We start from the raw sequence: 57,671 nt of genomic DNA on the forward strand, positions 1-57,671 counted from the left end.
CCCGGCTTACTGCTTGTTTCGAGAGGGCGCATTCTACACCGAACCACCTCTCTGTCAACCGCTTTCTGAAGAATTTTTAAGCTCGATTTCTTCAGTACTTTCAAACAGTTGCCTTCGTCGGTTAGCCGCCTTTCAGTGGCTTGTTCCTCAGAAGTGGTGCGCATTCTACAGGCGTCAGAAAAACTGTCAACGCGGTTTTCAAATTAATTACAGGAAGTCGCGGTTTCCACCTATAAACGAGCCATCTGCGCGAGCATTCTGATCAAATACCGAACAAGTTGTTACCGTTTCAGAGGCACCAGGGCGCCCCACCCTGCCCAGCGCCAGCGGAGCGCAAGGAGCCAGACAACGATAACGGCATAGAACACCATCTCCCCGACATCGCTTCTGGCCTGCCAGATGAAATGAATCCAGGCCACAACCACCGCAAGGTAGATCAACCGATGAAGCCGTTTCCAACGCGCCCCACCCAGCTTTCGCACCATCCCTTTGGTAGAGGTGATCGCAAGAGGAACGAGACAAAGGAAGGCCATGGCACCGGCAATAATGTAAGGACGTTTGGTGAAGGTTACCCACAGGTCGAACCATCCCACGATAAACTGAAGGAACGCCAGAACATGGAGGATGGCATAGAAAAACGCGAACAGCCCAAGCATTCTGCGAATACGAAGCCAACCGCTCCAGTCAGTCCAGCGCTTCAGAGGCGTCATGCAAAGTGTCGCCAGGAGCAACTGGAATGCCGCGAGACCCAGCGACTCGGTTATCGCCTGCCCCGGGTCAGGTCCCAGGTCCCCGAGGAAAAGGCTCCAGAGCAACGCAAAAAACGGTATCGACGCCAGTGCTGCCGCGGATATCCGAAAGCCCAACAAGAAAGCCGGACTCCGACGCCAATCAACGCCCACCATCAGTAAAACTTCCGGAGATCCATTCCCTCATATAAATGCGCGACCTGGTCTCCGTACCCATTAAATTTCTCTGTTTCAACCCAGTTTGGAGACAGCAATCCTGATGGCAGGCGTCGCTCCCGCTTCTGACTCCAACGGGGGTGGTCCACCTCCGGGTTCACGTTGGCGTAAAACCCGTATTCCCGGGGCGCAATCATTTCCCAGGTGGTTTTGGGCCGCTCCTCCTGGAAACGAATTTTCACGATCGACTTGATACTCTTGAAGCCATACTTCCAGGGGACCACCAAGCGAATCGGCGCGCCGTTCTGCTTTGGAATGGTTTTGCCGTAGAGGCCAACTGCCAGAAAGGCCAGTTCGTTCATCGCCTCGTCCATCCGAAGCCCCTCCTGATAGGGCCAGTCAATAGTGCTGAACATGGATCGCTGCGCACGCATCTGTTCGGGGTCATGCAGGGTTTCAAAATAGACGTACTTGGCTTTCGAGTTGGGCTCAAAGCGCTCTAAAACCTCGGCCAATGGAACGCCAATCCAGGGGATCACCATGGACCACGCTTCGACACAGCGCAGACGATACACCCGCTCCTCGTACCGATGCGGCTCCAGAACATCTTCAAGTCCATAGACACCCGGCTTTTCGCACTCACCTTCCACAGCGATGGACCAGGGATCGACGGACATCTCATCGGCATACCGCGCCGGGTCATCCTTCCCGGTTCCAAACTCATAAAAGTTGTTGTAACGAATGACGTCTTCATAAGGGGTCTTCTCCTCGTCAGTCGAGAAACGGGATGTGCTGGAGAAAACCAGGGACTCCCCCTGTTCCGGCAAGGCAGCAGCCGGCAGCAAGCCAGGCACCGCAAGGCCGGCGACACCGGCCATGGCCCCGGACATGAATCGGCGACGATCGAGGTAGATACGTTCCGGTGTTACGAGGGAATGGGGAAGCGCCCAGGAGGGGCGTTTATTTATGAACATCGAAACTCTCCGTTACCAGCCACCAAGGTGTCTTGTAGTGGGATGATTGACCGGAAGTTTCGCGCAAAATTCCCGGGTCCCAGGGGACCCGGGCTTAGCGTGCCTAGGCAGAAGCGTCCGCATTGCGACGGGGCTTCTTTCTGAACAGAGCACGAACAGGACCGGACAATGCGTAAATCAGGAATGCAGTGAAAAGTACGGTTGCCGGGTCGAGAGCGATCACCACAAAGATCAACACCACCAGCAAGATCGCTGCAAAGGGCACGCGCCCGCGCATGTCGAGATCCTTGAAGCTGCGATAGAGGACGTTGCTGACCATCATCACCCCCGTACCACCGACCACGACAATGGTCAGTAGCGTCAGCCATGAAGCCGGCTCGAACAGATGGAAACACCACACCAGGCCCGCGACACAGGCCGCGGCAGCGGGACTGGGCAAACCAACAAAGTACTTCTTGTCGACCGAACCGATCTGGACGTTAAAACGCGCCAGACGCAGGGCCGCGCCGGCTACATAGATAAAGGTAATGGCCCAGCCAACCTTACCAAGGCCATTCAGCGACCAGAAAAAGGCCACCAGCCCGGGGGCCACACCAAACGCAACCATATCGGCGAGAGAATCGTATTCCTCGCCGAACTTGCTCTGCGTGTTGGTCATCCGAGCTACACGGCCATCGAGTCCGTCAAGAATCATGGACACGAAAATGGCAACCGCCGCGTTATCAAACACGCCGTTGGCGGCAGACACAATGGCGTAGAATCCCGAGAACAGGGATGCCGTGGTCAGGGCATTGGGCAGCAGGTAGATACCCTTTCGGCGCACCGGCGCGCCCTCGACCAGCTCCTCCTCAACAACCTCACCGGCTTCGATTTCGCATTCGGAAGTCTGTGCTTGGACCTCTTCCGATGAATCGCTCCGAGCTTCTAGATCGGCAGATTTTTTTTCGTCAGTCATTCCCATTACTCCGGAAAGCATTTGGGCGGAGTATATACGAAAAACGCGGCCACCCGGGCCGCGTTTTGCAGAACCAGTCGGAAATCCGATCAGTTCTTATCCTTGTCCACGATCTTGTTCGCGGAAATCCACGGCATCATGCCGCGCAGTTTTTCACCCACGGTTTCAATCTCGTGAGCAGCGTTCTGGCGACGACGCGCGGTCATGGACGGGTAGTTGAGCGCACCTTCGGAGATAAACATCTTGGCGTACTCACCGCTCTGGATACGCTTCAGCGCGTTGCGCATGGCTTCACGGGACTGCTCGTTGATCACTTCCGGGCCGGTCACGTACTCACCATACTCCGCGTTGTTGGAGATGGAATAGTTCATGTTGGCGATGCCGCCCTCGTACATCAGGTCAACGATCAGCTTCAGCTCGTGCAAGCACTCAAAGTACGCCATTTCCGGCGCATACCCGGCTTCGGTCAGCGTTTCAAAGCCGGCTTTCACCAGCTCAACCGCGCCGCCACACAGGACCGCCTGCTCACCAAACAGGTCGGTTTCGGTCTCATCCTTGAAGGTGGTTTCAATGATACCGGTACGACCGCCGCCAATACCGCTGGCGTATGACAGAGACACGTTCTTGGCATTGCCAGAAGCATCCTGGAAAATCGCGATCAGATCAGGGATGCCGCCACCGTTGGCAAACTCGGTGCGCACGGTGTGGCCCGGGGCCTTCGGCGCCACCATGATCACATCGAGATCCTTGCGCGGCACGATCTGGTTGTAGTGGATCGCAAAGCCGTGAGCGAAGGCCAGAGTTGCCCCCTGCTTCAGGTTCGGCTCAATCTCAGCCTTGTACAGCTGGGCCTGGAACTCATCCGGGGTCAGCACCATGACCACGTCAGCAGCTGCGACGGCTGACGGTACGTCGCTGGTCTTAAGGCCATAGGCTTCGGCCTTGGCAATCGAGGAGGACCCCGGACGCAGCCCAACGGTTACGTCTACACCGGACTCCTTCAGGTTGCACGCATGAGCATGACCCTGGGAACCGAAACCAATGATGGCAACTTTCTTGCTCTGGATGATCGAAAGATCACAATCCTTATCGTAGTAAACCTGCATGACAAACCTCTGTTATTTGTAATGGCCCCACCGGGCCATGATGTTCGAACTTAATAAATGACCGTTACAGACTGAGCACTTTCTCGCCGCGCGCTATGCCGGATACACCGGTACGAACGACTTCCAGGACTCCCGAGGTACCGACGGCCTGGATGAATCCGTCCAGCTTTTCGCTGTCGCCCGCCAGCTGAACCGTGTACACAGAACTGGTAACGTCGACAATCTGGCCACGGAAAATATCCACGGTGCGTTTGATTTCGGCGCGCTGTGAGCCGGTGGCCTTGAGTTTCACCAGCATCAACTCCCGCTCAATGTGGGACCCTTCTGTCAGGTCCACCAGCTTGACCACCTCAATCAGCTTATTCAGCTGCTTGGTAATCTGTTCGATGACCTTGTCGGATCCCGTGGTGGTTACGGTCAGACGTGACAGGGTCTCGTCTTCCGTCGGCGCCACGGTTAGCGTTTCGATGTTGTAGTTGCGCTGGGAGAACAGGCCCACAACACGCGACAGCGCGCCGGGTTCGTTTTCCAACAAAACAGAAATGATTCGACGCATGATCACACCCTCTCTGTCTTGCTGAGCCACATGTCTTTCATGGAGCCACGGGCAACTTGCATCGGATAGACGTGCTCGAAACGATCAACGTAGATATCCACGAACACCAACTCGTCCTTCATGGCCAGCACTTCTTTCAGCTTGGCTTCCAGATCGGCTTTCTTGTCGATCAGGACGCCCTTATGGCCATAAGCTTCTGCCAGCTTTATGAAATCCGGCAAAGACTCCATGTAGGACTGGGAATGACGGGACTCATAGTTCATGTCCTGCCACTGCTTGACCATGCCAAGAGCCTGGTTGTTCAGGTTGATGATTTTCACCGGCAGATTGTACTGCTTGCAGGTCGACAGCTCCTGAATGTTCATCTGGATACTGCCTTCGCCTGTGATACACAGCACTTCGTCGTTCGGGTGCGTCAGCTTGACGCCCATGGCGGCCGGCAAACCAAAGCCCATGGTGCCCAGACCACCGGAGTTGATCCAGCGATTGGGTTTGTCGAACTTGTAGTACTGCGCAGCAAACATCTGGTGCTGGCCGACATCGGAGGTCACAAAGGCTTCACCGTTGGTGAGCCGGCACAGCATTTCGATCACTTCCTGCGGCTTGATAACATCGTCACTGGTTTCGTAACGCATGCCATGGAAAGCGCGCCATTCCTCGATCTGCTTCCACCAGGAACCCAGCGCATCCGCATCCGGCTTTTCCTTGCTTTCCTTCACCAGAGACAGCATTTCCTTCAACACCGCATCCACCGGCCCGACGATGGGAACGTCGGCGTCGATGGTCTTGGAAATGGACGCCGGATCGATGTCGATGTGGATAATGCGAGCGCCGGGACAGAACTTCTCGGTGGCGTTGGTCACACGGTCATCAAAGCGTGCGCCGACGCAGAGAATCAGATCCGAATGGTGCATGGCCATGTTGGCTTCGTAGGTGCCGTGCATACCGAGCCAGCCCAGGTGCTGCTTGTCACTGGCCGGAAAACAGCCGATACCCATCAGGGTATTGGTGATCGGGTACCCGAGCGTGCGGACCAACTCCGTCAACTGATCTGAAGCCTTGCCAAGAATCACACCACCGCCGGCGTAGATGATTGGACGACGTGCCGCCAGCATCATATCCACCGCTTTCTTGATCTGGCCTGCATGGCCACGAATCGCGGGGTTGTATGAACGCAGCTTTACCTTCTTCGGATAGGAGTACTCATACCGCTCGTTCGGCGTGGTCATATCCTTGGGGATATCGACAACGACCGGACCCGGGCGACCGGTCGCGGCAATGTAATACGCCTTGCGAACCACCTCGGGAATTTCTTCCGGATGACGGACGCTGAGATTGTGCTTCACCACAGGGCGGGAGACACCGATCATATCGGTTTCCTGAAACGCGTCTTCGCCAATCAGAGTGGACGCAACCTGACCACACAGGACCACCATTGGGATGGAATCCATGAATGCGGTGGCAATGCCGGTAATAGTGTTGGTGGCTCCAGGACCCGAGGTCACCAGTACGGTGCCCGGCTTTCCGGTCGCGCGCGCATAACCGTCGGCCATGTGGACCGCCGCCTGCTCGTGCCTTACCAGAATGTGTTTGACTTTGTCCTGCCTGAACAGCGCATCATAAATATGAAGGGCTGCACCACCCGGATAGCCGTAGATGTATTCGATCCCTTCATCCTGCAAGGAGCGAATGAGCATATCGGCACCAGACAATAACTCCACGATTTTCTACCCTCTTCATACGAGTGAATGAGCCGGGACCACGCCCGGTTGCCTGGATTCACGGTTTCCCTGCTTCTTGTGAAAGCGGAACCGGCTGCTCCTCCACACTTTGTAAGAGGTTGTCTCCTGGCCAGCCGCCCTCCTGAGGGTTGCGGAGAACGGCCAATCAACGGGTTGCACGTAAGCAACAACCATCCCGCGACAGAACCGCGAGGCGTTCAGTGTGGTGTTTAACGGGGGATACTCGCTCGGGATTGCCTGCCGTATTGACCCCAGTCTTCAGGCAATCGGTAATTCTGACAGCGCGAAACTCCCTGTCAATAGTCGTCACGGCTTTATAGCGCCTTTATCGCCAAAGGTATGCCAGCTTGGATCAATTCTGGAACAGAGTTTTGAACCAGACAGAAGAAAAAAGACGATATGGATGGCATGATAGCCTTGCAGCTACAGAAAGACGGGCCCGGTTACCCAGGTTTTGACCTGCACCGGGAGCAGTGACCACATGATGAGTAGACCCATGAACAAAAAAATCCTGACGCTGACCTTGTTATTGGCCGTTGTACCGGGTATTTCGATGAGCGCTTCTGTCTATAAATGGACCGACGAAAACGGGGTGACTCACTTTGGGGATCGACAGCCTAACGGAAAACAATCGGAAAAAGTGAATGTGCGCTCGGGCACGACAGCAAAGTCTGCAAGCAAAAAACAAAGTCCGCAAGAGCGCTTGAGTGAAGTACAGAAAGATCAGGAGAACGACGCAGTTACGCGTCGGGAAGCGGCTGAGAATGAAGCACGCTCAAAACAGCGTGCCGCAAACTGTGAAACAGCTCGATCCAACCTGGAGATCATTGACAGCAACGCGCGTATTCGTGTTCAGGATAACGGCGAACAACGCTACCTGTCTCCCGAAGAGATCGCGGACCAGCGGCAAAAGTTCCAGGAAATCGCGGACGAAAATTGCGGCCCCGAAAACCTGGAGGCTGCGCAGTAAACCCGATATCAGATCGAGGCGGAGCATCGGGAAGACGATGCTCCGCCAGCAACGTTAAGCCTTTGAGAACTCCAGCCTGTGATCCTTCACGGTGCCAAGGATGGTGTCACCGGACACAAACTCCCCTTGTAAAAGCCGTTGCGCCAACGGATTCTCTATCATCCGCTGGATTGCCCGCTTCAGGGGACGAGCCCCGTAGACCGGGTCGTAACCGACCTGCGCCAGAAGTTCCATGGCCGACTCATCCAACTCCAGCCTCATGTCCTGCTCCTTCAGCCGCTTGCTCAGGGACTCGATCTGAATCTTCGCGATGCCAAGGATCTGGTTTTCCGCCAGCGGGTGGAAGACCACGACTTCATCCACACGGTTTATGAATTCCGGGCGGAAGTGTGTGCCCACGACTTCCATCACCGCGTTCTTCATGGATTCGTAATTTTCCTCACCCGCTTTCTGCTGAATGATGTCCGAACCCAGGTTCGAGGTCATCACAATCACCGTGTTGCGGAAGTCGACCGTGCGGCCCTGACCATCTGTCAGGCGTCCGTCTTCAAGCACCTGCAAAAGAATGTTGAAGACATCCGGGTGGGCCTTCTCCACCTCATCCAGAAGCAGAACCGAATAAGGCCGACGACGCACGGCTTCAGTCAGGTACCCGCCTTCCTCATAACCAACATAGCCAGGAGGTGCACCAATCAGCCGGGCAACGGAGTGTTTCTCCATGAACTCCGACATATCGATACGGACCATGGCCTCCTCGGTATCAAACAGGAATGCCGCCAGCGACTTGCAGAGCTCGGTCTTACCCACCCCGGTCGGCCCGAGGAACAGGAAGGACCCGTTCGGACGATGGGGATCGGACAGCCCGGCCCGTGAGCGACGAACGGCATTGGAAACCGCTTCAACGGCCTCATCCTGGCCAATGACGCGGCCATGCAGCGCCTCCTCCATGCGCATCAGCTTGTCCCGCTCACCCTCGAGCATTTTCGACACCGGAATGCCCGTCCACTTGGAGACGATTTCGGCAATTTCCTCGTCGGTAACCCGATTGCGCAGCAGCTTCATTTCCATCATTTCGGCCTGGCTGGCCATGTCCAGCTGACGTTCCAGCTCGGGAATCTGGCCGTACTGCAGCTCGGACATCTTGCCGAGATCCCCGGCCCGGCGAGCGTTCTCGAGATCAATCCGCGCCTGTTCCAACTGGCTCTTGATCTTCTGGGAGCCGTGCAGGGCGGCCTTCTCGGTGTTCCAGACCTCTTCCAGATCGGCGTACTCGCGCTCAACCCCGGCAATCACCCCGGACAGCTCCTCCAGGCGCTTCTTCGACGCCTCATCGGTTTCTTTCTTGAGGGCTTCCCGCTCTATCTTGAGCTGAATGAGCCGACGCTCGAGACGATCAAGGGCCTCCGGCTTGGAATCCATTTCCATGCGAATCTGACTCGCGGCCTCGTCCACCAGATCGATCGCCTTGTCTGGCAACTGCCGATCGGCAATGTACCGGTGGGAAAGCTTGGCCGCTGCAATAATGGCGCCATCGGTAACTTCAACACCGTGGTGCACTTCGTAGCGCTCCTTCAGGCCACGGAGAATGGCGATGGTGTCTTCCTCGTTCGGCTCGCTCACCAGCACCTTCTGGAAACGTCGCTCCAGCGCCGCATCCTTTTCAATATTCTCCCGGTACTCATCCAGAGTGGTCGCACCCACACAATGCAACTCACCGCGGGCAAGCGCCGGCTTGAGCATGTTACCCGCGTCCATGGAGCCCTCGGCTTTACCGGCGCCGACCACGGTATGAATCTCATCGATAAACAGGATGACCTGGCCTTCCTGCTTGGACAATTCGTTCAGCACCGCCTTGAGGCGCTCCTCGAACTCACCCCGGAACTTGGCACCCGCGATCAGCGCTCCCATATCGAGGGAGAGCACTTTCTTGTCCTTCAGACCGTCAGGGACCTCCCCGTTGACGATGCGCTGGGCCAAGCCCTCGACAATGGCAGTCTTGCCGACACCCGGCTCACCAATGAGGACCGGATTGTTCTTACGGCGACGCTGCAACACCTGTATCGTGCGGCGGATTTCATCGTCTCGACCGATGACCGGATCAAGCTTGCCCGCCTCGGCACGTTCGGTAAGGTCAATGGTGTACTTGTCCAAGGCCTGCCGGTTTTCCTCGGCGCTGGCGTCGTTCACAGCCTCACCGCCCCGAACCTCGTCAATCGCCTGTTCCAGAGCGGCCTTGTCCACGCCCTGCTCACGGAGCACACGGCCGAGGGTGCCCCGGTCTTCCAGCGCAGCCACCAACATCAGTTCGCTGGAAATAAACTGGTCCTGACGCTTCTGGGCCAGCTTGTCGGCAATATTGAACAGACGCCCCATGTCATTGGACATGGAGACATCGCCTGCGGAACCCTGCACTTCTGGCAGATGCTCAATTTCCCGCGCGATGGCCTGGCGGATTCGACCCGGCTCCGACCCGGCCTGTTTCAACAACGGCTTGATCGAACTCCCCTCCTGATCCAGGAGAGCCTGCATAAGGTGTACCGGCTCGATAAAATTGTGGTCCTTGCCCACCGCAAGCGATTGCGCATCCGCTAGCGCGGTTTGCAACCGGCTGGTCAGCTTGTCGATTCTCATAAATTCTATTCCCCAATTCGTCTATCCGGGAGGTCAGCGAAGCACTCGGCTCAACCAACATCCGCATTGCTTTGCTCTTAAATGTAAGGGCAAGCGAGGGGACTTCAAGCGGGCCCACCGCCAAACTGTCAGAAAATTGACGGGAGTCATCCGGTTGGGCGGAAAGCGCTCAGCCATCCAGCCAGATGAGAGTGGCCATCCGGCCAGTTCGGCCATCACGGCGGTAAGAGTAGAAACGGTTTGAATCAGAAACCGTGCAGAGGGGATTTCCGTATATCGCATCCACCCCGACCGATTCCAGCCGTTGCCGGGCCAGGCGATAGATATCTGCCATGAAGTGGCCTGGACGGGCACCCTGCTGCGAGAAGGCGTCAGCAGCCCCGGCGTTTCGGGCGATGAACGCCTCACGGACTTCAGGGCCAACCTCAAAATGCTCGGATCCGATAGCCGGGCCCAGCCACGCCATCAATTCCGTGGCGGGCTCGTCAAAACACCTCACCACCCTCTCCAGCACGCCATTACAGAGGCCACGCCAGCCAGCATGAGCCGCTGCAACCCGGGTACCCGCCCGGTTGCAGAGCAGTACCGGCAGGCAGTCGGCCGTGAGAATAGCGCAGACCTGGCCCGGTCGGGCCGTAACAGATGCGTCGGCGACCGGCACTCCTTCTGCGGGAAGTGTGACCACGTCAGTGCCGTGCACCTGGGATAACCAGCCAAACGCGCCGGTTGAGAGCGACAGCCTGTCGGCTACCCGCCGACGGTTTGCCTCCACGTGATGCGGATCATCCTCGACGTGCGTGCCCAGATTGAGCGAGTCCCAGGGTGGAAGGCTCTCCCCGCCCTGCCGGGTGGTACAGACCGCGCGAACCTTGGTAGGCGCCGGCCATTCTGGCCAAATCAACTCCGGCTCAGTATTCACTGCTTTCCAGGTCCTTCACGTGTTTGCGCAACGCTGCCATGAGCTCAACCATATCGTCCGGAAGCGGCACCTCCCACGACATGGTTTCGCCGGTTTCGGGGTGTTCCAGCGTTAACTTGCGGGCGTGCAAGGCCTGACGATTGAATGCCGCCAACGCCTCACGCAGCTCCTCGGTCGTGCCTTTGGGAAGGCGCAGGCGTCCCCCGTAGAGCGGATCACCCACCAAGGGGTGCTTGACGTGGGCCATGTGTACACGGATCTGGTGCGTGCGCCCACTCTCCAGTTTGCAGCTGATGTGGGTATGAGCGGCAAACCGCTCGACCAGCCGGTAGTGCGTTACCGCAGGCTTCCCGGACGGCACAACTGCCATTTTCTTGCGTTCACGGGGATGCCGACCGATGGGTGCATCCACCGTCGAGCCACCTGTCAGAGTGCCAACAACCACCGCATCGTATTCACGACCCATGGTTCGGGTCTGAAGCTGATCAACCAGCGAGGTATGCGCAATCAGGCTGCGCGCCGCCACCATCACCCCGGACGTATCCTTATCGAGCCGGTGCACGATTCCGGCTCGCGGTAGATTCTCCACTTCCGGCGCATAATTCAACAGCGCGTTCACCAGCGTCCCGTCAGCATGGCCAGCCGCAGGGTGCACCACGAGCCCGGCCGGTTTGTTGATTACCAGGAGGTGCTCGTCCTGGTAGACAATGTCGAGCGTGATTTCCTCTGCCTGCCAACTGACCTGGGCCTCCGGCTCGGCATCAAGTTCCAGCCGATCGTCAAGCATGACCTTGTCCCGAGGCTTGCGGGCCTGGCCATTAACGGTCAGAGCACCGCTCTTGATCCAGGTTTGCAACCGCGAACGGGAATGTTCGGGCATCAATTCAGCCGCGGCCTGATCCAGCCTCCGATCACTCAACTCCGGCGGTACAACAAAGCTGGCGGTAATTCGATTTTCAGATGACATTAAGCCCCCGGGGCCGGTGTGTGTTACGTTTCGGAAAGAATTTTTCAAACCAAGAGGCACAGTCTGCACATACGGCGTCTTCCCCGCTACAATGGCCCTCTTTTGAATTTATCGACATTATACGGGATTCCGGCATGAGATCAGTTGTCCGTTTACTCCTACTGGCCACACTGGTGGTGTTGGTCAGTGCGTGCGCCTCCAACCAGGAGGAAGAAGTACTGCCGGAGAAAACCTACTACGACAACGCCCGTGAGGCGATGAACTCCGGCAATTTCAACGAAGCCGAAGAAAACCTCGACTCACTCGAGACCTACTACCCCTTCGGCCGCTATGCCGAGCAGGCCCAGCTTGACCTGATTTACGCCCGTTACCAGAACCTTGACCTGGAGGGTGCCCGTGCCGCCGCAGACCGTTTTCTCCGGCTTAACCCCCAGAGCGACCACGCAGACTACGCGCTTTACATGCGCGGCCTCTCCTCCTACAACCTCGACATCGGTCTGGCAGCACGCTATTTTCCGATCGATGTCGCAGCACGGGATCCCGGTGAGCAAAGCCAGGCCTTTCGGGACTTTTCCGAATTACTGAATCGGTATCCGGACAGCCAGTACATTGCCGATGCACGCCAGCGCATGATTGCCATCCGCAATCGAATGGCGCAACTGGAAATATTCGCCGCACGCTATTACATCAAGCGCGAAGCCTACGTGGCCGCCAACAACCGGGCCCGCTATGTCGTGGAAAACTACCCCACATCGCCAGTGGTTGAGGAAGCATTGATCATCCTGGCGGAAACTTTCCGTTTTCTTGATCTCAAGAAAGGTGCCGAGGATGCCGTTGCCCTGCTGCGGACCAACTTCCCCAACAGCGAAGCATTCAATGCAGACGGGGAATTCGAGGCCGACGTGCTGAAAGGCGAGAACCGATCTCTGTCCAGCGTCGTCACGTTCGGCCTTATGGGCGACGAATAGAGAAACCATCACCCTATCGATGTTATTTGCCGCTCTTCCATCCGTTGGTGATGGGATAGCGGCGATCCTTCCCAAAGCCCCGCTCCGTGATCCGGACGCCGATTGGCGCCTGACGACGCTTGTACTCGTTGATATCCACCAATCGGATCACCCTGTCCACATCGGCGCGATCGAAGCCCTCGGCTACGATGGCATCGGCACTGAAATCCCGCTCGACGTATAGGTTCAGAATCTGATCCAGAATGTCGTATCCCGGCAGACTGTCCTCGTCCTTCTGATCCGGCGCCAGTTCCGCCGAAGGCGGACGGGTAATGACACGCTCCGGAATGACCTGCGACACGGTGTTGCGGTAGATTGCCAGGCGAAACACGAGCGTCTTGGGTACATCCTTCAGGACGTCAAATCCTCCGGCCATATCACCGTACAGCGTTGAATACCCCACCGCCATCTCACTCTTGTTGCCGGTAGTGAGGACCAGCGAGCCAAACTTGTTGGACAGGGACATCAGCAGCACGCCGCGCAAACGCGCCTGCAGGTTTTCTTCTGTGGTATCCGGGCTGGTACCCTCGAACGGGCCGGACAGGGTCGCCATAAAGGCGTCGTACATGGGCTCAATGGAGAACACATCGTATTGCACACCCAATGCCACCGCTTCGGCTTCGGCATCCTCCAGGCTCATGCTGGAGGTATAGCGGAAAGGCATCATAACGGCCCTCACCCGGTCCTTGCCCAACGCATCAACTGCAACCGCCAGAGTGACGGCGGAATCGATGCCGCCTGAGAGCCCGAGCACCACCGATTTGAACCCGTTCTTGTTCACGTAGTCTCGCACACCGGTCACCAGTGCACGGTAAACGTTTTCCTCCAGAGAAGGCTCGTCAGGCAAGGGACGGGAGACAGGCTGGCAGTGGTGCTCACAGAGGAAATCAACCGGGAACAGCCCTTCCTGGAACTGCGGTGCCTCAACCGCAAGTGCACCCGAGTGATCAAACACCATGGAGCCGCCATCGAACACCAGTTCATCCTGCCCTCCAACCAGGTTGACGTAGGCAATGCTCACAAGATTTTCCCGGGATTTACGTTCCAGCAGAGCTTTTCGACGAGCCTGTTTGTCGACGTCGTAGGGAGAGGCATTAAGATTCAGAATCAGGCGGGCACCGGCGTGAGCAGCCTCTTCTACCGGACCGTCTTTCCAGATGTCCTCACAGACCGTTATCCCAACCGGCACCCCCCGGATATCCAGAGTCACCACATCACGACCCTCGGCGAAATATCGTTTCTCGTCAAAGACCTGATAGTTGGGTGGAAAACGTTTGAAATAGCGCCCGGTCACAGTCCCGTTTTCAATAACAACCGCTGCGTTATACAGGAGCGCCCCTTCCCGAAGAGGGGCTCCGATTACAATGGCTGGGCCGAGGCTCTCTTGCTGAAGCCTTTCAAGAGCCTCATGGACCCGAACCTCAAGACTCGGCCTGAGTAGCAGGTCCTCTGGCGGGTAACCGGTCAGACACAGTTCAGGAAACACCACAACATCCGCCTGGTGCTCATCCGTGGCCCGTCGGGTCGCATCAATTATGAGATCCGTGTTCCCGGGGATATCCCCTACCAGAAAATCGAGCTGGGCCATGACGACCCGCAAATTCTTGGGGGAAGTGAGAGGGGAAGATGCATTCCCGGAAACGGACATAAATCGGCTCCTGTAACTCATTGCCACGAAAAGGCTATTATAACCCCGCAAGCGCAAGGATTTCTCCCGACCATCAGCGGATTCCTGTAAACCATGGCAGTAGAACAAGCTTCAATGGCAGATAACAGCGTACGAAAGCCTTCGGATGTGCAGCAGGTAAAGCTGTTTCGCATCTATAACCACTACCGGCTGGTGGTTAGCCTGATGCTAATGGGGCTGCTCTTTCTGGACCCGGCCAATTTCGATACACGCTTTCGACTGCTGGATTACTACCAGGCTGGCGTTGCCGGCTATCTGGGCCTGAACACATTTATCGCCTTCACCATCCTCGCTGGTTTCAAGCCCAGCCAGCGTCACATCACTCTTTCAATTCTTCTCGATATTCTGGTGATGCACTGGCTGCTGTTCACCAGCACAGGCATCACAAATGGGCTCGCCAACCTTGTCATCGTCTCGGTTGCGGCGGGTAACATCCTGACGCCCAGCCGGTTGGGGACTTTCTACGCGGCGCTTGCCGCCATCTGCTCATTGAGCATTTCCAGCTGGGCTGTGTTGACGCTGGGTGAATCCGGTGATGACATCGTTCGAGCCGGTTCCCTTGGCATACTCTACTTTGCGACCGCCTTTGCGCTTCAGTATATTTCCCGGCGCATGATGCGCAGCGAGGCACTAGCCAGCAGCCGTGCGCAAAGCATCGCGGAACTCGAGCAGATCAATCAGCAGATTATCCAGCGCATGCGGACCGGCATCCTGGTTCTGGACCGATACGGCCAGATACGACTGGTGAATGCTGCTGCGGAGGAACTCCTGTTCGGCGCGCCATCTGATGACCCCGTGCGACTGGGCGCCGCCCGGATTCTGCCCCAGCCCTTGAAGCTCGGACTGGAGTCCTGGATTAAAGATCCCACGCGCCGGATCGAACCGTTCCAGCCATTTCAGACCTCCCCCGTTCTTCAGGCGAATTTCACCCAGTTGGACCAGAATCGGGGCGATCAGATACTCGTTTTCATTGAAGATATGAGCAAGGTTACCCAACAGGCCCAGCAAATGAAGCTGGCGTCTTTGGGCCGTCTGACCGCCGGCATCGCCCATGAAATTCGCAATCCTCTGGGCGCGATCAGTCACGCGGCTCAGTTGATGGAGGAATCCCCGCACCTTGACCAGGGGGATCACCAGATGCTCGACATCATTCGTCGCCACTCCCGACGGGTGAACGGCATCGTCGAAAATGTCCTGGATCTTTCGCGCCGACGCGCAGCCCATACCGATCTGACTGAGGTCCGGCCCTGGCTTGAGGAGTTCCGGGCCGACTACCTTCAAACCCAGGATGAGGAATCTGCGCAATCGATCATCGATTTGACCGTTGATTCGGATGTGCCCTTCGCCAGGTTCGACAAAAGTCAGATCGAACAGGTCATGGTGAACCTTTGCGATAACGGCCTGCGCTACAGCCATCAGCAAACAGGCGAGCGAAAGATTTCACTGCATGCCGGAGCGACGGTAGATGGCGAGCGGGCCTACGTTGAGGTCCGGGATGTTGGTCCAGGCATTGCTCCAGAGCATCACAGCTCGGTTTTCGAGCCCTTTTTCACCACCGACAAGAGCGGAACGGGCCTCGGCCTTTATCTGGCCCGGGAACTGTGCGAGGCTAACCAAGCCCACTTGTCGCTGGTGGAGGATGACCTGTCCGGCTGCTGTTTCCGCATTACTTTTGCCCACCCGGGGCGACTGATCTGAACCGGCGCCGGCAGAGATCGAGCGCCTGAAGAACGACCTGGAACCGATAGACAACGATGACTACTCACAACGCGCTGATTGTTGACGACGAACCGGACATTCGGGATCTTCTGGAGATCACGCTCACCCGCATGGGCATCAAGGCGCAGACCGCCCCGGATCTGGCTAGCGCCCGAAAGCTCCTGGAAGAGCACACCTTCCATTTATGCCTTACCGACATGAATCTTCCCGACGGCAACGGCATTGAGCTTGTACAGTGGATCCAGCAGCACACACCGGCAACACCGGTTGCTGTGATCACCGCCTATGGCAACATGGACACTGCCATCGAATCGCTCAAAGCGGGCGCGTTCGATTTCGTCTCCAAGCCAGTGGAATTACCCAGGCTGCGGGAACTGGTGAGCAGCGCGTTAAAGCTACCCCAGCCCAAGGCGGAAAAGGACACCGACGAGGACGAACCCGGCCTCTTGCTGGGCAACTCTCCCCAGATCCGAAAGTTACGGAACCAGACGCGAAAACTGGCAAGAAGCCAGGCGCCGGTTTTTATCAGCGGGGAATCGGGCAGCGGCAAGGAACTGGTCGCGCGCATGATCCACCTCCAGGGCCCTCGCCGAGACGGACCGTTTATCGCGGTTAACTGCGGTGCCATTCCGTCAGAACTGATGGAAAGTGAGTTCTTCGGCCACAAAAAGGGCAGTTTTACCGGCGCGGTTGAAAACAAGGACGGGCTGTTTCGCTCTGCCAACGGTGGCACGCTCTTTCTCGACGAAGTAGCGGACTTGCCTCTCGCCATGCAGGTAAAACTGCTGCGGGCGATCCAGGAAAAAGCGGTAAGGCCCGTGGGAGATACCAAGGAAGTGCCAGTGGATATCCGTGTACTCAGCGCCACCCATAAGAACCTGCCTGAGCTGGTTCAGCAAGGCAACTTCCGCCAGGACCTGTTTTACCGGATTAACGTCATCGAACTTGCAGTACCGCCACTTCGTGACCGGGTCGACGATATCGCCCTGCTGGCCAGACATATTCTCGAACGGATCGCACGGGAATACGAGTGCGATCCAGCCACGTTAACTTCTCAGGCCCTCGAACGACTGCAGGGCTACGACTTCCCCGGCAACGTCCGGGAGCTTGAAAACGTCCTGGAGCGTGCCTTCACCCTATGCGATGAAGACGCAATCGATGCGGACGATCTGCACCTGGGCAATGGCGTGCCGCCATTCGCCTCAGTAACGGGCATGAGCACTGCCCCACAGGAAATCGAGGGGGGGAGCATTCCCGTGCCGGACGGAGAAATTGACCTCGAAGGGTTCCTGGAATCCATCGAACGACAGACCATTGAAAAGGCACTCGAGGCGACCCGCTGGAACAAGACGGCTGCAGCCAAGAGACTGGGGATCAGTTTTCGTGCGCTGCGATATCGATTGAAGAAACTGGAGATGGAGTAACACTTCAGCACCAGCTGCGTCCTCCAGCATTCCCTAAGTGGTTTGGCTTCAATATAATCCATTGCCCGGCAGGACGCCGGGCAAGAACCAAGACAGACTTACAAGGAACGTAACCAATGCACGCCACAAGGAGATTGGCAGGCTATACCCTGCCCGAACTCATCATAACGATTGCCATACTTGGCATTCTGTCCTCTTTAGCGGTTCAAGGTTGGAACACTGCGTTAGAAAAAAGCAGACATCGAACTGTCCTTGAAAGCTATCACAGCCTGTTTGCCTTCGCGCGCTGGGCTGCTGCGAGCAAACACACGCTGATCACCCTTTGCCCGCTCTCAGACCAAAACAGGTGTATGGACGACTGGCAAAAGCCCATATCTGTTTTCATTGACAAAAACAACGACAAAAAACCGGACAATGACCAGGTGCTGAAAATTTTTGCCCCGCCTGGCTATCCTTTTAGAACTCGTTCAAGAACAGCGGGACGGGGCTACTTTCAATTTAACCAAAAAGGATTTGCTTACGGCGCAATAGGAAGTCTCGTACTTTGCCCAGCTGACGTTAGAACCGGAACCATGACCTACCTGGCCGTCAACATGGTTGGACGATTCCGAGTGCAATCAGATGAGGACGGGGACGGACTGATCGAACTTCACTGGGGTACTGAAATTCGGTGCTAAAAGAAAAAAGCCGGTTTCCCAACCGGCTTTTAAAGGCTTCAATCTGTCCAGGTATTTTCGCCGGCTCCGAAGCCGCCAACGTTGTCACTGTCCCACCGGCGCACACCGGTAGAGTCCAGCTCCAACATACCATCTCCTGCCTGAGCCCCTTTGGGCGCTGCGCGAAGGGTAAAGGAGGTTGCATCCGCGGCATGAATGGTTAGGTCGTAATACTTATTGTCGCCGTCCAAGGGTGCCTCATCGGGGTATATAGCGGGTGCACCGGTATCCCCACCGCCACTGGCCGCACCCTCATAGCTGTTGTTCGATGCATAATGCCTCTCCATGGCCGCCGCCAGGCCCATCAAGGCTCCCTGAGCATCGGAGCGCCTCGTTTTATCGACATGATCCATGTAGCTTGGATACGCAATCGCGGCAATGATGCCAATGATGGCCACTACGATCATCAATTCGATCAGGGTAAAGCCAGACTGCCCCTTCTGTGATCTCATCAAACCTTAATCCTCATACCAATAGGTTTCTACAACACCCTTGACTGGGTCGATGGTCTTACACTCGGTACCAATACAGATCACGTCGGTGTCCTCAACCCTCATCCTCTGGGGGGTCGGCGGCAGTCCGGCTGTGGTGAGTTCCTGGTATCGGTCATTCTTCGTCAATGCATCGTCGCCATTCAGTCCGTCATAATTATGAACTGCTCTGCCATCCAGCGCCGAGATATGATAAAGCCGTGAGGTCCCTGTCGGAGGCAGACAGGGGTTATCGCTAGCCTTGGGTTCGTAGGTTGTCACGTAAATTTCGTTATTGATCGTGGTGCTTTCGGACAGAACCTTTTCTCCCGCATTCTCCAGCCGAATATACCAGCCCTTGCTGCCTGCCAGGGCTGTAGCAGCCTCATTACGCGCTGTCTCCGTAGATCCCTCTTGAATGGTGTTATCCGTTGCATCATACAAATCGCCCTCGGTGACGGGGTCTGGATAAAGAATCCTTTCTTCATTGGGATCACTCGGATCAATTGGGGCTGAACCAACAGCTTCAATTTTCAGCATATACAAACGTTCTGAAATCGACGTGCTCAACGGGTGAGCCTGATAACCAGAGCCAATTACCAGACCAAAATAGCGCTGGCCTCCGATTTTGACGCCGAACAGATCGGGGGTGTGATAGAAACGACGGTTGCCCGCTTCTGTGGAATCGGCCAGATCCGCGATTGGAGCCCCCGTGACGACCAAACTGTTACCTTGGGTGGAGTCACCAAGGTCGAAGCGGAAAATCTGACCGCCCATATCGCCAACATAAATCTGGTCTACCAAACCGTCTCCATTCACATCCAAAGCTTTGGGGGAGGCGGGAATGCTGTACTGCATCTGGGCCAATTCCAGATCAGCCCCACTGTTAGATGGGCCAGCCCACCAGATAAGCGAACCCGTCTCCGCATCCACGATATACAAGGCTCGACCTTCATCGTCGGCGGTACGGGTCGTTACATCATCCTGATCTGGATCGTAGCCCCCCCCGAAAATCAGAACGTCCTCAACAGAATTGCCAATCTGGATTTTAGTTTTCACCGGCGTGGACCAGGTTTGGGCCAACTCCTCGAATCCGGTTGTGGCATTTGCTCCACCGGTAATTGACCACATCAGTTTAGGCGAAGAGGGACTGGTCACATCCAGCGCATAGTAACTTCTGCCACCACGGCGCATCCCGGAAAAAATGCGGGCGAAGTCGTCATCTGCCGCTTTGATGGCTCCATCAAAGTTATCATCGTGTACCCATTTGACGACCGACCCATCCATGCCATAAATCTTGCTGGAATTTTCGGTGCTGCTCATCATAGACCTTTGATTTTTTAGCAATTCACGGGGAATAAACGAGAAGTGACTGTCACCGCTATCGCCATCCACACCGTGAATGAACCCCTGGTTATCGCTGTAGTAAATAGTCGTAACCTGAGGGTTGGCTGTGGCGTCATAAATAACCAGCTGTGGAACAGAATGGAGAGGATCTGCAAGCAGCTTTCGGGCATCGCTTGTATCCGAGTCTCCATCCTCGTCATTAACATCGACACCACGCGTCCATTGAATAACCTTTTCGAACTCGGCATCCGCGATGGTGCTGTCGCCGAAATCCGCTTTCGTCAAATTGGTATTCGTGGTCACGACCCGATTTCCCGTGTCGGTCAGATCCGCTTTGTTGGATGCCAGGTTTGAATAGACTTTTCTTTCGGAAGTAACTGCAGGCAGTTGGGACGCGGCTCCGCCCAGGCTCACATCAGGGCCGTCAACATCAGGGCTCCACCAGCTCTTTGCTGTCTCTTTAAAAAAGCCCGTTGTGTTGTCGATCGCAGGGTTATCATTGACATCCACAATGACCGCAACGTTCTTGCCTGAGCTGTCCTGACGGACATCCAGCTTATAACGCTTCAGGTTACCATCCCAGACGGCGCCCTTATCCGAACGGAAAAGAGCGTAATAGAGGGTATTCAAATGGTTTAATCGGTCAAAGGTGTTAATCGCCACGCCGGGCGAGACATAGGTGGTGCCTTGAGCCTTCACAGCCTGGTAAATCTTGTCGAAAGCTGCTTCGAGCCCGACCTGATCATTAGCCAGGTAATAACTTCCATCACCAGCTTCGGCGGCATCCGACAATAGCGCCTGCCCCTGAGTGAAGCCAACTGTGTGCGTAATCACGTACTGATCGCCGTCCAGAGAATCACTGAGATCCTTATCTGCCAGGAAGCCGGCAACCTCGTCTAGACAGCTCCCATTCGAGTCCGCCGTGTTCCCATCACCACACGATTTGCCAATATACTTTCCGATGGCGGTATCGGTGTCATCTGCCGTGGGGGCACCGTCGGTCAGAAAAACAGCATAGTTTTTCTGACACTGGTAAGTTACCGGCGAAACATAGGAGTCACCTGTCGTGTTGACGACCGAATCGATCGGAGCATCGTCGTAAGACGGGGCATCCCCTCGGAAATAGCGGGCGGTCTCGGCAAGAGTTTCAGCCAGCGGGGTATTACCCACAGGAGTAAGCCCTTCGATGAGCCCCTTCAAGGTGGTTGCATTGTCGACCACATCCACGGGGGCAGAGAGGATGTGACCACCGCTTTCCGTCTCACGATAACAGTTGTCGTTGGTATCACACCTCGTGTCGATGTTGAACCTCATCACCCCGATGTTCACATCTTGCATCTTGTCGATGAGGTTCTTGGTGACGGTCTGAACAACACTCATGCGTGTTTCGGTGTCGCTGCCCCCCACCTTGGTACCCATGCTGCCTGAATTATCTATGATGAACATGATATTCGGCTTTACGATCTGAGAGGTTCCCGGCGGAGTGAAGAAGATTTCAGTGTCGTCGGCCTGAAGAGGGCTTGTCATCGTGGCGGAAAAAACTGTTGCCGCCACTGCAACGATCAGACGGATATTGATGCGCGCTTTCATTGCTCATCACCTCCAGGATAAAGAACACCCGGGAATGACACACGATGTGCCATACCGGTGGGCTCATATATATGAATGACTCCGGGCATTCCATTCAGGCTGGTCATCTCTTTACCATCAAGCCGACGCCCCCCTGCCGCCTCAACCACCAGGCCCCGCGCCGGCAGAATAGTACCGGAAGGACAACCGGGACAGCCTTTTCCCTTGATGCCAACCACATCGCCGCCGGCGTTAACTATCAACTCGATTGCCCTCGCTTCCATCGCTACGTAGGGAGAGTCGATTAACTGGCCGGATGGTTCCTTGGCCAATGCCACCACGCCCACGGTCATCAGCAGCGCAACGATGCCCGCTTTTAATCCCGCCACGGAATACATCCAGACTTTGCTCATCTTTGCCCCCAGGGGTCACTCCCCCTAATTTCTGAAATCAATAGTATTCGATACCCTTGAACACTCGTGCCGATGCCCCGGTGTTGGCCACGCTTGCCTCACCTTCCAGCTCGTAGCGAAAGCCCTTCAACTGGTTGGAGCTCTCATTTGCGTCCATGGAGCTGCCGCTGGTAATGATGACCTCGCCGAGATAACGAGCCTGATAGCTCCCGCTAACACCGTTCCCCGGATCAATGGTGATGTTGGTACGGTCGCTCTTCCCCGAGGAATTTTGCATCGATTGGCGCAGCACCGTAAGGTCATTTGCATAAACATCGTCCATCAACGACCTGACGGTACTTTCTGCCGCCTGGAACGCCCTGTTTGAATTCTGGGAATTAACCGCCATCCGCTCCTGCATGACCGAGGTATTCATTCCCGCAACGCCGATCAGCGTCAGCACCAACAGAACGATCAGGGAAACGATAAGCGTGGCCCCACGCTCCCTGGACATTGACAAAGAATTCTTGTGTTTACTTATCATTTGATCACCACCAATCGGTCCATCAGTCACGATTACGAAGCATTACTGTCGATACAAATGTTCGACGAAGACGACGATCTTCCGGGTGCGTGACCGTACCCCCACCGCTAGCTTCGGTAATAACCTCACCTGGAAGCGCGTAATCCGAAGTGTCGTCATTATCCCGGACAGGGTCAGCGTTACTGATCAGCATCCCGATTCTGAGAGCGACTACATTGGCCATATCTCCGACCTCGTCTGCTGGGCGGTAACGAACATTATTGGTGGCTAGCAGTTCGCCGTATTCGACCTGTAGATTCTCCACGCCTTCAACAATTTCCTCGGGCTGAAGCAGACTTCCGTCGAGATTGTTGACTTGTCGGTATAAGGCAAGAATGTCGTTGCCTTGGGAATCATTTCTTCCGGTATCAGCAACGAAATAAACAGAGGAAGAGAAACGCATGATGCGCGCGGAATCCGTGTATTCCTGACTCAAGCGGTTGGTACTGTTTACATTATTTGCGTGGGCCCACGTGTCAGAGGACGGTTTGCTTGAAATGCGAAACAGGTCTGCAGCTTCGCAATCCGATATCATCACGATGTCATTCTGGGCAAACCTCACAACATCATCACCCTTAACCTGAACGTTGGCGTTCGCCGCAGTCATATTTCCAGACAGCTCGATCGCCATGGACTCCCCGCGCTGGACTGAAATCACATCACTGCCCACGACAGCTCCCGACTCAACGGTCGTACCGTCGAATTCGGTACCATCCGCCCAGGCCCCATCAGTAACTTCCCAGCCTCGAAGAGTCGTCTCGAAAAAATCGGATGTCGGAGGGTTGTTCGCAATGATGTTCAAGGTTACGTCATCCGGATCGGCGCAACCTTGAAAACCCACCATTCGCATGTCACGGGTCATTATGTCAGTCGCTATCCTGGCGGCTTCCTGAGTTCGGGCAAGCGAGGTGCCGACCCGGGAGGTTCGACTGGAATCCAGGTAGACAGTAAATATGCCGAAGATGAGAGTGGCGCTGAGCGCAAGAGCGATCATCAGCTCCACAAGAGAAAGGCCACTCTGAGTCTTCCTCAATTTGGCGATTAACCTTACGTCAGTTGCCCCTTTCATGTTGTACCTCATAATGAAAATCGCACGGAGTAAGAGCTGTCGCCAGCAATGGTCTCGCCCGCGTCTCCCTGACGAGCAACTTCATCCCACGTCACCGTGATGGTATATCGGGAGGTGGCAGCATCATGCTGTATCGTGCCAACCCCGCCTGGCAAAAGGGCCATATCGCTGCCAACACCCTCAATTTGGCGGGTCCACTCCACCAAATCCAACTGGGCCTGACCGGCAGGAGTGCACCCACCCGCATCACTGGCGCAGGCGGGAAGCGCGGTTGATGCTCCATCTGTAGTGAAGCCTGCGTAATCTGCTGCCCTGGGCTTGTTGGCACGCATACGGTCAGCCATGTCGTAGGCAAGTATGCTGGCCTGCGTTCTGAGGTAAGCGCCCTGGTTGTTACGCATACCCTCCAGAATGAGTCCGGCCAGCCCCAGGAGACCAATCGCCAGGATAAACACGGTTATGAGGATTTCAATCAGCGTGAAACCGCTCTGGCATCGGGCAGCAGGCCCGACATGAAAAACCGGATGTTTGTGACTTCTGTCTTTACTCATGCCTTAGCTCACCATCAGGGACAGGTAATATCGTTGCCTTCATGGTCGTTCAAAGTACCATTGCCGTCGGTATCCCTTGCCAAATGGGTCTGGCCAGAGAAATTAATAGAAACAGCGCGGGCATTTGCAGCCCCACGCTCATCGCAAATAACGAAGGTGCCAGCCACATTATTGGTAGCCGAGGCTTCGGGGAAACCCTTGTGGTCAAACTGCACGTAGTTGCCGCCATCACTGGTCATATCGAGGATGCGGAGCGTGTTTCCACCAGCAAGGGGACCGATTGCCTTGAGCAAAGTGTCAGCTGCGTCTAGTGATGCACTCTCATCCTCATCAAGGAATACAATCACTCCGCTGTCCCACGCTGCGCTACCACTGCAGGAGGCACTGTCAGCGGAGGCACAAATAGTGACGGCACCCTCTCGCAGCTTTGACGCCTCGCTCCGCGCATAGCTGATGAAACTGCTGACTTCATTGGTTTGCGCAGCAAGACGGTTATTCAGCACCATCTCCCGAAAGGAAGGCACCGCAAACGTTGCGATAATCCCGAGGATGGTAATGGTGATAAGAAGTTCAACGAGAGTAAAACCTGAACTACGCCGGATTCCAGACATAAAACATCCCTACTACTGACTGACCAGAGGTTATTGGCGATGCACTCTATACGCCAGCGCAAGTCGATTAGCGGCACCGATAAAAGGATAAACGGTTACCCCACACCAATGATGGTGACTTCTATCACAAAAACCGGGGCTATCTTTCAGGAGGGCTTTTGGCTAGGACATCCAACAAACAATCGGCCAGACATCAACTGACATTCACCACATCAATCCGAAGTTCTTTCGGCATGGAAAACACAATGTTCTCCTCGCGCCCGGCAATCTCCTCCGGAACGCTGCCGCCGAGTTGCTGCAAGCGTGAGATCACATCATTCACCAACACCTCTGGTGCGGACGCCCCGGCCGTGACACCGATGGACGTTTTGCCGTCCAGCCACTGGGGCTCAATCTGCGCTGCTTCATCGATCAGGTAGGCAGGCGTTCCCATCCGCTCTGCCAGCTCACGCAGCCGGTTGGAGTTGGAGCTGTTGGGTGAGCCTACCACCAGCATAAGGTCGCAGTCGCCGGCAAGTTGTTTCACAGCATCCTGACGGTTCTGGGTGGCATAGCAGATGTCGTCTTTACGCGGCCCTTCGATCTGCGGAAATTTTTCTCGCAGGGAGTCTATGACCCGGGCGGTATCATCCATAGAGAGGGTCGTCTGGGTTACGTAGGACAGGCGCGAGGCATCCTTGACTTCCAGTTTGGCGACGTCCGCCTCGTCTTCCACCAGATAGATGTCACCACCATTGCTGTGATCATACTGCCCCATGGTGCCCTCCACTTCGGGATGGCCATGATGGCCGATCAGGATGCACTCCCGGCCATCCCGACTGTAGCGCATGACCTCCAGGTGTACTTTGGTCACCAGAGGGCAAGTCGCATCGAATACTTTCAGGCCACGACGCGATGCCTCGTTCTGCACCGCCTGGGATACGCCGTGCGCGCTGAAGATCACCAGCTTGTCATCGGGCACCTCGTCCAGCTCATCCACGAAGATAGCACCGCGATTACGCAGGTTGTCGACCACGAATTTGTTGTGAACCACCTCGTGCCGCACGTAGATCGGCGCGCCAAACACATCCAGGGCACGATTGACGATTTCGATGGCTCGGTCCACGCCGGCACAGAAGCCACGAGGATTGGCGAGTCGGATCTGCATGGTAACTTCCTGCTGGTGTTGATGGGTCCGTGCTTGCGTCAGTGCGTCGGCTTTGCCGGCTCGACGTCAATAATCTCCACTTCAAAGGTCAGTGTACGCCCCGCCAGCGGGTGATTGAAGTCCACTTCCACCTCATCACCTTCGACACGGCTGACAACACCCGGAAGCTCGCTCTGGCGGGCATCGGCAAAGGAGATCATCACTCCGGGCTCGAGCACCATATCGGCACTGAACTCGTGGCGCTTGAAGGTCTGGAGATTATTCGGGTTATGCTGGCCAAACGCCTTCTCAGGTGGCACCTCGTAGCTTTCACGGTCTCCCGCCTTCATGCCCATCAGGTAGGCTTCGAAGTTCTCCGGCAGGTTGTCGTCGCCAATCTCCAGCGTGGCCGGCTCCTTTTCGAACGTGGAATCGATCACTTCGCCATCGGGAAATTTCAGGGCGAAGTGCAGCTTGACACGGGTACCCTTATCTACAGGCAATTCTTTCATGAGCGTTAGTCACTCCTTTCGGCATCCCCGTCAGAGTCAGCGGGTTTGCGGAACATATCAAGGATCATCATGGCGGCGCCGATGGTTATGGCCGTGTCCGCCAGGTTAAAGGCTGGGAAATGCCAGTCCTGCCAGTAAAAATGCAGGAAATCGACAACGTAGCCATGAACAACACGGTCGTAGACGTTGCCGAGGGCGCCACCGAGAATCAGTACGATGGCGATGGCCGCCCAGGTTTCATGACGCTGAAGTTTTCTCAGCCAGATAATCAACACGGTGCTGACCACCAGAGCCAGCGCCACAAAGAACCAGCGCTGCCAGCCATCGGCCTGAGCCAAAAAGCTGAAGGCCGCACCCGTATTGTGCAGCAGCGTCAGATTGAACATGGGGATCACCGGCACCGGGTCGCCGTAGGTCAGCATGGCCGTAGCCAGGGCCTTGGTACCGAGGTCCAGTACGATCACCAGCACCGCCAGCCACAGCCACTTCAACTTGGACCCACTTGCCGGTTCAGTCATTGTCGCGTCCATCAGGCAAACGAGCGGGCTTCACCAGGCCCTTCCACGTTGGTCACACAACGGGCGCACAGGTCCGCGTATTTTTCATTACGACCGACGTCTTCGCGGTGGTGCCAGCAACGCTCACACTTGGCGTAGGTTGCCGGCGTTACCGCAACACGCAATCCCTCGTGGCCAGTCAGTTCAGCATCACCCGCTTCGGATACCGGCTTAACCCTTGCCTCCGATGTGATCAGTACAAAACGGAGCTCCTGGCCCAGGTGCTTGAGGTTCGCGGCCAGGTCACCCTCACAGAAGAGCGTGACTTCAGCGCTCAGCGACCCTTTGATCTCGCCTCGGGCGCGGGCTTCTTCCAGACACTTGTTGACCGCTTCCTTGACGCTGTAGATCTCGCGCCAGTAGTCCCGGCCCAGTTCGGCCGTTTCCGGCAGCTCGGCAAGACCGTCGTACCAGGTCTCATAGAACACGGTATCACCACGCTGGCCCGGCAGATGCTGCCAGATTTCATCGGCGGTAAAGCTGAGAATCGGGGCTATCCAGCGCACCAGGGCCTCAGCAACGTGATACAGCGCGGTCTGGCACGAACGCCGCGGAAGGCTGTCGGCAGGGGTGGTGTACTGGCGATCCTTGATGATATCCAGATAGAAACCGCCCAGGGTCGCCTCGCAGAAGTTGTACACCTTCTGATAGATGCGCAGGAAGGCGTAGTTCTGGTAATCCTCATGCAGCTCATTCTGGAGCTGCAACGCACGGTCCACCATCCAGCGGTCCAGGGCAATCATGTCCTCCGGCGCCACCATGTGCTGCTCGGGCTCAAACCCGTTGAGGTTGCTCAACAGGAAGCGGGAGGTATTGCGGATCCGGCGGTAGCCATCGGCGGTCTGACGCAGAATGTCCTTTGATACAGTCATCTCACCACTGTAATCGGTCGCCGCCACCCAAAGCCGCAGGATGTCAGCGCCCAGCTCGTTCATGACCTCCTGAGGTGCAATCACATTGCCGAGGGACTTGGACATCTTGTGCCCTTTGCCATCCACCGTGAAACCATGGGTCAGGACCTGCTTGTATGGCGCCACACCGTTCATGGCAATGGAAGTCTTCAAAGACGACTGGAACCAGCCACGGTGCTGATCCGACCCTTCCAGGTACATGTCCGCCGGGAACTGACCCAGCTCTTCACGGGCCCGCAGCACGGATTCATGGGTTACGCCGGAATCAAACCAGACATCCAGCGTATCGGTGACTTTTTCGTACTGATCGGCGTCGGTGCCCAGAAACGTTGCCGGCTCAATGTCGTACCAGGCATCGATACCGCCCACCTCGATCTCCTGGGCAACTTTTTCGATCAGTTCCTGGGTATCCGGGTGCAGCTCCTGGGTTTCCTTGTGGATGAACAGCGTGATCGGCACGCCCCAGGTCCGCTGGCGTGAGATACACCAATCCGGAGACTGCTGAAACATGGCCTCAATGCGATTCTGGCCCCAGGCCGGCACCCAGCGGACACCCTTGATGGCTTCGAGCGCGTCTGCCCGCAGATGTTGCTTGTCCATGCTGATGAACCATTGCGGGGTAGCCCGGTAGATCAGCGGGGTCTTGGTCCGCCAGCAATGGGGATAGCTGTGCCGGAACTTCTCGGAACGCACCAGCTTGCCCTCACGCGTCAGGGCGGAGCAGACCGGTTCATCGGCCTTGTACACATGCACGCCCGCCAACTCGCCCGCAGCGCTGGTGTAGGTGCCGTCAGCCTGAACCAGATTGAGAGTGTCGATGTTATAGGCTTTACCAACCTCAAAATCTTCGATGCCGTGATCGGGCGCAGTATGGACCGCCCCGGTACCGGCGTCGGTGGACACATGATCACCCAGGATAACCGGCACCTGCTTGTCGTAGAACGGATGCATCAGGGCCAGGTGTTCGAGGTCCGCACCGGCGCAGGTGGCCAGCACCTCATATCCTTCAACTTCCCAGCGACTCATAATGCCGTCGACCATGTCCGCCGACAGGATCAGTCGCTCCGGCCCCTGCCCGACGTCGGCCTGCACCAGAGCGTACTGAAACTCGGCGTTCAGGGAGACCGCCTGGTTGGCCGGGATGGTCCAGGGTGTGGTGGTCCAGATAACAACGGAAACGTCCCCCTCACCCTTGCTGGTTCCAAACAGGGCCAACGCCTTCGCCTGATCGACAGCGGTAAACCGCACATCAATCTGGGTCGAGGTTTTGTCCTGGTACTCCACCTCGGCTTCCGCCAGTGCGGACTGACCAACCACACTCCAGTAAACCGGCTTATACCCGCGAACCAGGTGGCCCTTGGCAACAATTTTCCCGAGCGCACGAACAATGCCCGCTTCCACTTTAGGATCCATGGTCAGGTAGGGCTTATCCCACTCACCCATGACCCCCAGGCGAATGAAGTCCTCTTTCTGACCCGCAATCTGTTTGGTTGCATAGTCGCGACAGGCCTGGCGGAAGGTCTTGTAATCGACTTTCACGCCCGCCTTGCCGATTTCCTGCTCCACTTTGTGCTCAATGGGCAGACCGTGACAGTCCCAGCCCGGCACATAGGGCGCATCGTAGCCCATGAAGTTGCGCGACTTAACGATCATGTCCTTCAGAATCTTGTTGACCGCATGACCAATGTGAATGCTGCCGTTGGCATAGGGAGGGCCATCATGGAGAACGAATTTTTCCCGCCCTTCGCGCTGCTTGCGCAGGTTGCCGTATACGTCGAGATCCTGCCAGCGCTTGAGCATGTCCGGCTCACGCTTGGCCAGATTGCCGCGCATCGGGAAGGCGGTTTCCGGCAGATTCAGGGTGTGCTTGTAGTCGCTCATGGTCTGTGTGCGTGCTCTTTTGGTCAGTTTGGGTCAGTAATCAGTTATTTGTGGGCCGCAGCCCCGGGTTTTCAATGTGCTGCCCGAGAGGATCCATTATCCGCGATCCAGGCCCGGGCATCGCTGAAGTCACGGGCAATCTGCTCCTTCAGGGCATCCACGGAGCTAAATTTGATCTCGTCACGGAGCCCGTGACGGAACACGACGTCTATGTGGCGGCCATAAAGTGTGCCAGTAAAGTCAAACAGGTGCACTTCAAGGGCCGGCTGTTTGCCATCTACCGTCGGCCGCAGACCAATATTGGCAACACCGTCATACACCGAACCGTCATCAAGGGTGGTGCTCACCACATACACTCCCTGCAGCGGCGCCATGCGCTTTAACAGGATGTTCGCCGTTGGCGCGCCGATCTCACGCCCAAGCTGACGCCCATACACGACGCGGCCCCGAATCCGGTAGGAATGGCCAAGAAGCGCTTCGGCATCGTCCAGCCGATCTGCCTGCAGCCGTTCACGAATCCGGGTACTGCTCACGCGCTCGCCGTCGATCGTCACCGTCCGGGTATTTTCCACCGTAAATCCAAGCGATTCACCCACCTCACGCAACAGCATGAAATCACCGGTTCGATCACATCCGAAGCGAAAATCGTCGCCCACCACGAGGTGTCGCACACCGAGACCATTCACCAGCACCGTATCGATGAATTCCCGGCTCGTCAGACGGCGGAAACGGCCGTTGAAATGCAGGCAGAGCACGTAATCAATGCCGGCTGCGGTCAGTGCCTCGAACTTCTGCCTGAAGGACATGAGCCTCGGAGGCGCCTCGGCACCCTGAAAAAACTCTCGGGGCTGGGGCTCGAACACCATGACCACAGAGGGCAGGCCCATACCGGCCGCTTTTTCTTTAACCTGTTCCAGAATTGTCCTGTGCCCGATATGTACGCCATCGAAATTGCCGATGGTCGCGACACACCCATTGGCAAGGGGTGGAGCCTCGCGACGGGACAGCGTTGTCAGGTTAGTCAGGCCTCGGATCAGACGCATGCAATGCGAACCTTCAGTTGCCAGCTGGCTTTCAGCGCCCCGCCTCGCCCGGTGAAACGTTCAAGGAAGTGTCGAGCCAGGGGAACGCTGGTGAGAAAACGCGCGATTATACCTTACCTCTGGCGGAAATGTCTTACCCTCACGCCAGTCACCGCCAGCGCCAGGAAATAGACTGCCACTCCCGCGCCCACCAGCAGCGCCATGTCGGTCGCCCGCTGGACGCCGCCCGCCGCAAGCCAATCGCTTACCGGTGCCTTGAGCCAGAGAATGACGAGCGCCAGGGCGAGATTGGCAACGCCAATCTGAATCAGGAAACGCGGCCAGCCCGACTGACTTTGCCACGCACCCTCCTTGCGCAGCCCTCGCCAGAGCAGGAACCCGTTCAACCAGGCCGAAAGCGAGGTGGCCAGCGCCAATCCGGCATGGGCGAGCGGAAAAATCAGAATCAGGTTCAACACCATGTTGGCGACCATGGCGATAACGCCAATTTTCACCGGCGTGCGGGTATCCTGGCGGGCGAAAAATCCCGGCGCCAACACCTTGATCAGCATGAATGCCAGAAGCCCCGCCGAATACGCACGCAGGCTCTGGGCCGACATCACCACATCCCGATCCGTCACCTCCCCGTAATGGAACAGCGTGGCGATAAGCGGCTCGGCCAGCAGAGCGAGAGCAAGGGCTGCGGGCAGGCCAATCAGCAGAACCGCACGAACCGCCCAATCAAGAGTGGCAGCGAACTGGTCGACGGAGTCCGCTGCATGCTTGCGGGAAAGGCTGGGCAGAATCACCGTGGCGATTGCGATCCCGAAGACGCCCAAAGGCAATTCCGACAGCCGGTCGGAATAGTAGAGCCAGGATACGCTGCCCGTTTGCAGGAACGACGCCAGCACCGTATCCAGCAGCAGGTTAATCTGACTGACCGAGACACCGAACAAGGCGGGTGCCATCAGCTTCAGAATGCGGCTGACACCCTCATGCCGGTAGTCGACTCGTGGCCGCGGCATCAGTCCCAGACGCATCAGGAAAGGCATCTGGAAGAACAGCTGCAACGCACCAGCAATGAATACGCCCCAGGCCAACGCCATCACCGGCTCGTCCATCAGCGGCGTCAGATAGATGGCTGCACCGATCATGGCCAGATTGAGCAGAACTGGCGTGAAGGCCGGTACCGCAAACCGGTCATAACTGTTAAGAATGCCGCCAGCGAACGCCGTTAGCGAGATCAGCAATAAATAAGGAAAGGTGATGCGCAGCATGTCACTGGTGAGCGCAAACTTCACGTTATCGTCCAGAAAGCCCGGCGCGAAGATGGCAGTCAGCACCGGCGACCCCAGCATGGCAACCAAAGTGACGGCCAGCAGGATCAGCCCCAAGGAGCCGGCTACGGCGTCCACCAGGCGCTTAACCTCAGAGACTGACTGCCCTTCCCTGTAGGACGATAGCACCGGGACAAAAGCCTGGGAGAAAGCCCCTTCCGCAAACAGCCGACGAAGGAAGTTCGGGATCTTAAAGGCAACAAAAAACGCATCCGCCCCGGCACCGGCACCGAAATAACGGGCAATCACCATATCCCGGACCAGACCCAACACCCGGGACAGCATGGTCATAGCCCCGACCAGCCCGGAGGAGCGCAACAGACCCGGCGCTTTCGGCAAGGATTTTTTCGCGGTGGTGGTTTCGGGTTCCGACGACATGAAGGCTCTGGCCAGGGATTAAACAACAAGTTGGCGCGGTATCTCGGGAAATACTAGTCCAGCCCGGGCGCCCGCATCCAGTGAGCGGCGAGTTTATCACAGGCCTTTGGTGTCGGTGCATGAAATAGGTTTCGGTCTTGACATCTGCGGGTTTCAGCGGCATAGTTTCGCGTCATTTATTTCGACGCGCTGGTTTTGGCGCGCCCGCGATGTAACGAATCATTCAGCAACGAATTTTAGATTTTCAGGAGTTTTACGGTGGCAAATTCCCCGCAAGCCAAGAAGCGCGCACGTCAGAACGAGAAGAACCGCAAGCACAACGCAAGCCTGCGTTCTATGGCTCGTACTTACATGAAAAAGATTCAGTCCAAGATTGAAGCTGGCAACTACGAAGAAGCCCAGGCTGCCTTCCAGCAGGCTCAGCCGATTCTGGACAGCATGGTCAACAAAGGCATCTTCGCGAAAAACAAGGTTGCTCGTAGCAAGAGCCGCCTGAGCGCCCGGATCAAGTCTCTGAAGAGCGCGTAAGCGGATTTTCCTTCAGAAATAAAAAAACCGGCCAACTGGCCGGTTTTTTTATTTTAGCTCCAGGACGATTAACGCACTATCTCGATATCAATCCGAAAATCGATGCTGCACGAGTTGTTGTTAACCACATCGTTTGCATCAGCACCGGTCAAGGAAATGCCACTCGAACTGACCAAATCATCATAGCTGTAGCGCCTGCGAAGTGTTTTGTGAAGCTCGCTCGCAGTGACCGTTGAAGGAATGAAATTCGGCGCGACACCGCAATCATCCGAGATAAACTCATCTGCCTCAAGAAACGCCGCCTGAAGGCCAAATGATTCACCAGGTTTCAAACTATACACATGCAATGAGTTACTAAGCCACGAATCTTCCAACTGCAACCAGGTACTTTGGTTCCAAACACGCTTGTAGTAGCAGGCACGACGATCATCCTCATTAAGATCGGGTATTTGAACAGGCACTCGATCTCTGAATTCATAATCTACACCGTCAATCGTCGCGGGCTGGTAGAAAATGGCCCCCAGGTCATCGTCATTATTTTGAAAAGTCTCGGCATCCAGCGCATCAGACAGCAATTTCTTCTGCCCTGTTTGAGGATCTTCCGCCACGACCCACCACATCACCTCGCCAGCCTGCACATCGGCACTCCCCTCTGAGGCGTCCTTGCATTGGTTGTTAATAATGAGGTCGCGCACGATGACCCGGAAAGCGACATCAGGCACCAGGGGATCAGTACCAACGGCAATCTCCGCACCATCTCGCCGGCCATCACCATCGGTGTCTGCATTGGTCGGATCCGTCTGAGCAGCAATCTCATCACCATCGTTCAGATCATCCAGATCGGTATCTTCAAAAATGGGGGACGTGAAAACCGTGGTTGCCGTTGTTTCTCCGGGTAAACTGAGCCTGGACCCTGAAATCAGCTCCACCTGATCGGACAAATCATCGCCGTCCGTATCTGACTTCGTAGGATCCGTACCATAGCCACCGGTATTGGCCGATGTGATGTTCATGTTGGGATACAGCGCGGCAATGCTCAGGTACTTGGACAGATCCGCCACCTCGTCGTAATCACTGATGGTATCGCCATCGGTGTCTACACTGCGCGGATTGGTACGGAGGTCACGCTCTACAAAATCCGGCAAGCCGTCAAAATCAGTATCTGGCAACGACTTGCTAGAGGTGACCTCATCCCCGGCGCTACCATTGACAGATACCAGCCAGCCTAAATCCTCCTCGCCGTCAGTCAAACCATCCTGATCCGCGTCAAAGAAATCCGCCCTATCATCCACAGTCGGGTCAGAACCGCGAACAAGCTCACTGCCGTCTGCCACCGAATCGTCATCAGTATCCCGGCGAAGCGGATCTGTCAGAACTGTCTCTGCTTCGCGCAATACATCATCCCCTCCAGGAGTGCTATCGATAGCGGAATTGGTTCCCGGCAGGACAATCACATTGCCAGAGGGAACTGGATTGTTGATAAAGGCACGTTGGATATCGTCGCCGCTGGCCAGGGATTCCGCTTCACCGTTGCCACCATCGACGATGGCCAGCAAGGCATCGAAACCGCCAAGCTCAGTGAAATCCGAAATGCCATCCCGGTCGGTGTCCGGCTCGGCCGGGTCGGTCGCGGGCGGAACACTGAAGGCGGCTTCGTAGACATCATCGACAGCGGGATCCGTATTGAGCTGGCCATCCGGACCAGGTCCGACTACTGGAGTCCCGTAGGCCAGATTTTCGGCACCAACGGGCGTTAACTGCTCATCATCGCCCTCTGCCGTGGTGTCCGCAGTGTTGTTTGGACCCGCAATAATCCCGATAGCGTCTGCCTGACTGACCGGCTCGTCACTCTGAAAGGCACAAAGCGCTTGGGCACGACTATCTCCCGGCTCACAAAAACCCCGCAGATCCTGCTCCTCAACATCCCAAAGGCCATCGCCATCGGTATCGCCAAACCGCGGCGATGAAAAGGTCTGGCGCAAGGCCCCGCCGTCTACGGCGACCTTCCAGCCAACGAAGACTTCCGCGAAGTCGCTCAAACCATCCTGATCGCTGTCCACCGAATCCTTCACATCATCAGTACCCGCCGCTTCCCCCGAGAAAGCCGGACCAAAAAGCCTGTTGTCAAAGCGGTTACGTTCACTGTCGGTAGAGCCAAAAAGGAATTCATTGCGCGCAAACAGGCCGTCGCCATCCAGATCCTGCAAAAATGCCAGACTGAGGTTGTCGCCCGGCTCAACGGTAATCTGATCAAAATTGGCGGCATCCGGCAGCTGGCCGGAGGTTAGAATCACCCAGCCCCGGTTGAAATCGCCATTGCGCAAGGATTTGATTCGCACCAACTTCTGGGGGCCGCTGCAGGTGCCGCTCAGGCATTCACCGTCGACCCGGCAAATTGCCCCCGCGTTCTCGGAAAATGCCGAGCACGTGCGACTGGTTTCAAAACCACCAATAAAATCGACAATATCATCGTCTTTGGCAGGCGTATCCAGCACACCGTTCTCTCCAGGACCAATGACAATCGTTCCGAGGCTAACACCACTCGTGCCCACAGGAACCAGCTGGATATCGTCCCCCTGAGCAATACTGTCGGCTGTCTTGTTCAGGCCAGCGATAATGCCGCTAACACCGGTCGGATTAGCAATGTAGTCGTCACCGCCCGGCTTCGTTTCAAGCCAACCGTTGGGACCCGATCGAATGACCTGATTATCCTCATCCCGAACGTCGTCGCCTTCGGCCCCCGTATTCAAAACACCGTCATTACCAGCTGAAATGTAATCCAGATTGGTCTGATGACGCGGCAGGCCAATAGTTGATTCCACCAAGTAACTCAGGGGCAGACCCAGCGCCCGTCCTGATGGGCTGAATCCGCCCAAGTACTGGTCGTCCTGCAAGACGCCCGCCGTGGCCAGCAGGTAATTTTCAGCGGCGCTGGCGTCGCCATAATCCAGCACAACGCTGCCGGTGCGGTCCCGGGCTACCTGGCTGATAAACGTATAATTACGCCCCAGCTCATCCTCGACATCGTAGTTGGCGACGCGAAACACCAGGGAAGCAGGGTTGCGCATCAGACTCTCGACCAGATTCGGGAACACTTCTCGGCTACTGAACAAGAAGGGCCCACGCTCATTAGTGCTACCTCCCAGATTGATCGTCAGCGGAGACCCCGTCGCCAGCTCAGAACTCGGTACCAGTGTTGCCACTGGCAAAAACGTGTCACGACCACCTATCTGCTGCAACACGGTAATTTCCAGATTGCGCAGGGTAAAAGGAACATTGCCCTCGTTGGCGATACTCAGGGGAACATCAATACTGGCCCCGATCACTTCACGCGTCACGGTTTGAGTACTGCTCAGCTCCTTACCCTTCGTTTGCGATCGCTCATAAGCCTCTTGCGATTCCCTGGCCGATCCATTGTCTGTTTGCCAATTGGTGGTATTGGTGTCAAACACATAACCAGTAACCTCGATTCCACCGGAAACGCCTTTGTCCCCGCCAAAAAAACTGCCATTGCCAAGGCCTGTTCTAAAACCACCCCCACCTCCCCACTCATCCGTGCCACCATCGGTTCTAGTAAAGGAGGTATTTTCACTCTGGGTCAACGTTGTGCTGGTATTGGACTCTTCAGTAATCACCTCTCCGGTTTCATCCGTGTAACTAAACCGTTCGTCAAGCTGCAGCCGAACATCACCCACGCTGATTGTCAGCTTGGGCACGTCGGCAATCCGCGGATCACGATTCAGTTCGAACAGCTCCCGATAATCATCAAGCTGATCGCCATCGGTATCCGCCAAAACCGGGGACGTTTTGAGGTCAAAATGCTCGAAGCCATCCTGCAAGCCGTCCAGATCACTGTCCTGGGCGAACGGGTTGCTGTAGACCTTGTTCAGCTCGAGATTATCGTGAATGCCGTCCCCATCGGTGTCGGTAGCCCGGGGGTTCATGCCGAACTGCAGTTCCAGGAAGTCGTCGAGGCCATCGCCATCAGTGTCGGCGAGGTTGGGGTCGCTGGTTACCTGCCGGGTAATGATTTCACCGTTCGCCATCTCCACCACGACAATGGTGCCGGCCTGCTCCTCACTGTCATACAGGCCATCGCCATCGGAATCCACGAGCTCAGCCGCTCCAGCAGGAGTTCCGGCAAAGATGGCCGTGTTGGCGGTACCGAATGAGACCACGCCATCGTTAACCTTCAGCTGCTGACCATACATGTCGGTGGCGTTGGTTACGGCCACCTGATAGGTCAGCTCACTCTGGGATCGGGTGGTAAGCTCAATGACCCGACGGTCCGCGCTGGCAAAGCGTGCATCAATCACGCCCAGAACACCCGATTCGGGATTCACGTTGGCCTGAGTGATAGAAAAGGTTGCAGAGCTTGGCGTCTGCTCGCTCATCGGTTTGCTGAAGGTGACCTGCACATGGGTGTTATCCAACGATGCCGCGCTGACTACGGACGGAGTTTCCGCGATAGCCGTCTGGAGAGACATACCGAGGAATGTCTTGTCGGAGGGGAGCATATACAGGGGCAAGCCACTGATAAGACCAGTAACCCCGCTCAGCTCAAGGTCATAATAGGCGTCCTCCTGCGACTCAGTCGTCAAAACGACGGTGTCCGCCTGCCCACCCAATAATACCTGCTCGATTTTAAGGCCATTACCGCTTTTTGATGTCAGCCGGTAATTTTTGATATCACCCGCGTCATCCGAAACCGGCTCACTGAACTGCAAAAACACCACAGCATCGCTGAGGGAGACGACGCTCAGCAGCCTCGGCTCCTCACTGCCATCACCGATAAAGAGGATTGGTTCGTCGTCAACATTTGCCAGATCCAGCTGCAGAGTTCCGTTTGGAATAAGCTGGACATCCTCTTCCTCTGGAGCAAGCTGAAGCAAAACGGAGGTCCCGTCGAGCCCCGGGTATGCAGCCACCACCGCAACTCGATTGCCGTTCGACAGTGTGATGTTGTAACTGAGAGGATTCCCCGACACTTCCGGATCAACGGGGTCAGCGAACTCAATTTCCACGTAGTTGCGGCTCAAAGACACCACTTTCGAAATTGCCGACAGTTCGCCCGCATCCACATTAACCGAACCAGAACCTGTCACGTCGGCCGATTCGCCTGAACCCCCGCCGCAAGCATGCAGCAGCAGTGCCACTAACAGCACCACCGCAATTCTTGCCCCTCGATTGATGCGGCAACTAGTTTTTACGAGATGACACTCTCCAACACTGGATAGATCTTCCATTTGAGCAGACATACTTCCCTCACGTCATCCTGTTGCACGCCTGCAACCGCCCCCTCCACCAGCCAACTCTGAGGCACATCCCGGTCCGAACGCTCTGCGACTTTATGTTACATTCCTGTTACAATTAAAAGGTATACCGTAAAGAAAATGAGCAGTCATTAGGCAAAAGTATTAATTTCGCGCCATTTTCCAAGGAATCGGACACGGGCCATGCAGGTACTGGTTGTTGATGATCATCCGCTGTTTGTTGACGGTGTTCGGCAAGTTCTGAAGAAGCTGAACTCAAGTGCAGTGGTTAGCGGGGCCAATAGCGCGGAAGCGGCCATTGTTCTATTGGAGTCAGGGAAGGCATTTGATCTGGTATTCATTAACCTTATGATGCCCGATACTTGCGGCCTCTCAGTCATATATCGACTTCAGGAACAGGGCATCAGGTTTCCAACGGTGATCATGTCGGAAGAAGACAACCTCCGATCGATTCGATCTGCGCTTGATATGGGGGTACTTGGATTGATCCCGAAGTCATTCAGTGCCGAGCAAATATTGGCGGCACTCGCGTACATTCTTGAAGGAAATATTTACATCCCGCCCGCCACAAACAAGCAACTCAGTGCACTCAAGGCCCGACGTTTTGCTCAAACTGGCAATATCACCCGCCGTCAACAGCAGGTTCTCGAATTGATTGCGCAGGGATACACCAACCGACAGATCGCCACTACCTTGTATCTGACGGAGCACACCATCAAAGCTCATGTCAGTGCGCTTTTTATTGAATTGGGTGCCACCAATCGTACCGGGTGTGTGCGGATTGCGAAATCTCTTGACCTCATTTGAAGTGACAGCGCAGAGGGCTCGCAATAACAACTCCGCCTCTAACGTAACGGATGGCCAAACAAACGCCCTGAAATCTCTGAAGAAAATGGAAGCAGGGCTGGATCTCGAATACACCTAATCGTTTTCAGACGATCACCAGGTTATCACGGTGAATCATCTCTTCGCCGGAGACATAACCCAGCACCTCAACAATCCGGTTACTTGAGCGCCCGGCGATTGCCCTCGCCTCGTCCGCATCATAGTTCACCAGGCCTCGGGCAACTTCTTTACCCTGGGCATCCACACAGGAAACCATTTCGCCCCGGCGAAACTGGCCCGAGACAGCCTTCACACCAACAGGCAACAGACTGCGCCCACCAAGACAAACCACCTTTACCGCACCATCGTCGAGCGTCAGCTGGCCCCGCGTTTGCAGATGACTGGCCAACCACTGTTTGCGGGCCGCAATTCGCCCCTGTTCCGGGAGCAGCAAGGTGCCGATCACGTCGCCCTGACGCAGGCGGGTAACCACGCCTTCGATCCGGCCGCCGACAATCACCGTGAACGCACCGGACCGGGCCGCCAGTCGGGCCGCCCGAACCTTAGTCAGCATGCCACCCCGGCCCAGCACACCGGCACCGCCGCCAGCCATGGCATCCAGCTCCGGATCGCCAGCCTTGCGCTCGGTAACCAGGGAGGCGTCTGCGTGCTTGCGGGGGTCCTTATCAAACAGCCCGACCTGATCGGTCAGGATAATCAGACCATCGGCTTCAATGAGGTTGGCCACCAGGGCGCCCAGGGTATCGTTGTCACCAAACCGGATTTCATCGGTGACCACCGTATCGTTCTCATTCACGATGGGAATCACCCCAAAATCCAGCAGCGCCCGTAGCGTGCTGCGACCATTCAGGTAACGCTTACGGTCGGACAGGTCATCGTGAGTCAGCAGAATCTGCGCCGCGTGCAAACCGTGGCGCTTGAATTGCGCCTCCCAGGTCTGCACCAGCCCCATCTGCCCGACCGCCGCCGCAGCCTGCAGCTCATGGAGTTGCTGGGGGCGAGTCGTCCAACCCAGACGACTCATGCCTTCGGCGACCGAGCCGGACGACACGATCACCACCTCGACGCCACTTTCAATCAGCTCCGCAATCTGATCGACCCAGAGGCCCAATGACGCGACATCAAGCCCCTTGCCGTCATTGGTCAGCAGGGCGCTTCCGATTTTGATGACCAGACGACGAGCCTGGCGCAACTGGGTGCGTTCACTCATGATGCGTGCACTTCTCTCGACTTACTCGGGGGCGTAAACCACTTCGACATCGTAATCGTCGTCGTCGAAGTGGTCGTCATCATCGTCGTCCTGCCGGGCAGCCCTGCGGGCCTGGCGCTCCGACTCGATCCGGGCCCGGGCCTCTTCGTCCATCTGACGCCTGCGAGCAGCTTCGCGCTCCGCAAATTCCGGATTCTGAGCTTCTTCCTCGGCCTGCTCTTCAATCCAGCGCATGACCGCCTGAACAAGCGGCTTGGTGCCCTCGCCGCTGAGCGCGGAGATGCGGAACACCGGCCCCTTCCAGCCCAACTCATCAACGATGGCCTGACAATGGGCGTCGCGGTCCTCCTCGGAAACCATATCGACCTTGTTGAGCACAAGCCACCGTTCCCGATTGGCCAGAGTCTCGCTGAACTTCTCAAGCTCATGCTCGATCGCCCGCACGGACTCGACCGGCGAGGAGCCATCGTAAGGCGCCACATCCACCAGGTGCAGCAACAGCCGCGTCCGCACCAGATGCTTCAGGAACCGGATACCCAGGCCGGCGCCTTCGGCGGCACCCTCAATCAACCCCGGAATATCGGCAATCACGAAACTTTGATGGGCCTGAACGCTGACCACACCAAGATTGGGCACCAGGGTGGTAAACGGATAATCCGCCACCTTGGGCCGAGCCGCAGAAACCGACCGGATAAAGGTGGACTTACCCGCATTAGGCATACCCAGCAAACCAACATCGGCAAGGACTTTCAGCTCCAGGCGCAGGTTCCGCAGCTCGCCTTCGGAACCCTTGGTGGTCTGGCGCGGCGCACGGTTAACCGAGGATTTGAACCGGGTGTTGCCCAGACCATGAAAACCCGCCTGAGCAACTTTCAGGCGCTCACCGGCATGAGTCAGATCACCCAAAACCTCATGGGTATCCATATCCACGACGGTGGTGCCCACCGGCACCGGCAACACCAGGTCCTCACCTTTCGTGCCCGTACAGTTCCGGCCGGAGCCGGGCTCGCCATTCTGGGCCTTGTGTTTGCGCTGGAACCGGTAATCGATCAGCGTGTTCAACGCCTCGTCCGCCTCCAGATACACGGAGCCGCCATCCCCGCCGTCACCGCCGTCGGGACCACCCTTGGGGACGTATTTCTCACGCCGGAAACTGAGGCACCCGTGCCCGCCTTTTCCGGCCTCAACGATGATGGTGGCTTCGTCTACGAATTTCATGGATAAACCCTTTGCGCTGCGCGCATAAACTAAAAAGCCCCGCAGCCTCAAGGAAGCTTTGCGGGGCTCCGGGCAACGTTGATAACTGACTATATCAGGATATCAATGCTGCCCAAGGTTCGACAGAACCGGATCGCCGCTGCTTACGCAGCCGGAACGATACTCACGAACTTACGGCTCTGCGGGCCTTTGACTTCGAACTTCACCTGACCTTCCGCTTTCGCGAACAGGGTGTGGTCTTTGCCAATGCCTACGTTGCTACCAGCGTGGAACCGCGTTCCGCGCTGACGAACAATAATGCTGCCTGCAGGTACAGTTTCGCCGCCGTAGCGCTTCACACCAAGTCGTTTCGACTCGGAATCGCGACCGTTACGGGTACTACCTGCTGCTTTTTTGTGAGCCATTACAAGCCTCCTGATTTAAGGGGTGGTTCGAGAGCCTTAGCCCTTGATACCCGTGATCTTGACTTCAGTGAACCACTGACGGTGGCCCTGACGCTTCATGTGGTGCTTACGACGACGGAACTTGATGATGTTGATTTTGTCGTGACGGCCGTGGCTAACCACTTCCGCAGTAACCTTGGCACCATCAACAACCGGCGCGCCTACCTGAACCTTGTCGCCATCGGCAACCAACAGAACGCGATCGAACTCCACGTTACCACCGGTTTCAACTTCCAGCTTTTCCAGCTTCAGAGTTTCGCCTTCTTTTACACGGTGCTGCTTACCACCGCTAACAATAACTGCGTACATTAACCTTCTCCGCGATTGACCCATCCCTGCTCTTATCCACCTGGTTCTAAGGGAAGCACTCTGGCGACCCTATAGCAGGGAGCGCAGGTTGGGATGAGTTGGGCGCGTGATTGTACGAAAAGGCGCTTCGCAATACAAGCCAAGTTGACACTGTAAGCGGCAATACCTAGCATTGCCGCGACCTGCCCTTTTTATCAAAAACCGTTTCCTCGAAACAGCAGCAAGGGATCTACAAGCCGCATGACAGCCCAGCGCATATACGACACCGTGGCCGAGGACTTCAGCCGCGTTAATGACCTGATCATTCAGCGGCTCGCCTCCGACGTCCCCCTGGTCGAAAAAATCGCCCAATACATTATCGAAAGTGGCGGTAAGCGCTTGAGACCACTGCTGGTTCTGCTTTCCAGCCAGGCTATGGGCTACACCCGCGACAACCATCTGAAACTGGCCGCGGTGATCGAATTCCTGCACACCGCCACTCTGCTCCATGACGATGTAGTGGACACCTCGGACATGCGGCGAGGCCGAAGCACTGCTAATGCGCGTTGGGGAAATGCCCCGAGTGTCCTGGTAGGGGATTTCCTCTACGCCCGCGCGTTCGAGATGATGGTGGAACTTGAAAGCCTTCCGATCATGAATGTTCTGTCCCATGCGACCGCCGTGATCGCCGAAGGCGAAGTCATGCAGCTGATGAACGTGAAAAATCCCGATCTCACAGAAGATCAGTACATGAAGGTTATTCACAACAAGACCGCCATGCTGTTTGAAGCCGCCTCGCACACAGGTGCCCTGCTGGCCGGCGCCGAAACCCGGCAGGAACACGCGCTGCGCGACTACGGCAAGCACCTGGGCCTGGCATTCCAACTGGTGGACGACGTTCTGGATTACCGGGGTGATGCCGAAACCATGGGGAAGAATGTGGGGGATGACCTGGCCGAGGGAAAGGCCACACTACCCCTGATTCACGCCATGGCCAACGGCGACGAACAGGAGCGACAACTCATCCGCCAGGCCATCCGCAAAGGCGGCCTTGATGACTTGTCCAGGATCCTGGCGGTTGTGGAAAGCTCCGGCGCGCTGGAGTACACCATGACCCGCGCCAGAGACGAGGCCACCAAGGCGGCAGACTGCCTGTCCAGCCTGCCCGATTCTCCGCACAGAACTGCGCTCGAACTCCTGACCGAGGTGGCTGTCGCGCGGGTTAGCTAAGGCCCTCCCGCCCATGGGGCGCGTCGAAATCCAGCGCCGGCCCCACGGGGACGATCTGGGTCGGATTGATGGTGCGCTGGCTTACGTAATAGTGGCGCTTGATCTGCGCGATATCCACGGTTTCGGCCACACCAGGAACCTGGTAAAGATCCCGCACGTAACCGGATAAGGCCGGGAAATCGGCAATGCGCTGACGGTTACACTTGAAGTGGCTGAAATACACCGCGTCAAAGCGGATCAAAGTAGTGAACAGACGCCAATCTGCCTCTGTTAACGCGCCACCAACCAGGTACCGGCGGGACGACAACCGCTCCTCCAGCCAGTCCAGCGACCGAAACAGTTCGGCATACGCCTCTTCGTACTTGTCCTGCGCAGTGGCAAATCCTGCCTTGTACACTCCATTGTTGACGGTGTGGTACACCCGCTCGTTCACCTCGCCAATCTCCGATTTCAGTGCCTCCGGGTAGAAATCGATATCCGCGCGCACGCCATCAAGGTTGTTGAAGGCAGAATTGAACATCCGGATAATCTCGGCGGATTCATTGCTGACAATGGTGTGCTTCTGCTTGTCCCACAACACCGGAACCGTCACGCGCCCGGAATAGGTCGGCGCGGCCTTGGTGTAAACCTGGTGCAGGAAGCGGAAACCATGCAGGTGATCCCTATGGACATCCGCCTCGGGCCGGAATTCCCACCCGTTTTCCACCATGTCCGGGTGAACCACAGAGACCGAAACATGAGCCTCCAGCCCCTTCAGCTTACGAAAAATCAGGGTCCGGTGGGCCCAGGGGCATGCCATGGAAACATAAAGGTGATAGCGGCCAGATTCAGCCTTGAAACCGCCGTCGCCAAACGGTCCGGGCGCGCCGTCAGCCGTCACCCAGTTCCGGAAGCGGGCGGCTTCCCGCTCGAATTTGCCACCGGTTTTATCTGTGTCATACCACTTGTCGTGCCACTTGCCATCAACCAGAAGACCCATCAGATAACTCCCGTCATAATCATCGGCGTTGCCTGAACACCGCTCTCGCAGTCCTTCCGCCCAGACACCGTCATTACATTTAACGGGAAGAATACCGGGGACCCTGCTACCCTCTCAAACAAGCATTTCTGGCCAACAACCTCAGATATTTCGAACATGCACACAGCCATTACCATAGACGCCCTCAAAGTCCTTGACGCCATTGATCGCAAAGGCAGTTTCGCCGGCGCGGCCAACGAGCTCTTCCGGGTCCCCTCGGCCATCAGCTACACCGTGCAAAAGCTGGAAGAGGATCTGAACGTCGCCATTTTTGATCGAAGTGGTCACAGGGCCAGCCTGACCCCGGCCGGTCGCTACCTGCTTGAGGAAGGCCGCACGTTGCTGGAAGCCGCTGAAAACCTCGCCCACACCACCAAACAGGTAGCCCAGGGCTGGGAAACCCGCCTGCGAATCGGCTTTAACTCCTTGCTCCCTGCCGCATGCCTGTTCCCTGCGGTCCGGGATTTTTACGAGCTGGGTGTTCCTGTCGATGTTCAGATCATCGAAGAGGTCTTCGCGGGGTCCTGGGATGCCCTGCAGGACCGCCGGATTGACCTGATCGTCGGTGCCGATCAGTTCAGCAAGCCCGCCGGCAACTTCACCACCAGACCTCTGGGCGAAATGCGCTTCGTGTTTGTTGTCGCTGCCGACCATCCACTGGCAAGAATAGAAACCCCGCTGACGGAGGACGACATTTCACAGTACCCTGCGGCCGTCGCTGCCGACACGTCCAGATCCTTGCCGCCGGGCCATGCCGGCATTTTTCGGCGGCAACGGACCCTGACCGTGGCCAACATCGACCAGAAGATTGCCGTTCAGGAGTCGGGGCTTGGCGTTGGATGGCTGCCCCAGTCCCGGATTCGCGACCACCTGGCCCGCGGCAGCCTTGTTGAAAAGCAGGTTCACGAACCGAGGCAATCCGTTCTGTTACACCTGGCACGCCACGCCGATGACCAGGGCAAGGCCCTGATGTGGTTCTGGGAACGGTTGGCGACGGATAACGCCGTCAGGAGCTCGCTGAGCACCTGAAACCCTTTTGACTGGAGTGACTGCCGGACGCCGGAAAATCCGGCATCCCAGTCAACCGAAAACACCGACCGGTCGTTTATACTTTGTGCGAACCAACATGCCGAAGGGAGTTCATTAATGCGGCAGCTGTCCGAACTGGATGCCTCGTTCCTGTATCTGGAATCCGAAACGACACCGATGCACATTGGCGGCATCTACGTTTTTGATGCCAGTGAGCAAACAACGCCCCTGGCATTCAGCACATTTGTCGCTTACCTCCGCAGCCGCCTTCACGTCGTGCCTGTTTTTCGCCAGCGGCTGAAAGAGATCCCCCTGCGGCTGGGCCGCCCCTACTGGATTGATGACCCGGATTTCAGCATTGAACGGCACCTTGCCTACGTCAATCTGGGCGAACACGGGCGACGGGCCAGCCTGATGACGCTGGCTTCAAAGATCCTGGAGGAGCCACTCAAGCGGGACAGACCGCTATGGCACATCACGTTTGTAGACGGCTTCAGGCTCGATGACGACGAATCGGATCGCCAGGGATTCGCCCTGATCGTCAAACTCCACCACGCCGCCATTGATGCCTTCAGCGGTGAGGACATCATCGGCAAACTGCTGGAATACACACCGGAGCCGAGGCCGATCACACCACCCAGGCCCTGGTATCCCCGCCCCGAACCATCGGAGGAGCGGGTCATCCTCCAGGCCGGCGCCAACATACTGAGAACGCCGCTCCAGTTCACCTCCCTAGCCTTCAACGCCGCGGAAGCCACCACAAGGGGCCTGATCCAGAAGCAGTTGCGCAAGCTGCCCATGCCCTTTCCGTTGTTCTCGGCTCCGCACAGCCCGTTCAACCGGCAGATCACCGCCAACCGGCAGATCGTTTCAACCAGTGTGGACCTGTCCCGACTCAAGGCCATCAAGGCAACCCTGGGAGACGTTACTCTCAACGATGTGGTTCTGGGCCTGTGTGCCGAGGCTTTGCGCCGTTACAGCACCGAGCATGGCGCTGACACCAGCAGGTCGCTGGTTGCCATGACCCCTATATCCGTGCGCTCCAACAGCCTTCGAAGGGCGACCGGCAACCAGATGTCCGCAATGCTGCTGGACCTATCGACCAGCGAGTCCGATCCAGCCCAGCGCATTCGCAAGATCCACCGGAACGCAGTCGCTTCGGAACCCTACCGGGAGGCCATTGCGGCCGACCGGCTGACGGAATTGCTGCCGTCAACGATGCTGGCTTTGTCGGCCCGACTGTATTCCGAACTGCAAATTGCCCAGCGCTACCAGCCCGCATTCAATCTTCCGATCACCAATGTCCCCGGTCCGCAGGTGCCACTCTATCTGCAAGGCGCCAGGCTCATCCAGCAGTACAACACCGCGCCGCTGTTCGACAGCATGGGGCTGGTCATTGTCGCAGTGAGTTACCAGGGAAGGCTGACAATCAATTTTACGCTCTGTCCGGATGTTGTGGCGGAGGGTGGTTCACTGGAGGGATACGTTACTGAGAGCCTCGACGCCATCGAAGATGCTGCACAGAACCCCGGTTTCGATGGAGACCTGGAGAACGATGCAGAGTCACCTCACCAGACGTTGACCGATGACGTTCTGACCGCATTGGAGGGCGTGCTCAAGAAAACCCTTCACCGCTTTCGGACGTAGGGTGTGGGCCTGCCCGGAGAGGCAGACCCGAACCGCTTATTCGAAGGCCCAGCGCAAAAACGCCTTCTTCTCTTCTTCGGTGGCCGTTGCCCAGACCGATTTCAGAGTCTCAAGTGCAGTGGTTTCGGCCGAACCAACCTGTCCGCCTTCGGGTATCGGGGTGCGGTCGGACGCGACGGCGGGGGTCCATACGCTCGATTCCGCAACGACTTCCTGGCCGTCCACGGTCACCACCGTTGCCACGAAGTCCTCGGCCATCTGCTCGGCTTCCGACCGGGATTCAGGCTGATCGAACTGGAAACGGTAAACCTCGTCCTGCTCCGCGTTGAAGCGAACGACCCGGGGCTCGCTCGTGTACACATGAACCTTGGACTCGCCATTTTCAACCACACCGGATTTAGCCCAGATGGTCTTGTAAGTAAAGATGACCTCGTTCTCTCCCGGCAGTAGCGCGTAATCAAGGGGGAGATCATCCATCAGAAAGTTGCTCATATTGCGGCCGTTAATGCGGGACACCTGAATCGCTCCCGGCGCCTTGAGCGTTGCAGCATTGGCTGCCGCCGCCGGCTCGCCGTCCCATGTCTCTACCCTGGAAAGCGTTGAAGAACAGCCAGCCATTGCCAACAGAAGACCGAAAGCCACGATAAACCGGGCACTCTGTCCCGCTTTAGATCTACCCGGTTTCAGGGCCGTCAATAGGTGAAAGATACTCATGAAATCTCCTTGATATAAGAGGGAAAGGCCTAGAGGTTAGCATCCGTTTGATTGCATTCTGACGAGTGCTTCTGAAGAGGGCAAGCCGGCCATTTCAATCTGTTGCAGTGACGCCGTGCCGTATAGGCAGATCCTGTTTGAGACCCACCCCGTAAAAATGTAAAAAAATGTTGAATTCGTCCTCAATTGGATTAATTTTAAACAGATCGGCAGTACAAATGTGGCGCCCGGTATGGACCAGATAGGATCGGGCACAGGAGAAGCTATGGACACCCAAAGCAGATCAGGGGAAGCAGGGCCAGTCCCCTTCAGAAGTAGCCGGTTCTTTTGCGTAGGCAGTAAGTGGTATTTCACCACTCGGGAAGGCTTTGACAGCGGCCCCTTTGCCTCAAGAGAGCGTGCGGAAACCGGCCTCAGGCGTTTTCTGCACGTTGTGAGGCTTTTACCGGAGGACCAGCAACTCCATTAAGGGGCCACGGAATTCCCGCATTAGTCCGTTCACACAATGACCGGCATCAACCATCGGTCAATGGCGAACATGGACGCCATCGCCATAAATCCCGCCACCACATCGTCAATCATTATGCCAAGACCACCGGGGAGCCGGTCATCGAGCCAACTGATCGGCCAGGGTTTGACCACATCGAACAGCCTGAAGAGCGCAAACGCCAGCAACACACCCGCGAGCTGGTCCGGGAACAGGCCCAGGGCAATCCACATTCCCACAAACTCGTCCCAGACAATGCCTCCGTGGTCGTGGACTTTCAGGTCCCGGGCGGTTTTTCCACACAACCAGATACCAACCAGAAAAGCCGCCAGAACGATGGCCCAGTAGACAGCTCCGGGCAGCCATGCAAAGGCATACCAGAAAGGGATGGCGGCCAGACTGCCCCAGGTTCCCGGTGCGCGCGCTGCCGCGCCACTACCGAAACCGAACGCAAGCAGATGGACCGGGTTCTTGAGGAACCCCGGCGGTAGCAATGCCTTCGGCAGATCCGGCTCGGGGAACTGATCCTCCTGACTCATGACTCTCTCCTGAAATGGTCGAACCCGGTGCCCGCATCGTCAATCTTTGCGCTGCCGCCGGTCAAACGCAGACCCGATTCGGCCTCAATTGCCCCGATCACCGTCAAATGCTGCCCTATTGCCTCGGGTACAGAGCTCCATCGAGAGGGGGGGATAGTCACGCACAATTCGTAGTCGTCACCGGCTCTCAATCCGAAGCCGAGTGCCTGATCGCCCTTTAGCCGGCGCAACGCAGGCGAAAGTGGAACCGTCGACAGGTCAATCGTGGCGCCCGCGCCGGAGGCTTCGAGCACATGTCCGAGATCTGCCAGCAGCCCATCCGAAATATCTATAGCCGAAGTCGCAATACCCGCAAGTGCCTGCCCCAGTTCCAAGCGTGGACAAGGATGATGGTAGCGTTTGAGCACCGCCTTCGCGTCGTCAGATGGCTGCTGCTCGTCCAGATAATCCAGCGCCGCGCCGGCGTCGCCAAGGGTCCCGGAGACACAGATCAGATCCCCCACTTGCGCACCTGAACGCCTTATTCCAGTCCCCCGTGGGACGGTACCGTGGACCTGAAGGCTCAGGGTCAAGGGTCCGCGGGTTGTATCGCCGCCGGCCAGCGACAGACGGAAGGTCCTGGCTGCGTCGGCAAGCCCGCGGGCGAAGTCTGACAACCACTGCTCATCTGCGGCGGGAAAGGTCAATGCGAGGGTGAAGCAAACGGGCTCCGCCCCCATCGCGGCCAGATCACTGGCGGCAGCCGCAAGAGCCCGCCAGGCAAGATGGTCGGCCGGAAAGGCCTCGGGGAAATGGATGCCCTCCACCACAGTATCGATGGAGAACACCAGATCGTGATCAGCAGGAATTCGCTGAATGGCGCAGTCATCCCCCGGCCCGAGCATCAACGCGCCGCTGGGAAGCGAGTCCGCTATCGGCTGGAAATACCGACGGATCAGCTCGAATTCGCCCATACCCTATCGGGGACGCGTCTCGGCCAGGCGTAAACGGCGACTGAGCTTGTCCAGAATGCTGTTTACAAACTTATGCCCCTCCGTACCGCCAAAGCGCTTGGCCATTTCGATGCCTTCGTTGATCACCACCTTGTAGGGAACGTCCAATCGGTGCTTCAACTCATAGGCGCCCAGGCGCACAATGGCCAACTCAATGGGATCGACTTCGTGAAGCGGACGGTCAAGAAAAGGTTCCAGGAGCTTATCCAGGTCGGCCTGCTCGCGATGCACACCACGGAGCAAGTCGCGGAAATACAGCTGGTCTACCTTGCTCATGTCGTTATCGACCATGAACTCGGCTTCAATATCCGAGATCGAGCTCTTGCTGAAATGTCGCTGATACAGGCCCTGCATCGCCAGCGCGCGCGCACGGCGACGGTCGCCCGCTTTAGGCTGACCGGTCGGCGCCGGCTGGGGGGTGTTGTCGTCAGTTGCGCTCATTACTCACCCAGTTTCTTGAACAGGCTGACCATTTCCAGCGCAGTAATCGCCGCTTCGGCGCCTTTATTACCGGCCTTGGTGCCTGAACGCTCAATGGCCTGCTCGATGGAATCCACGGTCAGAACGCCGAAGGTAACCGGCACATCGGTCTCGAGGCTGACCGCCCCCAAACCACTGGCTGCCTCACCCGCAACATACTCGAAATGCGGCGTACCACCGCGGATCACAGCGCCAAGCGCGATAATGGCGTCGTAGTTCGAAGTCTCGGCCACACGCTTTACGGCCAGCGGCATCTCGTAGGCACCCGGTACCCGGATAATGACAATGTCATCGTCGGAAATCCCGTGGCGACGCAGGGTGTCGATGGCACCTTCAACCAGGCTCTCGACGACGAAGCCATTAAACCGGCCCACCACCAGTGCGTAACGACCGCTGCACTGGGTAAAGTCACCTTCAATTACTTTGATATCTGCCATGCATGGCTCCTTAACGGGTCAGGGCACTAAGGCCCTGACCGGGTTCATCATTCGGGGGTATAGGGAACGTATTCAACCACTTCCAGATCAAAACCGGAGATGGCGGAGAACTTGATCGGCGGGCTCAACAGGCGCATCTTGCCGACACCGATATCCCGCAAAATCTGCGAGCCGGTGCCGACCGTGAAATAGACGCCGGAGCTGCCCTTTCCAGCGGAGCCCTGCCCCTCGTCAAAGAACTCGTGGATGCGATCTTCCAGGTTGTAGCTGTCTTCTGCACTGTTCAGCAGCACCACGACACCCTTGCCTTCTGCGGCCACTTTTTCCAGGGCATGGTGCAAAGGCCAGCTGCGGGAATCCTTGCGGCGGGCACCCAACAGGTCTCTCAGCGTGTCGGTGATGTGCACGCGGACGTGAACCGGTTCGTCAGCACTGATCTCTCCCATGACCATGGCCAGATGGGTGGAGCCCTGGATGTTGTCCCGGTAGGTCCGCAGGCTGAACTCGCCATACTCGGTGTCCAGCTTGTTTTCTTCCACACACTCGATGGTGCGCTCGTTCATGGTGCGGTAGTGAATCAGGTCGGCGATGGTGCCAATCTTGAGATCGTGCTCCTCCGCAAAACGCTCGAGATCCTCCCGACGGGCCATGGAGCCATCGTCGTTCATGATCTCGCAAATGACACCCGCCGGCTCTGAGCCGGCCAGTGCCGCCAGATCACAGGAAGCCTCCGTATGCCCGGCGCGGCTGAGCACACCACCCGGATCCGCCATCAACGGAAAGATGTGACCCGGCTGAACCAGATCCGACGCCTTGGCGTCACGGGCGACTGCAGCCTGTACGGTACGGGCACGATCGGCGGCGGAGATGCCAGTCGTTACGCCTTCTTTGGCCTCAATCGACAGCGTGAACTTGGTGCCGAATCCCGAGGCATTCTGCTGCACCATCAGCGGAAGCCCCAACTGCTCGCAGCGATCACGGGTCATAGGCATACAGATAAGGCCCCGACCGAAGCGCGCCATGAAATTGATGGCTTCAGCCGAGCAGTGTTCGGCAGCCATCACCAGGTCGCCTTCGTTTTCGCGATCCTCGTCGTCCATCAGGATGACCATCTTGCCCTGACGGATGTCTTCAATAATGTCTTCAATGCTGTTCAGTGCCATACGGTTTTGCACCCTTGCGGCTGGCCCGCAGCCACTGACTGTCGGGACACCGTGAATTTAATGATTACCGGCGTGCCAGGATCAAGCGCTGATCCTCACCCACCTGACGTCGATCCAGCACCTTCCACTGCACCTTGTCTGCCATCGATTCCAGTGGCAAATGCGCGGTAGGTCGCCCAGTGCTGCCCAGAAAGACCGGGGCCTGATAGAGCCAGAGCTCATCCACCAGGCCTTCGCTGATAAACGTTCCCGCGAGCGTCGGGCCTGCTTCCACCAGTAATTCATTGATGCCCAGCTCGCCAAGGGAGTCCAGCAGTTCCGCGACATCAATGCCGTTATCTTTCCAGGCCACCCCGTTGATGCTGATGCCAAGGGCGGCCAGGTCCTGGGCGGGCGCCGTCGCCAGTGTGGACGAGGCGCAGAACACCTGGACGTTGCCGCCCTGCAGGATGTTTGCGGAAGGCGGTGTCCGGGCATCCCTATCAGCGATCACCCGCAGTGGCTGCCGGGACGGTTCGGTGGCATCGCCAATGTCGCCCAGCTCCTCTCTTCTGACCGTGAGCGATGGATCGTCGGCCAGCACCGTGCCGACGCCGGTGACAATGGCATCGCTGATCGCCCTCAGACGCTGGACATCCCGACGGGCTTCACCACCGGTAATCCACTGACTCTCGCCGGAGGCCATCGCCGTGCGGCCATCGAGACTGGCGGCCATCTTCAGGCGCACCCAGGGGCGGCCGGTATTCATGCGTTTCATGAAACCCGGATTCAGTCGAGCGGCTTCGTCCGCCAATAACCCTTCGGTGACCTGAATGCCAGATTCACGCAGTAACTCAAGACCGCGCCCGGATACCGACGGATTGGGGTCCTTGGTGGCCGCAAACACATGGGCCACACCCGCGTCGATCAGTGCCCTTGCGCAGGGCGGCGTCCGCCCGAAATGGCTGCATGGCTCAAGCGTCACATAAGCCGTTGCGCCGCGAGCCGACGGCCCAGCCTGGCTCAAAGCACGGATTTCTGCATGGGCTTCCCCGGCCCGCTCGTGCCACCCCTCACCGAGGATTTCGTTGCCACGGGCGATAACACAGCCAACCCTGGGGTTCGGATGCGTTGAATAGCGGCCGCGCCAGGCAAGCTGGACGGCCCGCGCCATCATGGCCCGGTCACGAACTTCGGTCATGCTTTTCCTTTCGCCGAATGGTTATCGGCCAGCGCCTTGGCGACATCCACAGCATTCTCGCCGTTGGTCGCCGACAGCCGCTCAATCTCTTCCTTGAACTCGTTGATGTCCTGGAAGCTGCGGTAAACCGACGCAAAACGGACGTAGGCAACCTTGTCGAGCTGTCGCAACTCGGTCATCACCTCCTCACCCAACTGCATTGACTTGACCTCCCGCTCGCCGGTCGCACGGAGCCGGTATTTGATGCGATTCAAAGCCGCATCAATTTGCTCGATGCTTACCGGACGTTTTTCCAGCGCTTTCATGATGCCGGATCGAAGCTTTTCCTCGTCGAAGGGCTGGCGGATGCCGTCTTGCTTGACGACGCGGGGCATCACCAGTTCAGCAGTCTCAAATGTGGTGAAGCGCTCATGGCACGACAGGCATTCCCGACGGCGACGCACCTGATCGCCCTCGGCAACGAGGCGCGAGTCAATTACCTTGGTATCTGCTTCACCACAGAAGGGACAATGCATAGTCAGAAACTCCGGAGAGGAGGTCAGCGTCGGACGCCCATTTATGCGTCCGACGCATCAGGTCTTGCCTGAATTTTAGCCGTAGACCGGGAATCGGGCACACAGAGCAGCAACCTGCTCGCGCACGCGGGTATTCACGGCTTCGTCTTCAAGGTTGTCGAGGATGTCACAGATCCAGCCCGCCAGGTCACGGCACTCGGATTCGCCGAAACCACGAGTGGTAATGGCCGGCGTGCCGATACGCAGACCGGAGGTGACAAACGGCGAACGCGGGTCATTGGGCACCGCATTCTTGTTGACCGTGATGTGTGCACGGCCAAGCGCCGCATCCGCATCCTTGCCGGTGATGTCCTGCTTGATCAGGCTGAGCAGGAACAGGTGGTTCTTGGTGCCACCGGACACTACGTCATAGCCACGCTCAATAAACACCTGAGCCATGGCACTGGCGTTCTTGACCACTTGCTGCTGATAGGCTTTGAACTCATCGCTCATGGCTTCCTTGAAGCAGACAGCCTTGGCAGCAATGACGTGCATCAGGGGACCACCCTGACCACCAGGGAACACCGCGGAGTTCAGTTTCTTTTGCAGGTCGGCGTCGTCACAGGCCAGGATCAGACCACCACGGGGACCGCGCAAAGTCTTGTGGGTGGTAGTCGCCACAACGTGGGCGTGCGGTATCGGGTCAGGATAAACACCCGCCGCAACAAGGCCTGCCACGTGCGCCATGTCGACGAACAGGTAGGCGCCCACCTTGTCAGCGATCTCGCGGAAACGGGCAAAGTCCAGTTCCTGGGAGTAGGCCGAGAAGCCGGCGATGATCATCTTCGGCTTGTGCTCAACGGCCAGGGCCTCAACTTCGTCGTAGTCGATCAATCCGGTTTCCGGGTTCAGGCCATACTGAACGGCGCTGTAGATCTTGCCGGAGAAGTTTACGCTGGCACCGTGGGTCAGGTGCCCCCCATGGGCCAGGCTCATGCCCAGAACGGTATCGCCGGGCTTCAGCAGCGCCATGAACACCGCGGAATTGGCCTGGGAGCCGGAATGCGGTTGCACGTTGGCATACGCTGCACCGAACAGTTGCTTGGCGCGATCAATCGCCAGCTCTTCGGCGATATCCACGTACTCACAGCCACCGTAGTAGCGCTTGCCGGGGTAGCCTTCTGCATACTTGTTGGTCAGCACGCTGCCCTGCGCTTCCATCACGCGCGGGCTGGTGTAGTTCTCGGATGCAATCAGCTCGATGTGAGCTTCCTGGCGTTTCTCTTCCGCCTGCATGGCGTTCCAGAGTTCGTCGTCAAAGCCGGCGATTTTCATATCACGGTTAAACATGGATGCGCTGCCTCTGTGTGCTTGGCTGACCCGGAGAGCTTTGGATATTTCCACAGGCTCCCTGAAAAATTGGGCCGCTATTCTATCTTACAAATGGGTAAAAAATCATCTTTTATAGGCCCCGCGGGGCCTCCGCAGAAACCGTCACACCGCAACCCGCGATTTCCCTCAATTGCTATAGCTTTCCGGTTTCGCTACCTTACGAGGCTTATCTGCGAGTTCCTTTTATTTACCTCGGATTACAACAGAGGACATAGCCCGTTATGGCCCAGTATGTATACAGCATGAACCGCGTGGGCAAGGTGGTTCCGCCCAAGCGTGAAATCCTCAAGGACATTTCCCTGAGCTTCTTCCCGGGCGCCAAGATCGGTGTCCTCGGCCTCAACGGCTCCGGTAAGTCCACTCTGCTCCGGATTATGGCGGGCGTGGACCAGGATTACATCGGTGAGGCCCGGCCGCAGCCGGGCATCAACGTGGGCTATCTGCCCCAGGAGCCGGAACTGGATGACACCAAGACGGTCAAGGAAATCGTCGACGAGGCGGTTTCCGGCGTGCACGACGCGCTGGCCGAGCTGGACAAGGTATACGCCGCCTATGCCGAGCCGGATGCCGACTTCGACGCCCTCGCCAAGAAACAGGGCGAGCTCGAGGCCTTCATCCAGGCCACCGACGGCCACGACATTGAACGCAAGATGGAAGTGGCCGCCGACGCCCTGCGGCTGCCGGCGTGGGACCAGAAGGTCACGAATCTGTCCGGTGGTGAGCGTCGCCGGGTTGCACTCTGCCGCCTGCTGCTTTCCGGGCCCGACATGCTGTTGCTGGACGAGCCCACCAACCACCTCGACGCGGAATCCGTTGCCTGGCTCGAGCGCTTCCTGCATGACTACAGCGGGACAGTGGTTGCCATCACCCACGACCGCTACTTCCTGGACAACGTGGCCGGCTGGATCCTGGAACTGGACCGGGGCCAGGGCATCCCGTTCGAGGGCAACTACAGCCAGTGGCTGGAGAACAAGGAGAAGCGCCTGGAAATGGAGTCCAAGCAGGAAGCGGCGCACCAGAAGGCCGTCAAGCACGAGCTCGAGTGGGTTCGCAGCAATGCCAAGGGCCGACAGTCCAAGAGCAAGGCCCGTCTGGCCCGCTTCGAGGAAATGAGCTCCCAGGAGTTCCAGAAGCGTAACGAGACCAACGAGCTGTATATCCCACCGGGCCCACGTCTCGGCGACAAGGTGATTGAGGTGGACGGCATCAGCAAGTCGTTCGATGACCGCCTGCTGTACGAAGACGTGTCATTCCGCGTGCCGCCTGGCGCTATTGTCGGCATTATCGGTGGTAACGGCGCCGGTAAATCCACCCTGTTCAAGATGATTGCCGGTTACGACAAGCCCGATTCCGGTGAGATTGTCGTCGGTGAGACCGTCGAGCTGGCCTACGTCGACCAGATGCGCGACCTTGATGGCGACAAGACCGTCTGGGAAGAGCTGTCCGATGGCAACGACATCATCAAGGTGGGCAATTACGAGACCCCCTCCCGGGCCTACGTCGGGCGCTTCAACTTCAAGGGCAGCGACCAGCAGAAGCGCGTAGGCGACCTCTCCGGTGGTGAACGCAACCGCCTGCACCTGGCCAAGCTCCTGAAACAGGGTGGCAACGTGCTGCTGCTGGATGAACCGACCAACGACCTCGACGTCGAGACCCTGCGGGCCCTGGAAGAAGCACTGCTCAACTTCCCGGGCGCGGCGCTGGTCATCTCCCACGACCGCTGGTTCCTGGACCGTGTAGCCACGCACATCCTGGCGTTCGAGGACGATGGCGAGGTGGTGTACTTCGAGGGCAACTTCAGCGAATACGATGAAGACCACAAGAAGCGTAAGGGCGACTCGGCCATGGTGCCGCAGCGCATGAAGTACAAGAAGCTGGCCTGATGGCAAAAACCAGGACCGCCTATGTCTGCACCGAGTGCGGTGCAGACTATTCCAAATGGCAGGGCCAGTGCACGGCCTGCCAGGCCTGGAATACCGTCAGCGAAGTTCGCGGCGTCAGCAACGCCACCAAAGGTGCCCGGGGTGCCCGCTTTGAGGGGTTCGCCGGCAGCCTGTCCGAGATCAAGAGCCTGGACGACGTCAGCCTGGCCGAACAGCCCCGGATCAGCTCCGGTATGCAGGAGTTTGACCGGGTGCTGGGCGGGGGCCTGGTTGAAGGCTCGGCCGTCCTGATGGGCGGCCATCCCGGCGCCGGCAAAAGCACCCTCCTGCTGCAGGCGGTCTGCCACCTGGCAGCCAGTGTTCCGGCCCTCTACGTGACGGGGGAGGAATCCCTGCAGCAGGTGGCCATGCGTGCCAAGCGCCTGGGGTTGCCCACCGGCGACCTGAAAATGCTGTCAGAAACCAGCGTTGAGCGGGTGATGCAAGTAGCAGAGGCCGAAAGGCCCCGCATTCTGGTGGTCGACAGTATCCAGGTCATGCACGTGGCGGAGATTGAGTCGGCACCTGGTTCGGTGTCCCAGGTTCG

51 protein-coding genes (1 of these 51 running past the window's edge) are annotated in these 57,671 nt (G+C 57.2%); 13 read left to right on the top strand and 38 right to left on the bottom strand.

All coding sequences use genetic code 11. The features are described from left to right. Nucleotides 1-281 precede the first annotated feature (281 nt). The 6 genes from QQF73_RS17785 to QQF73_RS17810 form a co-directional block, all read right to left on the bottom strand. Nucleotides 282-905 carry a protein-methionine-sulfoxide reductase heme-binding subunit MsrQ gene (locus QQF73_RS17785; RefSeq protein ID WP_219868841.1) on the bottom strand — a complete coding sequence of 208 codons (624 nt, stop codon included), beginning with the start codon at nucleotides 903-905 and terminating at the stop codon, nucleotides 282-284. After that, nucleotides 905-1,879, bottom strand: coding sequence for a protein-methionine-sulfoxide reductase catalytic subunit MsrP (gene msrP, locus QQF73_RS17790; RefSeq protein ID WP_219868840.1), 975 nt, complete (start codon nucleotides 1,877-1,879; stop codon nucleotides 905-907). Before msrP ends, QQF73_RS17785 begins: the two co-directional genes overlap by 1 nt. Nucleotides 1,880-1,982: 103 nt before the next feature. Further along, nucleotides 1,983-2,834 (bottom strand): CDP-diacylglycerol--serine O-phosphatidyltransferase, encoded by an 852-nt coding sequence (gene pssA, locus QQF73_RS17795; protein WP_219868839.1) that lies wholly within the window; start codon nucleotides 2,832-2,834, stop codon nucleotides 1,983-1,985. Between the two features lie 89 nt (nucleotides 2,835-2,923). Next, on the bottom strand, nucleotides 2,924-3,940 hold the full coding sequence (gene ilvC / locus QQF73_RS17800; protein ID WP_218637556.1) for a ketol-acid reductoisomerase: 1,017 nt from the start codon (nucleotides 3,938-3,940) through the stop codon (nucleotides 2,924-2,926). Nucleotides 3,941-4,004: 64 nt separating this feature from the next. Further along, the gene (ilvN, locus tag QQF73_RS17805) at nucleotides 4,005-4,496 is read right to left on the bottom strand and encodes an acetolactate synthase small subunit (RefSeq protein ID WP_070970156.1); all 492 of its coding nucleotides are present in this window, start codon (nucleotides 4,494-4,496) and stop codon (nucleotides 4,005-4,007) included. A gap of 2 nt (nucleotides 4,497-4,498) precedes the next feature. After that, nucleotides 4,499-6,217, bottom strand: coding sequence for an acetolactate synthase 3 large subunit (locus QQF73_RS17810; protein WP_285369039.1), 1,719 nt, complete (start codon nucleotides 6,215-6,217; stop codon nucleotides 4,499-4,501). A gap of 517 nt (nucleotides 6,218-6,734) precedes the next feature. On the opposite strand from QQF73_RS17810, the gene QQF73_RS17815 reads away from it, so the two are divergent. Further along, entirely contained in the window at nucleotides 6,735-7,208 is a 474-nt protein-coding gene (locus tag QQF73_RS17815; RefSeq protein WP_219868837.1) for a DUF4124 domain-containing protein, read from the top strand. 54 nt (nucleotides 7,209-7,262) lie between these two features. Here the strand turns inward: QQF73_RS17815 and clpB are convergent, their stop codons facing one another. The 3 genes from clpB to rluD all read right to left on the bottom strand — a co-directional run bounded on the left by clpB (nucleotide 7,263) and on the right by rluD (nucleotide 11,725). Further along, nucleotides 7,263-9,839, bottom strand: coding sequence for an ATP-dependent chaperone ClpB (gene clpB / locus QQF73_RS17820; RefSeq protein ID WP_285369041.1), 2,577 nt, complete (start codon nucleotides 9,837-9,839; stop codon nucleotides 7,263-7,265). A gap of 169 nt (nucleotides 9,840-10,008) precedes the next feature. Then, complete coding sequence (pgeF, locus tag QQF73_RS17825; RefSeq protein ID WP_285369042.1) at nucleotides 10,009-10,758, bottom strand: peptidoglycan editing factor PgeF; 750 nt, start codon at nucleotides 10,756-10,758, stop codon at nucleotides 10,009-10,011. After that, complete coding sequence (gene rluD / locus QQF73_RS17830) at nucleotides 10,748-11,725, bottom strand: 23S rRNA pseudouridine(1911/1915/1917) synthase RluD (RefSeq protein WP_219868834.1); 978 nt, start codon at nucleotides 11,723-11,725, stop codon at nucleotides 10,748-10,750. Before rluD ends, pgeF begins: the two co-directional genes overlap by 11 nt. Before the next feature lie 134 nt (nucleotides 11,726-11,859). Between rluD and QQF73_RS17835 the strand changes: the two genes are divergently transcribed. Further along, complete coding sequence (locus QQF73_RS17835; RefSeq protein ID WP_219868833.1) at nucleotides 11,860-12,693, top strand: outer membrane protein assembly factor BamD; 834 nt, start codon at nucleotides 11,860-11,862, stop codon at nucleotides 12,691-12,693. A 22-nt stretch (nucleotides 12,694-12,715) separates the two neighbouring features. On the opposite strand, the gene QQF73_RS17840 is transcribed toward QQF73_RS17835, so the two are convergent. Beyond that, on the bottom strand, nucleotides 12,716-14,380 hold the full coding sequence (locus tag QQF73_RS17840; RefSeq protein WP_219868832.1) for an NAD+ synthase: 1,665 nt from the start codon (nucleotides 14,378-14,380) through the stop codon (nucleotides 12,716-12,718). A 93-nt stretch (nucleotides 14,381-14,473) separates the two neighbouring features. On the opposite strand from QQF73_RS17840, the gene QQF73_RS17845 reads away from it, so the two are divergent. The 3 genes from QQF73_RS17845 to QQF73_RS17855 all read left to right on the top strand — a co-directional run bounded on the left by QQF73_RS17845 (nucleotide 14,474) and on the right by QQF73_RS17855 (nucleotide 18,239). After that, entirely contained in the window at nucleotides 14,474-16,117 is a 1,644-nt protein-coding gene (locus QQF73_RS17845; RefSeq protein WP_219868831.1) for a sensor histidine kinase, read from the top strand. A gap of 56 nt (nucleotides 16,118-16,173) precedes the next feature. After that, nucleotides 16,174-17,562: a sigma-54-dependent transcriptional regulator gene (locus QQF73_RS17850; protein WP_219868830.1), complete on the top strand. Its 1,389-nt coding sequence runs from the start codon at nucleotides 16,174-16,176 to the stop codon at nucleotides 17,560-17,562. Nucleotides 17,563-17,678: 116 nt separating this feature from the next. Continuing rightward, entirely contained in the window at nucleotides 17,679-18,239 is a 561-nt protein-coding gene (locus QQF73_RS17855) for a GspH/FimT family pseudopilin (RefSeq protein WP_219868843.1), read from the top strand. Between the two features lie 38 nt (nucleotides 18,240-18,277). Here the strand turns inward: QQF73_RS17855 and QQF73_RS17860 are convergent, their stop codons facing one another. The 13 genes from QQF73_RS17860 to murJ form a co-directional block, all read right to left on the bottom strand. Further along, nucleotides 18,278-18,730 carry a type IV pilin protein gene (locus QQF73_RS17860; RefSeq protein ID WP_285369043.1) on the bottom strand — a complete coding sequence of 151 codons (453 nt, stop codon included), beginning with the start codon at nucleotides 18,728-18,730 and terminating at the stop codon, nucleotides 18,278-18,280. Between the two features lie 6 nt (nucleotides 18,731-18,736). Beyond that, nucleotides 18,737-21,685 (bottom strand): pilus assembly protein, encoded by a 2,949-nt coding sequence (locus QQF73_RS17865; RefSeq protein ID WP_285369044.1) that lies wholly within the window; start codon nucleotides 21,683-21,685, stop codon nucleotides 18,737-18,739. Continuing rightward, nucleotides 21,682-22,077 carry a hypothetical protein gene (locus QQF73_RS17870; RefSeq protein ID WP_219868827.1) on the bottom strand — a complete coding sequence of 132 codons (396 nt, stop codon included), beginning with the start codon at nucleotides 22,075-22,077 and terminating at the stop codon, nucleotides 21,682-21,684. Before QQF73_RS17870 ends, QQF73_RS17865 begins: the two co-directional genes overlap by 4 nt. Nucleotides 22,078-22,114: 37 nt before the next feature. Continuing rightward, nucleotides 22,115-22,570, bottom strand: coding sequence for a pilus assembly PilX family protein (locus QQF73_RS17875; protein WP_219868826.1), 456 nt, complete (start codon nucleotides 22,568-22,570; stop codon nucleotides 22,115-22,117). A 52-nt stretch (nucleotides 22,571-22,622) separates the two neighbouring features. Then, entirely contained in the window at nucleotides 22,623-23,708 is a 1,086-nt protein-coding gene (locus QQF73_RS17880) for a PilW family protein (protein WP_219868825.1), read from the bottom strand. Nucleotides 23,709-23,716: 8 nt separating this feature from the next. Then, nucleotides 23,717-24,259, bottom strand: a complete 543-nt coding sequence (gene pilV / locus QQF73_RS17885) for a type IV pilus modification protein PilV (RefSeq protein ID WP_219868824.1) — start codon at nucleotides 24,257-24,259, stop codon at nucleotides 23,717-23,719. Between the two features lie 14 nt (nucleotides 24,260-24,273). Further along, entirely contained in the window at nucleotides 24,274-24,870 is a 597-nt protein-coding gene (locus QQF73_RS17890) for a GspH/FimT family pseudopilin (RefSeq protein ID WP_219868823.1), read from the bottom strand. 193 nt (nucleotides 24,871-25,063) lie between these two features. Next, nucleotides 25,064-26,017, bottom strand: coding sequence for a 4-hydroxy-3-methylbut-2-enyl diphosphate reductase (ispH, locus tag QQF73_RS17895; RefSeq protein ID WP_219868822.1), 954 nt, complete (start codon nucleotides 26,015-26,017; stop codon nucleotides 25,064-25,066). A gap of 38 nt (nucleotides 26,018-26,055) precedes the next feature. Beyond that, complete coding sequence (gene fkpB / locus QQF73_RS17900; protein ID WP_219868821.1) at nucleotides 26,056-26,508, bottom strand: FKBP-type peptidyl-prolyl cis-trans isomerase; 453 nt, start codon at nucleotides 26,506-26,508, stop codon at nucleotides 26,056-26,058. Between the two features lie 5 nt (nucleotides 26,509-26,513). Further along, a complete protein-coding gene (gene lspA, locus QQF73_RS17905) occupies nucleotides 26,514-27,038 on the bottom strand; it encodes a signal peptidase II (protein WP_219868820.1) in 525 nt (174 codons plus the stop codon). Next, nucleotides 27,038-29,857, bottom strand: a complete 2,820-nt coding sequence (gene ileS / locus QQF73_RS17910) for an isoleucine--tRNA ligase (RefSeq protein ID WP_219868819.1) — start codon at nucleotides 29,855-29,857, stop codon at nucleotides 27,038-27,040. Before ileS ends, lspA begins: the two co-directional genes overlap by 1 nt. Before the next feature lie 71 nt (nucleotides 29,858-29,928). Further along, nucleotides 29,929-30,900: a bifunctional riboflavin kinase/FAD synthetase gene (gene ribF, locus QQF73_RS17915; RefSeq protein ID WP_285369045.1), complete on the bottom strand. Its 972-nt coding sequence runs from the start codon at nucleotides 30,898-30,900 to the stop codon at nucleotides 29,929-29,931. A gap of 113 nt (nucleotides 30,901-31,013) precedes the next feature. After that, nucleotides 31,014-32,594, bottom strand: coding sequence for a murein biosynthesis integral membrane protein MurJ (gene murJ, locus QQF73_RS17920; protein WP_219868817.1), 1,581 nt, complete (start codon nucleotides 32,592-32,594; stop codon nucleotides 31,014-31,016). A gap of 258 nt (nucleotides 32,595-32,852) precedes the next feature. Between murJ and rpsT the strand changes: the two genes are divergently transcribed. Then, a complete protein-coding gene (rpsT, locus tag QQF73_RS17925; RefSeq protein ID WP_219478104.1) occupies nucleotides 32,853-33,122 on the top strand; it encodes a 30S ribosomal protein S20 in 270 nt (89 codons plus the stop codon). A 68-nt stretch (nucleotides 33,123-33,190) separates the two neighbouring features. Here rpsT and QQF73_RS17930 read toward each other — a convergent pair whose 3' ends face one another. Further along, complete coding sequence (locus QQF73_RS17930) at nucleotides 33,191-38,368, bottom strand: hypothetical protein (protein ID WP_219868816.1); 5,178 nt, start codon at nucleotides 38,366-38,368, stop codon at nucleotides 33,191-33,193. Between the two features lie 210 nt (nucleotides 38,369-38,578). Between QQF73_RS17930 and QQF73_RS17935 the strand changes: the two genes are divergently transcribed. Further along, the gene (locus QQF73_RS17935) at nucleotides 38,579-39,202 is read left to right on the top strand and encodes a response regulator (RefSeq protein WP_219868815.1); all 624 of its coding nucleotides are present in this window, start codon (nucleotides 38,579-38,581) and stop codon (nucleotides 39,200-39,202) included. A gap of 124 nt (nucleotides 39,203-39,326) precedes the next feature. On the opposite strand, the gene proB is transcribed toward QQF73_RS17935, so the two are convergent. The 4 genes from proB to rplU form a co-directional block, all read right to left on the bottom strand. Further along, the gene (gene proB / locus QQF73_RS17940) at nucleotides 39,327-40,451 is read right to left on the bottom strand and encodes a glutamate 5-kinase (protein ID WP_219868814.1); all 1,125 of its coding nucleotides are present in this window, start codon (nucleotides 40,449-40,451) and stop codon (nucleotides 39,327-39,329) included. A gap of 21 nt (nucleotides 40,452-40,472) precedes the next feature. Continuing rightward, complete coding sequence (gene cgtA, locus QQF73_RS17945) at nucleotides 40,473-41,669, bottom strand: Obg family GTPase CgtA (RefSeq protein ID WP_285369046.1); 1,197 nt, start codon at nucleotides 41,667-41,669, stop codon at nucleotides 40,473-40,475. Nucleotides 41,670-41,812: 143 nt separating this feature from the next. After that, a complete protein-coding gene (gene rpmA, locus QQF73_RS17950; RefSeq protein WP_219868812.1) occupies nucleotides 41,813-42,073 on the bottom strand; it encodes a 50S ribosomal protein L27 in 261 nt (86 codons plus the stop codon). Nucleotides 42,074-42,109: 36 nt separating this feature from the next. Continuing rightward, nucleotides 42,110-42,421 carry a 50S ribosomal protein L21 gene (gene rplU / locus QQF73_RS17955; protein WP_219868811.1) on the bottom strand — a complete coding sequence of 104 codons (312 nt, stop codon included), beginning with the start codon at nucleotides 42,419-42,421 and terminating at the stop codon, nucleotides 42,110-42,112. Between the two features lie 240 nt (nucleotides 42,422-42,661). Between rplU and ispB the strand changes: the two genes are divergently transcribed. Continuing rightward, complete coding sequence (ispB, locus tag QQF73_RS17960) at nucleotides 42,662-43,630, top strand: octaprenyl diphosphate synthase (RefSeq protein ID WP_219868810.1); 969 nt, start codon at nucleotides 42,662-42,664, stop codon at nucleotides 43,628-43,630. On the opposite strand, the gene QQF73_RS17965 is transcribed toward ispB, so the two are convergent. Further along, the gene (locus tag QQF73_RS17965; RefSeq protein ID WP_219868809.1) at nucleotides 43,623-44,609 is read right to left on the bottom strand and encodes a glutathione S-transferase family protein; all 987 of its coding nucleotides are present in this window, start codon (nucleotides 44,607-44,609) and stop codon (nucleotides 43,623-43,625) included. The two genes, ispB and QQF73_RS17965, sit on opposite strands and share 8 nt — an antisense overlap. A 156-nt stretch (nucleotides 44,610-44,765) precedes the next feature. Between QQF73_RS17965 and QQF73_RS17970 the strand changes: the two genes are divergently transcribed. Both QQF73_RS17970 and QQF73_RS17975 read left to right on the top strand, forming a co-directional pair. After that, nucleotides 44,766-45,677 carry a LysR substrate-binding domain-containing protein gene (locus QQF73_RS17970; protein WP_219868808.1) on the top strand — a complete coding sequence of 304 codons (912 nt, stop codon included), beginning with the start codon at nucleotides 44,766-44,768 and terminating at the stop codon, nucleotides 45,675-45,677. 117 nt (nucleotides 45,678-45,794) lie between these two features. Next, complete coding sequence (locus tag QQF73_RS17975) at nucleotides 45,795-47,324, top strand: WS/DGAT/MGAT family O-acyltransferase (protein WP_219868807.1); 1,530 nt, start codon at nucleotides 45,795-45,797, stop codon at nucleotides 47,322-47,324. 36 nt (nucleotides 47,325-47,360) lie between these two features. Here the strand turns inward: QQF73_RS17975 and QQF73_RS17980 are convergent, their stop codons facing one another. Next, on the bottom strand, nucleotides 47,361-48,038 hold the full coding sequence (locus QQF73_RS17980) for a DUF2057 family protein (RefSeq protein WP_219868806.1): 678 nt from the start codon (nucleotides 48,036-48,038) through the stop codon (nucleotides 47,361-47,363). A 265-nt stretch (nucleotides 48,039-48,303) separates the two neighbouring features. Here QQF73_RS17980 and QQF73_RS17985 point away from each other — a divergent pair, with 265 nt between their 5' ends. Beyond that, nucleotides 48,304-48,507, top strand: coding sequence for a DUF6316 family protein (locus tag QQF73_RS17985; RefSeq protein ID WP_219868805.1), 204 nt, complete (start codon nucleotides 48,304-48,306; stop codon nucleotides 48,505-48,507). Between the two features lie 29 nt (nucleotides 48,508-48,536). On the opposite strand, the gene QQF73_RS17990 is transcribed toward QQF73_RS17985, so the two are convergent. From QQF73_RS17990 to glyA, 8 genes are all read right to left on the bottom strand, one after another. Continuing rightward, a complete protein-coding gene (locus QQF73_RS17990; protein WP_285369047.1) occupies nucleotides 48,537-49,064 on the bottom strand; it encodes a phosphatidylglycerophosphatase A family protein in 528 nt (175 codons plus the stop codon). Continuing rightward, nucleotides 49,061-50,017: a thiamine-phosphate kinase gene (gene thiL / locus QQF73_RS17995; protein ID WP_285369048.1), complete on the bottom strand. Its 957-nt coding sequence runs from the start codon at nucleotides 50,015-50,017 to the stop codon at nucleotides 49,061-49,063. Before thiL ends, QQF73_RS17990 begins: the two co-directional genes overlap by 4 nt. A 3-nt stretch (nucleotides 50,018-50,020) precedes the next feature. Next, a complete protein-coding gene (gene nusB / locus QQF73_RS18000; RefSeq protein WP_219868802.1) occupies nucleotides 50,021-50,497 on the bottom strand; it encodes a transcription antitermination factor NusB in 477 nt (158 codons plus the stop codon). Further along, nucleotides 50,497-50,973: a 6,7-dimethyl-8-ribityllumazine synthase gene (gene ribH / locus QQF73_RS18005; RefSeq protein WP_219868801.1), complete on the bottom strand. Its 477-nt coding sequence runs from the start codon at nucleotides 50,971-50,973 to the stop codon at nucleotides 50,497-50,499. The genes nusB and ribH overlap by 1 nt, the downstream gene beginning before the upstream one ends. 47 nt (nucleotides 50,974-51,020) lie before the next feature. After that, on the bottom strand, nucleotides 51,021-52,136 hold the full coding sequence (ribBA, locus tag QQF73_RS18010; protein ID WP_219868800.1) for a bifunctional 3,4-dihydroxy-2-butanone-4-phosphate synthase/GTP cyclohydrolase II: 1,116 nt from the start codon (nucleotides 52,134-52,136) through the stop codon (nucleotides 51,021-51,023). Nucleotides 52,137-52,200: 64 nt separating this feature from the next. Then, entirely contained in the window at nucleotides 52,201-53,316 is a 1,116-nt protein-coding gene (gene ribD / locus QQF73_RS18015; RefSeq protein ID WP_219868799.1) for a bifunctional diaminohydroxyphosphoribosylaminopyrimidine deaminase/5-amino-6-(5-phosphoribosylamino)uracil reductase RibD, read from the bottom strand. Beyond that, nucleotides 53,313-53,831, bottom strand: a complete 519-nt coding sequence (nrdR, locus tag QQF73_RS18020) for a transcriptional regulator NrdR (RefSeq protein WP_219868798.1) — start codon at nucleotides 53,829-53,831, stop codon at nucleotides 53,313-53,315. The genes ribD and nrdR overlap by 4 nt, the downstream gene beginning before the upstream one ends. 75 nt (nucleotides 53,832-53,906) lie before the next feature. After that, the gene (gene glyA, locus QQF73_RS18025) at nucleotides 53,907-55,160 is read right to left on the bottom strand and encodes a serine hydroxymethyltransferase (RefSeq protein ID WP_219868797.1); all 1,254 of its coding nucleotides are present in this window, start codon (nucleotides 55,158-55,160) and stop codon (nucleotides 53,907-53,909) included. A 263-nt stretch (nucleotides 55,161-55,423) separates the two neighbouring features. Between glyA and ettA the strand changes: the two genes are divergently transcribed. Together ettA and radA are read left to right on the top strand one after the other, a co-directional pair. Beyond that, complete coding sequence (ettA, locus tag QQF73_RS18030) at nucleotides 55,424-57,085, top strand: energy-dependent translational throttle protein EttA (RefSeq protein WP_219868796.1); 1,662 nt, start codon at nucleotides 55,424-55,426, stop codon at nucleotides 57,083-57,085. Continuing rightward, nucleotides 57,085-57,671: the 5' portion of a DNA repair protein RadA gene (gene radA / locus QQF73_RS18035; RefSeq protein ID WP_285369049.1), read on the top strand. It continues 790 nt past the right edge of the window; the window shows 587 of its 1,377 coding nt (coding positions 1-587); the start codon lies at nucleotides 57,085-57,087; the stop codon falls past the right edge of the window. Before ettA ends, radA begins: the two co-directional genes overlap by 1 nt.

It is taken from the genome of Marinobacter albus (assembly GCF_030238305.1).
GTDB lineage: Bacteria > Pseudomonadota > Gammaproteobacteria > Pseudomonadales > Oleiphilaceae > Marinobacter > Marinobacter albus.

Excerpts from the sequence above, each read along its gene's own strand:
- QQF73_RS17785 (WP_219868841.1), bottom strand. The coding sequence starts at position 905 with ATGGTGGGCGTTGATTGGCGTCGGAGTCCGGCTTTCTTGTTGGGCTTT.
- msrP (WP_219868840.1), bottom strand. The coding sequence starts at position 1,879 with ATGTTCATAAATAAACGCCCCTCCTGGGCGCTTCCCCATTCCCTCGTA.
- pssA (WP_219868839.1), bottom strand. The coding sequence starts at position 2,834 with ATGACTGACGAAAAAAAATCTGCCGATCTAGAAGCTCGGAGCGATTCA.
- ilvC (WP_218637556.1), bottom strand. The coding sequence starts at position 3,940 with ATGCAGGTTTACTACGATAAGGATTGTGATCTTTCGATCATCCAGAGC.
- ilvN (WP_070970156.1), bottom strand. The coding sequence starts at position 4,496 with ATGCGTCGAATCATTTCTGTTTTGTTGGAAAACGAACCCGGCGCGCTG.
- QQF73_RS17815 (WP_219868837.1), top strand. The coding sequence starts at position 6,735 with ATGAACAAAAAAATCCTGACGCTGACCTTGTTATTGGCCGTTGTACCG.
- clpB (WP_285369041.1), bottom strand. The coding sequence starts at position 9,839 with ATGAGAATCGACAAGCTGACCAGCCGGTTGCAAACCGCGCTAGCGGAT.
- rluD (WP_219868834.1), bottom strand. The coding sequence starts at position 11,725 with ATGTCATCTGAAAATCGAATTACCGCCAGCTTTGTTGTACCGCCGGAG.
- QQF73_RS17835 (WP_219868833.1), top strand. The coding sequence starts at position 11,860 with ATGAGATCAGTTGTCCGTTTACTCCTACTGGCCACACTGGTGGTGTTG.
- QQF73_RS17840 (WP_219868832.1), bottom strand. The coding sequence starts at position 14,380 with ATGTCCGTTTCCGGGAATGCATCTTCCCCTCTCACTTCCCCCAAGAAT.
- QQF73_RS17845 (WP_219868831.1), top strand. The coding sequence starts at position 14,474 with ATGGCAGTAGAACAAGCTTCAATGGCAGATAACAGCGTACGAAAGCCT.
- QQF73_RS17850 (WP_219868830.1), top strand. The coding sequence starts at position 16,174 with ATGACTACTCACAACGCGCTGATTGTTGACGACGAACCGGACATTCGG.
- QQF73_RS17855 (WP_219868843.1), top strand. The coding sequence starts at position 17,679 with ATGCACGCCACAAGGAGATTGGCAGGCTATACCCTGCCCGAACTCATC.
- QQF73_RS17860 (WP_285369043.1), bottom strand. The coding sequence starts at position 18,730 with ATGAGATCACAGAAGGGGCAGTCTGGCTTTACCCTGATCGAATTGATG.
- QQF73_RS17865 (WP_285369044.1), bottom strand. The coding sequence starts at position 21,685 with ATGAAAGCGCGCATCAATATCCGTCTGATCGTTGCAGTGGCGGCAACA.
- QQF73_RS17870 (WP_219868827.1), bottom strand. The coding sequence starts at position 22,077 with ATGAGCAAAGTCTGGATGTATTCCGTGGCGGGATTAAAAGCGGGCATC.
- QQF73_RS17875 (WP_219868826.1), bottom strand. The coding sequence starts at position 22,570 with ATGTCCAGGGAGCGTGGGGCCACGCTTATCGTTTCCCTGATCGTTCTG.
- QQF73_RS17880 (WP_219868825.1), bottom strand. The coding sequence starts at position 23,708 with ATGAAAGGGGCAACTGACGTAAGGTTAATCGCCAAATTGAGGAAGACT.
- pilV (WP_219868824.1), bottom strand. The coding sequence starts at position 24,259 with ATGAGTAAAGACAGAAGTCACAAACATCCGGTTTTTCATGTCGGGCCT.
- QQF73_RS17890 (WP_219868823.1), bottom strand. The coding sequence starts at position 24,870 with ATGTCTGGAATCCGGCGTAGTTCAGGTTTTACTCTCGTTGAACTTCTT.
- ispH (WP_219868822.1), bottom strand. The coding sequence starts at position 26,017 with ATGCAGATCCGACTCGCCAATCCTCGTGGCTTCTGTGCCGGCGTGGAC.
- fkpB (WP_219868821.1), bottom strand. The coding sequence starts at position 26,508 with ATGAAAGAATTGCCTGTAGATAAGGGTACCCGTGTCAAGCTGCACTTC.
- lspA (WP_219868820.1), bottom strand. The coding sequence starts at position 27,038 with ATGGACGCGACAATGACTGAACCGGCAAGTGGGTCCAAGTTGAAGTGG.
- ileS (WP_219868819.1), bottom strand. The coding sequence starts at position 29,857 with ATGAGCGACTACAAGCACACCCTGAATCTGCCGGAAACCGCCTTCCCG.
- ribF (WP_285369045.1), bottom strand. The coding sequence starts at position 30,900 with ATGCGTCTGATCCGAGGCCTGACTAACCTGACAACGCTGTCCCGTCGC.
- murJ (WP_219868817.1), bottom strand. The coding sequence starts at position 32,594 with ATGTCGTCGGAACCCGAAACCACCACCGCGAAAAAATCCTTGCCGAAA.
- QQF73_RS17930 (WP_219868816.1), bottom strand. The coding sequence starts at position 38,368 with ATGGAAGATCTATCCAGTGTTGGAGAGTGTCATCTCGTAAAAACTAGT.
- QQF73_RS17935 (WP_219868815.1), top strand. The coding sequence starts at position 38,579 with ATGCAGGTACTGGTTGTTGATGATCATCCGCTGTTTGTTGACGGTGTT.
- proB (WP_219868814.1), bottom strand. The coding sequence starts at position 40,451 with ATGAGTGAACGCACCCAGTTGCGCCAGGCTCGTCGTCTGGTCATCAAA.
- cgtA (WP_285369046.1), bottom strand. The coding sequence starts at position 41,669 with ATGAAATTCGTAGACGAAGCCACCATCATCGTTGAGGCCGGAAAAGGC.
- rpmA (WP_219868812.1), bottom strand. The coding sequence starts at position 42,073 with ATGGCTCACAAAAAAGCAGCAGGTAGTACCCGTAACGGTCGCGATTCC.
- rplU (WP_219868811.1), bottom strand. The coding sequence starts at position 42,421 with ATGTACGCAGTTATTGTTAGCGGTGGTAAGCAGCACCGTGTAAAAGAA.
- ispB (WP_219868810.1), top strand. The coding sequence starts at position 42,662 with ATGACAGCCCAGCGCATATACGACACCGTGGCCGAGGACTTCAGCCGC.
- QQF73_RS17965 (WP_219868809.1), bottom strand. The coding sequence starts at position 44,609 with ATGGGTCTTCTGGTTGATGGCAAGTGGCACGACAAGTGGTATGACACA.
- QQF73_RS17970 (WP_219868808.1), top strand. The coding sequence starts at position 44,766 with ATGCACACAGCCATTACCATAGACGCCCTCAAAGTCCTTGACGCCATT.
- QQF73_RS17975 (WP_219868807.1), top strand. The coding sequence starts at position 45,795 with ATGCGGCAGCTGTCCGAACTGGATGCCTCGTTCCTGTATCTGGAATCC.
- QQF73_RS17980 (WP_219868806.1), bottom strand. The coding sequence starts at position 48,038 with ATGAGTATCTTTCACCTATTGACGGCCCTGAAACCGGGTAGATCTAAA.
- QQF73_RS17985 (WP_219868805.1), top strand. The coding sequence starts at position 48,304 with ATGGACACCCAAAGCAGATCAGGGGAAGCAGGGCCAGTCCCCTTCAGA.
- QQF73_RS17990 (WP_285369047.1), bottom strand. The coding sequence starts at position 49,064 with ATGAGTCAGGAGGATCAGTTCCCCGAGCCGGATCTGCCGAAGGCATTG.
- thiL (WP_285369048.1), bottom strand. The coding sequence starts at position 50,017 with ATGGGCGAATTCGAGCTGATCCGTCGGTATTTCCAGCCGATAGCGGAC.
- nusB (WP_219868802.1), bottom strand. The coding sequence starts at position 50,497 with ATGAGCGCAACTGACGACAACACCCCCCAGCCGGCGCCGACCGGTCAG.
- ribH (WP_219868801.1), bottom strand. The coding sequence starts at position 50,973 with ATGGCAGATATCAAAGTAATTGAAGGTGACTTTACCCAGTGCAGCGGT.
- ribBA (WP_219868800.1), bottom strand. The coding sequence starts at position 52,136 with ATGGCACTGAACAGCATTGAAGACATTATTGAAGACATCCGTCAGGGC.
- ribD (WP_219868799.1), bottom strand. The coding sequence starts at position 53,316 with ATGACCGAAGTTCGTGACCGGGCCATGATGGCGCGGGCCGTCCAGCTT.
- nrdR (WP_219868798.1), bottom strand. The coding sequence starts at position 53,831 with ATGCATTGTCCCTTCTGTGGTGAAGCAGATACCAAGGTAATTGACTCG.
- glyA (WP_219868797.1), bottom strand. The coding sequence starts at position 55,160 with ATGTTTAACCGTGATATGAAAATCGCCGGCTTTGACGACGAACTCTGG.
- ettA (WP_219868796.1), top strand. The coding sequence starts at position 55,424 with ATGGCCCAGTATGTATACAGCATGAACCGCGTGGGCAAGGTGGTTCCG.